The organism is Nocardioides ginsengisoli, from assembly GCF_039537225.1.
GTDB classification, from domain to species: domain Bacteria; phylum Actinomycetota; class Actinomycetes; order Propionibacteriales; family Nocardioidaceae; genus Nocardioides; species Nocardioides ginsengisoli.
Genome location: NZ_BAABAC010000039.1, coordinates 1 through 54846, shown reverse-complemented (window position 1 = coordinate 54846; position 54846 = coordinate 1). Strand labels below are relative to the sequence as shown.

The 54846-nt window shown below is 72.3% G+C and carries 60 protein-coding genes and 1 riboswitch (1 of these 61 only partly in view); of the genes, 45 read left to right on the top strand and 15 right to left on the bottom strand.

The genetic code is table 11. The features are described 5' to 3' along the window. Nucleotides 1–2673: the 3' portion of a DNA polymerase III subunit alpha gene (gene dnaE, locus AB4880_RS20415; RefSeq protein WP_367921049.1), read on the top strand. The gene continues 900 nt to the left of window position 1, outside the view; 2673 of the gene's 3573 nt are visible here — the last part of the coding sequence; its start codon lies off the left edge, out of view; it ends in the stop codon at nt 2671–2673. Beyond that, complete coding sequence (locus AB4880_RS20410; RefSeq protein WP_367921048.1) at nt 2670–3218, top strand: hypothetical protein; 549 nt, start codon at nt 2670–2672, stop codon at nt 3216–3218. Before dnaE ends, AB4880_RS20410 begins: the two co-directional genes overlap by 4 nt. Here the strand turns inward: AB4880_RS20410 and ybaK are convergent. The 3 genes from ybaK to AB4880_RS20395 are packed head-to-tail and all read right to left on the bottom strand — an operon-like array spanning nt 3160 to nt 4837. Further along, nucleotides 3160–3651: a Cys-tRNA(Pro) deacylase gene (ybaK, locus tag AB4880_RS20405; protein WP_367921047.1), complete on the bottom strand. Its 492-nt coding sequence runs from the start codon at nt 3649–3651 to the stop codon at nt 3160–3162. The genes AB4880_RS20410 and ybaK overlap by 59 nt on opposite strands. A gap of 22 nt (nt 3652–3673) precedes the next feature. After that, the gene (locus AB4880_RS20400) at nt 3674–4342 is read right to left on the bottom strand and encodes an LON peptidase substrate-binding domain-containing protein (RefSeq protein WP_367921046.1); all 669 of its coding nucleotides are present in this window, start codon (nt 4340–4342) and stop codon (nt 3674–3676) included. 9 nt (nt 4343–4351) lie between these two features. Further along, complete coding sequence (locus tag AB4880_RS20395) at nt 4352–4837, bottom strand: SRPBCC family protein (RefSeq protein ID WP_367921045.1); 486 nt, start codon at nt 4835–4837, stop codon at nt 4352–4354. 80 nt (nt 4838–4917) lie between these two features. Here AB4880_RS20395 and AB4880_RS20390 point away from each other — a divergent pair, with 80 nt between their 5' ends. The 9 genes from AB4880_RS20390 to AB4880_RS20350 all read left to right on the top strand — a co-directional run bounded on the left by AB4880_RS20390 (nt 4918) and on the right by AB4880_RS20350 (nt 11230). Continuing rightward, nucleotides 4918–5151, top strand: coding sequence for a DUF4258 domain-containing protein (locus tag AB4880_RS20390; RefSeq protein WP_367921044.1), 234 nt, complete (start codon nt 4918–4920; stop codon nt 5149–5151). Between the two features lie 5 nt (nt 5152–5156). Then, nucleotides 5157–5405 (top strand): DUF2283 domain-containing protein, encoded by a 249-nt coding sequence (locus tag AB4880_RS20385; protein WP_367921060.1) that lies wholly within the window; start codon nt 5157–5159, stop codon nt 5403–5405. Nucleotides 5406–5521: 116 nt separating this feature from the next. Continuing rightward, nucleotides 5522–6826 carry a histidinol dehydrogenase gene (hisD, locus tag AB4880_RS20380; protein WP_367921043.1) on the top strand — a complete coding sequence of 435 codons (1305 nt, stop codon included), beginning with the start codon at nt 5522–5524 and terminating at the stop codon, nt 6824–6826. After that, nucleotides 6823–7935 carry a histidinol-phosphate transaminase gene (locus AB4880_RS20375; RefSeq protein ID WP_367921042.1) on the top strand — a complete coding sequence of 371 codons (1113 nt, stop codon included), beginning with the start codon at nt 6823–6825 and terminating at the stop codon, nt 7933–7935. Before hisD ends, AB4880_RS20375 begins: the two co-directional genes overlap by 4 nt. Continuing rightward, nucleotides 7932–8540, top strand: a complete 609-nt coding sequence (gene hisB, locus AB4880_RS20370) for an imidazoleglycerol-phosphate dehydratase HisB (RefSeq protein ID WP_367921041.1) — start codon at nt 7932–7934, stop codon at nt 8538–8540. The genes AB4880_RS20375 and hisB overlap by 4 nt, the downstream gene beginning before the upstream one ends. Then, nucleotides 8537–9184 (top strand): imidazole glycerol phosphate synthase subunit HisH, encoded by a 648-nt coding sequence (hisH, locus tag AB4880_RS20365; RefSeq protein ID WP_367921040.1) that lies wholly within the window; start codon nt 8537–8539, stop codon nt 9182–9184. The genes hisB and hisH overlap by 4 nt, the downstream gene beginning before the upstream one ends. Before the next feature lie 157 nt (nt 9185–9341). After that, nucleotides 9342–10082: a bifunctional 1-(5-phosphoribosyl)-5-((5-phosphoribosylamino)methylideneamino)imidazole-4-carboxamide isomerase/phosphoribosylanthranilate isomerase PriA gene (gene priA / locus AB4880_RS20360; RefSeq protein ID WP_367921039.1), complete on the top strand. Its 741-nt coding sequence runs from the start codon at nt 9342–9344 to the stop codon at nt 10080–10082. Further along, entirely contained in the window at nt 10079–10855 is a 777-nt protein-coding gene (gene hisF / locus AB4880_RS20355; RefSeq protein ID WP_367921038.1) for an imidazole glycerol phosphate synthase subunit HisF, read from the top strand. The genes priA and hisF overlap by 4 nt, the downstream gene beginning before the upstream one ends. 18 nt (nt 10856–10873) lie before the next feature. Beyond that, complete coding sequence (locus AB4880_RS20350) at nt 10874–11230, top strand: hypothetical protein (RefSeq protein ID WP_367921037.1); 357 nt, start codon at nt 10874–10876, stop codon at nt 11228–11230. On the opposite strand, the gene AB4880_RS20345 is transcribed toward AB4880_RS20350, so the two are convergent. The 4 genes from AB4880_RS20345 to AB4880_RS20330 form a co-directional block, all read right to left on the bottom strand. After that, nucleotides 11224–11940 (bottom strand): hypothetical protein, encoded by a 717-nt coding sequence (locus AB4880_RS20345; RefSeq protein ID WP_367921036.1) that lies wholly within the window; start codon nt 11938–11940, stop codon nt 11224–11226. The genes AB4880_RS20350 and AB4880_RS20345 overlap by 7 nt on opposite strands. After that, the gene (locus tag AB4880_RS20340; protein WP_367921035.1) at nt 11937–12530 is read right to left on the bottom strand and encodes a DUF6318 family protein; all 594 of its coding nucleotides are present in this window, start codon (nt 12528–12530) and stop codon (nt 11937–11939) included. The genes AB4880_RS20345 and AB4880_RS20340 overlap by 4 nt, the downstream gene beginning before the upstream one ends. Before the next feature lie 109 nt (nt 12531–12639). After that, nucleotides 12640–13617 carry a hypothetical protein gene (locus tag AB4880_RS20335; RefSeq protein ID WP_367921034.1) on the bottom strand — a complete coding sequence of 326 codons (978 nt, stop codon included), beginning with the start codon at nt 13615–13617 and terminating at the stop codon, nt 12640–12642. 62 nt (nt 13618–13679) lie between these two features. Then, a complete protein-coding gene (locus tag AB4880_RS20330) occupies nt 13680–14936 on the bottom strand; it encodes an alpha/beta hydrolase fold domain-containing protein (protein ID WP_367921033.1) in 1257 nt (418 codons plus the stop codon). A gap of 64 nt (nt 14937–15000) precedes the next feature. On the opposite strand from AB4880_RS20330, the gene AB4880_RS20325 reads away from it, so the two are divergent. Next, nucleotides 15001–16428, top strand: coding sequence for a WS/DGAT/MGAT family O-acyltransferase (locus AB4880_RS20325; protein WP_367921032.1), 1428 nt, complete (start codon nt 15001–15003; stop codon nt 16426–16428). Here the strand turns inward: AB4880_RS20325 and AB4880_RS20320 are convergent. Beyond that, on the bottom strand, nt 16391–17299 hold the full coding sequence (locus AB4880_RS20320) for an alpha/beta fold hydrolase (RefSeq protein ID WP_367921031.1): 909 nt from the start codon (nt 17297–17299) through the stop codon (nt 16391–16393). The genes AB4880_RS20325 and AB4880_RS20320 overlap by 38 nt on opposite strands. A 33-nt stretch (nt 17300–17332) precedes the next feature. On the opposite strand from AB4880_RS20320, the gene AB4880_RS20315 reads away from it, so the two are divergent. From AB4880_RS20315 to AB4880_RS20295, 5 genes are read left to right on the top strand one after another with little or no spacing between them, the layout of a single operon-like run. Continuing rightward, a complete protein-coding gene (locus AB4880_RS20315; protein WP_367921030.1) occupies nt 17333–19528 on the top strand; it encodes an acyl-CoA dehydrogenase family protein in 2196 nt (731 codons plus the stop codon). Then, complete coding sequence (locus AB4880_RS20310; RefSeq protein WP_367921029.1) at nt 19525–20103, top strand: FAS1-like dehydratase domain-containing protein; 579 nt, start codon at nt 19525–19527, stop codon at nt 20101–20103. Before AB4880_RS20315 ends, AB4880_RS20310 begins: the two co-directional genes overlap by 4 nt. Beyond that, complete coding sequence (locus AB4880_RS20305; RefSeq protein ID WP_367921028.1) at nt 20100–20489, top strand: Zn-ribbon domain-containing OB-fold protein; 390 nt, start codon at nt 20100–20102, stop codon at nt 20487–20489. Before AB4880_RS20310 ends, AB4880_RS20305 begins: the two co-directional genes overlap by 4 nt. Continuing rightward, nucleotides 20486–20875, top strand: a complete 390-nt coding sequence (locus tag AB4880_RS20300) for a MaoC family dehydratase (RefSeq protein WP_367921027.1) — start codon at nt 20486–20488, stop codon at nt 20873–20875. The genes AB4880_RS20305 and AB4880_RS20300 overlap by 4 nt, the downstream gene beginning before the upstream one ends. Continuing rightward, nucleotides 20872–22044: a lipid-transfer protein gene (locus AB4880_RS20295; protein ID WP_367921026.1), complete on the top strand. Its 1173-nt coding sequence runs from the start codon at nt 20872–20874 to the stop codon at nt 22042–22044. The genes AB4880_RS20300 and AB4880_RS20295 overlap by 4 nt, the downstream gene beginning before the upstream one ends. Before the next feature lie 34 nt (nt 22045–22078). On the opposite strand, the gene AB4880_RS20290 is transcribed toward AB4880_RS20295, so the two are convergent. Both AB4880_RS20290 and AB4880_RS20285 read right to left on the bottom strand, forming a co-directional pair. Beyond that, nucleotides 22079–22573: a cupin domain-containing protein gene (locus tag AB4880_RS20290; RefSeq protein ID WP_367921025.1), complete on the bottom strand. Its 495-nt coding sequence runs from the start codon at nt 22571–22573 to the stop codon at nt 22079–22081. A gap of 21 nt (nt 22574–22594) precedes the next feature. Continuing rightward, nucleotides 22595–22738: a hypothetical protein gene (locus tag AB4880_RS20285; protein WP_367921024.1), complete on the bottom strand. Its 144-nt coding sequence runs from the start codon at nt 22736–22738 to the stop codon at nt 22595–22597. Nucleotides 22739–22825: 87 nt separating this feature from the next. Then, nucleotides 22826–22955, top strand: a riboswitch (FMN riboswitch). Between the two features lie 133 nt (nt 22956–23088). On the opposite strand from AB4880_RS20285, the gene ribD reads away from it, so the two are divergent. The 7 genes from ribD to AB4880_RS20250 are packed head-to-tail and all read left to right on the top strand — an operon-like array spanning nt 23089 to nt 28134. Next, complete coding sequence (gene ribD, locus AB4880_RS20280; RefSeq protein WP_379229381.1) at nt 23089–24105, top strand: bifunctional diaminohydroxyphosphoribosylaminopyrimidine deaminase/5-amino-6-(5-phosphoribosylamino)uracil reductase RibD; 1017 nt, start codon at nt 23089–23091, stop codon at nt 24103–24105. Further along, on the top strand, nt 24105–24713 hold the full coding sequence (locus AB4880_RS20275; protein WP_367921022.1) for a riboflavin synthase: 609 nt from the start codon (nt 24105–24107) through the stop codon (nt 24711–24713). The genes ribD and AB4880_RS20275 overlap by 1 nt, the downstream gene beginning before the upstream one ends. Continuing rightward, nucleotides 24710–26002 carry a bifunctional 3,4-dihydroxy-2-butanone-4-phosphate synthase/GTP cyclohydrolase II gene (locus tag AB4880_RS20270; RefSeq protein ID WP_367921021.1) on the top strand — a complete coding sequence of 431 codons (1293 nt, stop codon included), beginning with the start codon at nt 24710–24712 and terminating at the stop codon, nt 26000–26002. The genes AB4880_RS20275 and AB4880_RS20270 overlap by 4 nt, the downstream gene beginning before the upstream one ends. A gap of 1 nt (nt 26003) precedes the next feature. Continuing rightward, a complete protein-coding gene (ribH, locus tag AB4880_RS20265; RefSeq protein WP_367921020.1) occupies nt 26004–26492 on the top strand; it encodes a 6,7-dimethyl-8-ribityllumazine synthase in 489 nt (162 codons plus the stop codon). Nucleotides 26493–26537: 45 nt separating this feature from the next. Continuing rightward, a complete protein-coding gene (locus tag AB4880_RS20260) occupies nt 26538–26801 on the top strand; it encodes a phosphoribosyl-ATP diphosphatase (protein WP_367921019.1) in 264 nt (87 codons plus the stop codon). Between the two features lie 11 nt (nt 26802–26812). Further along, entirely contained in the window at nt 26813–27655 is an 843-nt protein-coding gene (gene hisG / locus AB4880_RS20255) for an ATP phosphoribosyltransferase (protein ID WP_367921018.1), read from the top strand. Nucleotides 27656–27657: 2 nt separating this feature from the next. Next, nucleotides 27658–28134 carry a PH domain-containing protein gene (locus tag AB4880_RS20250; protein ID WP_367921017.1) on the top strand — a complete coding sequence of 159 codons (477 nt, stop codon included), beginning with the start codon at nt 27658–27660 and terminating at the stop codon, nt 28132–28134. Between the two features lie 69 nt (nt 28135–28203). Here AB4880_RS20250 and AB4880_RS20245 read toward each other — a convergent pair whose 3' ends face one another. From AB4880_RS20245 to AB4880_RS20235, 3 genes are read right to left on the bottom strand one after another with little or no spacing between them, the layout of a single operon-like run. Further along, nucleotides 28204–29115 carry an aldose 1-epimerase family protein gene (locus AB4880_RS20245; protein ID WP_367921016.1) on the bottom strand — a complete coding sequence of 304 codons (912 nt, stop codon included), beginning with the start codon at nt 29113–29115 and terminating at the stop codon, nt 28204–28206. A 10-nt stretch (nt 29116–29125) separates the two neighbouring features. Further along, complete coding sequence (locus tag AB4880_RS20240) at nt 29126–29662, bottom strand: uridine kinase family protein (RefSeq protein WP_367921015.1); 537 nt, start codon at nt 29660–29662, stop codon at nt 29126–29128. After that, nucleotides 29646–30875, bottom strand: a complete 1230-nt coding sequence (locus AB4880_RS20235; protein ID WP_379229357.1) for an alanine racemase — start codon at nt 30873–30875, stop codon at nt 29646–29648. The genes AB4880_RS20240 and AB4880_RS20235 overlap by 17 nt, the downstream gene beginning before the upstream one ends. A gap of 26 nt (nt 30876–30901) precedes the next feature. Between AB4880_RS20235 and AB4880_RS20230 the strand changes: the two genes are divergently transcribed. The 10 genes from AB4880_RS20230 to AB4880_RS20185 all read left to right on the top strand — a co-directional run bounded on the left by AB4880_RS20230 (nt 30902) and on the right by AB4880_RS20185 (nt 42307). Then, nucleotides 30902–31450 carry an SseB family protein gene (locus AB4880_RS20230; RefSeq protein ID WP_367921013.1) on the top strand — a complete coding sequence of 183 codons (549 nt, stop codon included), beginning with the start codon at nt 30902–30904 and terminating at the stop codon, nt 31448–31450. A gap of 263 nt (nt 31451–31713) precedes the next feature. Further along, nucleotides 31714–32430, top strand: coding sequence for a translation initiation factor IF-3 (gene infC, locus AB4880_RS20225; RefSeq protein WP_367921012.1), 717 nt, complete (start codon nt 31714–31716; stop codon nt 32428–32430). 63 nt (nt 32431–32493) lie between these two features. Next, the gene (gene rpmI, locus AB4880_RS20220; protein WP_028654205.1) at nt 32494–32688 is read left to right on the top strand and encodes a 50S ribosomal protein L35; all 195 of its coding nucleotides are present in this window, start codon (nt 32494–32496) and stop codon (nt 32686–32688) included. A gap of 41 nt (nt 32689–32729) precedes the next feature. Continuing rightward, complete coding sequence (gene rplT / locus AB4880_RS20215) at nt 32730–33116, top strand: 50S ribosomal protein L20 (RefSeq protein ID WP_367921011.1); 387 nt, start codon at nt 32730–32732, stop codon at nt 33114–33116. Between the two features lie 4 nt (nt 33117–33120). Beyond that, complete coding sequence (locus tag AB4880_RS20210; RefSeq protein ID WP_379229354.1) at nt 33121–33915, top strand: TrmH family RNA methyltransferase; 795 nt, start codon at nt 33121–33123, stop codon at nt 33913–33915. After that, nucleotides 33912–34964, top strand: a complete 1053-nt coding sequence (locus AB4880_RS20205) for a sensor histidine kinase (RefSeq protein WP_367921009.1) — start codon at nt 33912–33914, stop codon at nt 34962–34964. The genes AB4880_RS20210 and AB4880_RS20205 overlap by 4 nt, the downstream gene beginning before the upstream one ends. After that, nucleotides 34961–35560, top strand: coding sequence for a DinB family protein (locus AB4880_RS20200; protein ID WP_367921008.1), 600 nt, complete (start codon nt 34961–34963; stop codon nt 35558–35560). Before AB4880_RS20205 ends, AB4880_RS20200 begins: the two co-directional genes overlap by 4 nt. A gap of 72 nt (nt 35561–35632) precedes the next feature. Next, nucleotides 35633–36745, top strand: coding sequence for a phenylalanine--tRNA ligase subunit alpha (pheS, locus tag AB4880_RS20195; protein ID WP_367921007.1), 1113 nt, complete (start codon nt 35633–35635; stop codon nt 36743–36745). Nucleotides 36746–36749: 4 nt separating this feature from the next. After that, a complete protein-coding gene (gene pheT / locus AB4880_RS20190) occupies nt 36750–39233 on the top strand; it encodes a phenylalanine--tRNA ligase subunit beta (RefSeq protein WP_367921006.1) in 2484 nt (827 codons plus the stop codon). Continuing rightward, nucleotides 39230–42307 (top strand): AfsR/SARP family transcriptional regulator, encoded by a 3078-nt coding sequence (locus AB4880_RS20185; RefSeq protein WP_367921059.1) that lies wholly within the window; start codon nt 39230–39232, stop codon nt 42305–42307. The genes pheT and AB4880_RS20185 overlap by 4 nt, the downstream gene beginning before the upstream one ends. Nucleotides 42308–42310: 3 nt before the next feature. On the opposite strand, the gene AB4880_RS20180 is transcribed toward AB4880_RS20185, so the two are convergent. After that, nucleotides 42311–43144, bottom strand: a complete 834-nt coding sequence (locus tag AB4880_RS20180; RefSeq protein WP_367921005.1) for an ABC transporter permease — start codon at nt 43142–43144, stop codon at nt 42311–42313. After that, the gene (locus AB4880_RS20175) at nt 43144–44163 is read right to left on the bottom strand and encodes an ATP-binding cassette domain-containing protein (RefSeq protein WP_367921004.1); all 1020 of its coding nucleotides are present in this window, start codon (nt 44161–44163) and stop codon (nt 43144–43146) included. The genes AB4880_RS20180 and AB4880_RS20175 overlap by 1 nt, the downstream gene beginning before the upstream one ends. A gap of 81 nt (nt 44164–44244) precedes the next feature. Between AB4880_RS20175 and argC the strand changes: the two genes are divergently transcribed. The 11 genes from argC (at nt 44245) to AB4880_RS20120 (ending at nt 54491) form a co-directional block, all read left to right on the top strand. Continuing rightward, entirely contained in the window at nt 44245–45300 is a 1056-nt protein-coding gene (argC, locus tag AB4880_RS20170; RefSeq protein ID WP_367921003.1) for an N-acetyl-gamma-glutamyl-phosphate reductase, read from the top strand. Nucleotides 45301–45361: 61 nt separating this feature from the next. Further along, entirely contained in the window at nt 45362–45766 is a 405-nt protein-coding gene (locus AB4880_RS20165) for an ACT domain-containing protein (protein WP_367921002.1), read from the top strand. A gap of 29 nt (nt 45767–45795) precedes the next feature. Beyond that, a complete protein-coding gene (gene argJ, locus AB4880_RS20160; protein WP_367921001.1) occupies nt 45796–46956 on the top strand; it encodes a bifunctional glutamate N-acetyltransferase/amino-acid acetyltransferase ArgJ in 1161 nt (386 codons plus the stop codon). Beyond that, on the top strand, nt 46953–47891 hold the full coding sequence (gene argB / locus AB4880_RS20155) for an acetylglutamate kinase (protein ID WP_367921000.1): 939 nt from the start codon (nt 46953–46955) through the stop codon (nt 47889–47891). The genes argJ and argB overlap by 4 nt, the downstream gene beginning before the upstream one ends. Then, on the top strand, nt 47888–49108 hold the full coding sequence (locus AB4880_RS20150) for an acetylornithine transaminase (protein ID WP_367920999.1): 1221 nt from the start codon (nt 47888–47890) through the stop codon (nt 49106–49108). Before argB ends, AB4880_RS20150 begins: the two co-directional genes overlap by 4 nt. Beyond that, nucleotides 49105–50034: an ornithine carbamoyltransferase gene (argF, locus tag AB4880_RS20145; RefSeq protein WP_367920998.1), complete on the top strand. Its 930-nt coding sequence runs from the start codon at nt 49105–49107 to the stop codon at nt 50032–50034. The genes AB4880_RS20150 and argF overlap by 4 nt, the downstream gene beginning before the upstream one ends. Nucleotides 50035–50036: 2 nt before the next feature. Further along, nucleotides 50037–50561, top strand: a complete 525-nt coding sequence (locus tag AB4880_RS20140; protein ID WP_367920997.1) for an arginine repressor — start codon at nt 50037–50039, stop codon at nt 50559–50561. 1 nt (nt 50562) lies between these two features. Next, nucleotides 50563–51993, top strand: coding sequence for an argininosuccinate synthase (gene argG, locus AB4880_RS20135; protein WP_367920996.1), 1431 nt, complete (start codon nt 50563–50565; stop codon nt 51991–51993). Further along, complete coding sequence (locus AB4880_RS20130) at nt 51993–52466, top strand: NUDIX hydrolase (RefSeq protein ID WP_367920995.1); 474 nt, start codon at nt 51993–51995, stop codon at nt 52464–52466. The genes argG and AB4880_RS20130 overlap by 1 nt, the downstream gene beginning before the upstream one ends. After that, a complete protein-coding gene (gene argH, locus AB4880_RS20125; RefSeq protein WP_367920994.1) occupies nt 52463–53893 on the top strand; it encodes an argininosuccinate lyase in 1431 nt (476 codons plus the stop codon). The genes AB4880_RS20130 and argH overlap by 4 nt, the downstream gene beginning before the upstream one ends. A gap of 4 nt (nt 53894–53897) precedes the next feature. Next, nucleotides 53898–54491: a DNA-3-methyladenine glycosylase gene (locus AB4880_RS20120; RefSeq protein WP_367920993.1), complete on the top strand. Its 594-nt coding sequence runs from the start codon at nt 53898–53900 to the stop codon at nt 54489–54491. Nucleotides 54492–54846 lie beyond the last annotated feature (355 nt).

Sequence of the window (54846 nt, the reverse complement as noted above, 5' to 3'; positions counted from 1 at the left end):
GTCGAGTTCACCGAGTCCACCGGCGGCTACATGGCGCGCGCCGACATCCCGGCCGGCGAGACCGAGGAGTCCTGGTTCCGCAAGGAGGTGTGGCGCGGCATCGAGGCGCGCTACCCCGGCGACCGGTTGACCCAGGAGGTCAAGGACCGCGTCGAGATGGAGCTCGCCGTCGTCTCCCAGAAGGGCTACTGCGGCTACTACCTGGTGGTCGCCGACTTCATCCAGTGGTCCAAGCGCAACGGCATCCGGGTCGGGCCGGGCCGTGGCTCCGGTGCCGGCTCGATCGCGGCCTACGCGCTCAGCATCACCGACCTGTGCCCGCTCGAGCACGGCCTGTTCTTCGAGCGCTTCCTCAACCCCGAGCGTCCCTCGATGCCCGACTTCGACATCGACTTCGACGACGCCCGCCGCGGTGAGGTCATCCAGTACGTCAGCGACAAGTACGGCGCCGAGCGCGTCGCCCAGATCGCCACCTTCGGCCGGCTCAAGGCCAAGGCCGCGATCAAGGACGCCGCCCGCGTGCTCGACCACGGCTTCGCGATCGGCGACAAGATCACCAAGGCGATGCCGCCCGACGTGATGGGCAAGGGCGTCCCGCTCAAGGACATCTTCAACCCCGACCACAAGCGCTACAACGACGGCGGCGAGTTCCGCGCGCTCTACGAGTCCGACCCCGACGTCCGCACGATCTACCAGACGGCCGTCGGCCTCGAGGGCCAGATCCGCAACTGGGGCGTGCACGCGGCCGGCGTCATCATGTCGAGCGAGCCGCTGATCGACATCGTGCCGATCATGGCCCGCCCGCAGGACGGCGCGGTGATCACCCAGTTCGACTACCCGATGTGCGAGTCGCTGGGCCTGGTCAAGATGGACTTCCTGGGTCTGTCCAACCTGCGCATCCTCGAAGACGCGCTGATCAACATCAAGGCCAACAGGGACGAGGAGGTCGTCCTCGAGGAGCTCCCGTTCGACGACCGCCCGACCTACGAGCTGATGGGCCGCGGCGACACGCTCGGCGTCTTCCAGCTCGATGGTGGCGGCATGCGCGCGCTGCTGCGCTCGATGCTGCCCGACAAGTTCGCCGACATCACCGCGGTCAGCGCGCTCTACCGCCCGGGCCCGATGGGCGCCGACTCCCACAACAAGTACGCCCACCGCAAGAACGGGCGCCAGCCGATCGAGCCGATCCACCCGGCGCTGGCCGAGGCGCTCGAGCCGGTGCTGGGCGAGACCTACGGCCTGATCGTCTACCAGGAGCAGGTGATGGCGATCGCCCAGGTCCTGGCGGGCTTCTCGCTGGGCGCGGCCGACAACATGCGTCGCGCCATGGGCAAGAAGAAGAAGGAGGAGCTCGACAAGCAGTACGCCGGCTTCGAGGCCGGCATGCTCGAGCGCGGCTATCCGCAGGACGCGGTCAAGACGCTGTGGGAGATCCTCGTCCCCTTCGCCGACTACGCCTTCAACAAGTCGCACTCCGCGGCCTACGGCGTCATCACCTACTGGACCGCCTACCTCAAGGCCAACTACCCGACCGAGTACATGGCCGCCCTCCTGACGTCCGTCAAGGACGACAAGGACAAGATGGCGATCTACCTCAACGAGTGCCGCCGGATGAAGATCCAGGTGCTGCCGCCCGACGTCAACGAGTCGGCCGCCAACTTCACCGCCGTCGGCAAGGACATCCGCTTCGGCCTCACCGCCATCCGCAATGTCGGCGCCAACGTGGTCGACGCGATCGTCGCCACCCGTGAGGGCGGCGTCCGGTTCACCGACTTCAACGACTTCCTGTCCAAGGTCCCGGCGACGGTGTGCAACAAGCGGGTCATCGACTCGCTGATCAAGGCCGGCGCCTTCGACGACATGAAGCACAAGCGGCGCGCGCTGGTGGCGATCCACGAGACCGCCGTCGACCAGTACGTCGACATCAAGCGCAACGAGGCGATCGGCCAGGACTCGCTCTTCGCCGGCCTCGACGACGATGACGACACCAGCGGCGGCTTCGGGGTGAGCGTCGCCATCCCCGACTTCGACGAGTGGGACAAGATGACCCTGCTCGGCCACGAGCGCGAGATGCTCGGTCTCTACGTCTCCGACCACCCGCTGCTCGGCCTCGAGCACGTGCTGTCCAACGGCACCGACTGCACCATCGGTCAGCTGGTCACCGACGAGGATCGCCCGCACAACTCGACCGTCACCGTCGCCGGACTGGTCACCTCGATCCAGCGCAAGATCACCAAGAACGGCGACCCGTGGGCCACGGTGACCCTCGAGGACCTCGAGGGCGCGATCGACGTCCTGCTGTTCCCGAGCAGCTACCGGCTCGCGGCGCCCTACCTCGTCGAGGACGCGATCATCACGGTCCGCGGTCAGCTCGACACCGAGCGCGACACCGCCCAGCTGCGCGGCCAGGAGGTCACGGTCCCCGACCTCGAGCGGGGCAGCGACGGGCCGGTCGTGATCAGTCTGCCGTCGACGCGGTGCACCGGTCCGGTGGTCCAGCAACTGCGCGAGGTGCTGGTGAGCCATGCCGGGCTGACCGAGGTCCGGCTGCAGTTGTTGAGCAGAGACTCCACCAAGCTCATGCGCCTGGGCGACAATCTCCGGGTGACTCCTTCGGTCTCCCTCTTCGCCGACCTCAAGCACCTCCTCGGCCCGGGGTGCCTCGACCGATGAGGCCCCGCGACATCCTGGACGGCCTGATCGTCCCGCCCGTCCTCGCCGTCCTGGCCGGACTCGGCGGCGGCTGGGCATGGTGGCAGTGGTGGGGGCCGGCGCCGTCGGGCAAGATCTACGACACCCCGGCCGGGCCGCACTGGTACCCCGATCCGTTCGACCCCGGCATCACCCGTGACTTCAGCGGCACTGCCACCTATGCCGTGATCGGCTTCGGGCTGGCGCTGGTGCTCGGGCTCGTCGCCGGCTGGCTCGCGCGGCGGGTGGCGGTCGGCGGGCTCGTCGCGCTGCTCGTCGGCGTCGTCGCCGCCGCCCTCGTGATGAAGGTGACCGGCGAGTGGCTCAGCCCGCCCGACCCGGCCTCCCTCATCGCCGGGCACAAGGTCGGCGACGTGCTGCCCGGCCATCTGCACGTGTCCGGCTGGACGCCCTACCTGGTATGGCCGCTCGGCGCGATGGTCGGCTACCTGGTGGTGCTGCTGTCGTTCACTTCCGAATCGCAGCGACCCGCGCAGCCGTCAGTCGCACCAGCTCCGCAGGGCTGAGCTCGACCTCCATCCCGCGCTTTCCGGCCGAGACGAAGACCGTCGGGTGGTCGAGCGCGGAGGCATCGACCACGGTCGGGTGCGCCTTGCGCTGCCCGAGCGGCGAGATGCCGCCGACCACATAGCCGGTCGCGCGCTCGGCCGCCTTCGGGTCGGCCATCGCCGCCTTGCGCCCGTCGACCGCGCGGGCCAGCGCCTTGAGGTCGAGCTGACCCGACACCGGGACGACGCCCACGACGAGCGCGCCGTCGACGTCCGCGAACAGCGTCTTGAACACCCGGCCCGGGTCGATGCCCATCGCCTCGGCCGCCTCGCCGCCGTACGACGCGGCGCGCGCGTCGTGGGCGTACTCGTGGACGGTGAACGCCACGCCCGCGGCGGTGAGGGCGGTGGTGGCGGGGGTCCCGCCGGCCGCCTGCTTCTTCTTCGCCATCAGTGCACCGTCGACGAGGGCGTCAGTTGGGCGACCACTTGGTGCGGGCGACCTCGGTCGCCGGCAGCGAGGTGATCACGTTCATCGCGCGCAGCTCGGTGCGCAGCAGGTCGGTGACCAGGATCAGCCGCTCGGCCGTGTCGGACGCCTCGAGCAGCTGCTGCCGCTCGGCCATCGGCAGGGGAGTGCAGGCGGCGAGGGTCCAGGACAGGTACGCCGGGTCCTGGGGCAGCTCGCCGCGCAGCGGGTCGCCGGCGATCTCGCTCAGGATGTGCCGGTAGGCAGTGAACGTCGCGCGGGCCTGGGCCACCACGTCGTCCGGGACCGCCTCGGTCGAGTCGTCGAGCAGGGTGACCTCGCCGACCGGGTAGTCACCGCTGGAGAGCAGCCGGTCGAGCTGGATCCGGTCGCGCCCGACCGCGACGATGTCGAAGGAGCCGTCGTCGTTGGCCTCGACGTCGGTCAGCTGCAGCCGCACCCCGACCCGGAAGAGCGACTGGTTGCCGTGGTCGCCGACCTCGTAGCCCTCGCGGATCGCCACCGATCCGAACAGCCGCTCCGACGGGTTCGGCACCCGGAGCAGGTGGTGGATCAGGGCTCGGTAGCGGTCCTCGAAGACGTGCAGCGGCACGCTGACCCCCGGGTAGAGCACCGCGTTGAGCGGGAACATCGGGAGCTCGGCGGTCGTCACCCTTCGACCCTACTGGTGCGCCTCGGCCGCGGCCCGGATTCCCTCGAGCGTCTCGCGCATCCCTGCCCGCTGCGACGCCGTGAACGCCTCCTGCCCGCCCATGAAGGCGTCGGTCAGCTCGCGCGACAGCTCGGAGATCCCCTCCGGCGCGTCCCGCCGCTGGTGCAGCACCGTGCCCGTCTCGCCCTCGCCCGCCGGCGCGAGCTCGAACGACCAGGTCACGTAGTTCTCGTCGACCCGGAACGCGAGCGCCCGCCCCTCGTCGTACCGGGTGATCTCGGCGTGCGTGGTCCAGGTCAGCTCGCCGTGGACGTTACGGTTGGTGAAGCGGGTGCCGACTCCGTACGTCGCCGCGGGGTCGGACAGCCGGGTCGAGGTCACCTGCGGGCTCCACTCGGCCATCCGGGTCACGTCGGCGACGAGCGCCCAGACCGCGGCGGGGGAGGCGGCGATCTCGATCTGCTCGTGGAGGGCGGGGACGTCGGTCGTGGTCACGGTCCGACCCTAGCCGGGGCTTGAGATCGGGCCTGGGGATGACCCGCACGGCCCAAGGCCGAGGGACATAGCGTCGAGACATGCGGATGCCCAGGTTCACCGCCCACGCCGAGCGCCAGATGCGCCGGCGCGGAATCGCACGCCTGGAGGTCCTCGAGGCATTGCTCTGCCGTGAGACGATGTACCCGTCGCGAGATGACCCCACGAGAACCGTCGTCCTCGGTCGAGCCGCAAGCGGTCGGCGGCTCAAGGTCGTGATCGCGGCCGACCGGTCCGTGGTCATCACTGTGGCCGCGAAGGACGAGGAAGGGTGAACGCGATGTACGTCTCCTACGACACCGAGGCCCGTGCCACCTATGTCCAGGTCACCGAGGCCGACGTGGCCGAGACCGTTCAGTTGTCCGATTCCGTGATGGTCGACCTCGACGGGGCGGGATCCTCGGTCGGCGTCGAGTTCCTCGTGCTGCCGGGCGCGATCACCGACGAGATGCTCGATCTCGTGGTCACGGGCTTCCCCGACCTCGTCGAGCTCCGTGACCGCAGCGCCTGGCTGCTGCCGGCCGGTTGAGGCTGCTCGACGTCGACGTCGGCGGGCCGTCCCGCCCGAGGGGTGCAGTTTCCGTGCGGCGCCTCAACCACCGGGACGCGCGCAGGTGACAGGCGCGCCGACCGTAGAATCGAGCCATGTCCCTCATCCGCCGCATCGACCTGCGTGACGCCGACGCCACCGTCGACTACCGCGCAGCCGTGCCCCGTGCCGACTTCGACATCGAGGCCGCGGTGCCGGCGGTGCATGCGATCTGCGAGGAGGTCCGCACCCGCGGGCTGGACGCGATCGTGGAGTTCGGGGAGCGCTTCGACGGCGTCCGGGTCGATGACATCCGGGTCGCGCCCGAGGCGATGCGTGCGGCGCTCGACCAGCTCGACCCCGACATCCGGGCCGGTCTCGAGGAGTCGATCCGGCGGCTGAGGGCGACCTGCGCCAACGAGCTCGAGCACGACGCGGTCACCGACCTGGGCCCCGGCGCGCGGGTGACCCACCGCAAGGTGCCGGTCGGCCGGGTGGGCCTCTACGTCCCCGGCGGCCTGGCGCCGCTGGTCTCGAGCGTGCTGATGAATGTCGTCCCCGCGCAGACCGCGGGCGTCGAGTCGATCGCGCTGGCGAGCCCGCCGCAGAAGGAGTTCGGCGGCTCGGTGCACCCGACGATCCTGGCGGCGTGCGCGCTGCTCGGCGTCGAGGAGGTCTATGCCGTCGGCGGCGCGCAGGCGATCGCGATGTTCGCCTACGGTGTCGGCCCGTGCCGGCGGGTGGACCTGGTGACCGGGCCCGGCAACATCTGGGTGGTCACCGCCAAGCGGATCCTCAAGGGCCAGGTCGGCATCGACTCCGAGGCCGGTCCGACCGAGATCGCCATCCTCGCCGACGACACCGGCGACGCGTCGTACGTCGCCGCCGACCTGATCAGCCAGGCCGAGCACGACCCGCTGGCCGCGTCGGTCCTCGTCACCACCTCCGCGCGGCTCGCCGCCGAGGTCGAGGTCGAGCTCGACCGGCAGGTCGCCGCCACCAAGCACACCGAGCGGATCACCACCTCGCTCGGCGGCAAGCAGTCCGGCATCGTGCTGGTCCGCGACCTCGAGCAGGGCCTCGAGGTCGTTAACGCCTACGCCGCCGAGCACCTCGAGATCCACACCGAGGACGCCGCCGGCTGGGCCGCCCGGGTCCGCAACGCGGGCGCGATCTTCGTCGGCCCGCACGCTCCGGTCAGCCTCGGCGACTACTGCGCCGGGTCCAACCACGTGCTGCCCACCGCGGGCTGCGCGTGCCACTCGTCGGGGCTGTCGGTGCGCGCGTTCACCAAGTCCGTGCACGTCATCGACTACTCCGCGCAGGCGCTCGCCGACGTGGCCGCCCACGTGGTCACCCTCGCCGAGGCCGAGGACCTGCCCGGTCACGGCGCCGCGATAACCGCGCGGGTGGGCCGATGAGCTGGCCGCCGCTGCGCGAGGAGCTGCGCGGCATCGAGCCGTACGGCGCGCCCCAGCTCCCCATCGACCTGGTCCCCGTCCAGCTCAACGTCAACGAGAACCCCTACGGCCCGTCGGCCGCGTGCATCGCCGACATCGCCGCGGCCGCGAGCGAGGCGGCGGCGACGCTCAACCGCTATCCCGACCGCGAGTTCGTCGCGCTGCGGCAGGTCCTGGCCTGGTACCTCTCGAGCGACACGCCGGCCGGCATCGTGCCCGAGCAGGTGTGGGCGGCCAACGGGTCCAACGAGGTGATGCTCCAGCTGCTGCAGGCGTTCGGCGGTCCGGGGCGCACGGCGGTGAGCTTCGCGCCGACGTACTCGATGTATCCGGAGTACGCCCGCGACACCCACACCCGGTGGGTCGCCGGCCGGCGCGCCGACGACTTCGCGCTCGACCTCGACGCCGCGCGCGACCTGGTCAAGACCGAGCAGCCCAACGTCATCCTGCTGCCGAGCCCCAACAACCCCACCGGTACGGCGCTCCCGCCCGATGCCGTGGCCATGCTGTGCGAGACGGCCGGTGGCAATGACGTCAGCGGCATCGTCGTCGTCGACGAGGCCTACGGCGAGTTCCGCCGCGCCGACGTGCCGAGCGCGCTCGAGCTGCTGCCGTCGTACCGCAACCTGGTGGTCACGCGCACCATGAGCAAGGCGTTCGCGGGCGCCGGCCTGCGGCTGGGCTACCTCGCCGCGGCGCCGGAGATCTGCGACGCGATCCGGATCGTCCGGCTGCCCTACCACCTGTCCGCGGTGACCCAGGCGGTCGCGCTGGCTGCCCTGCGGCACGCGCCCGAGCTGCTCGGCAAGGTCGACGAGCTGCGTCGTGAGCGCGACGCGCTGGTGGTCTGGCTGCGCGACGAGGGCTACGACGTGGCCGACTCCGACGCCAACTTCGTGCTCTTCGGTCGATTCGCCGACCGTCACGCGGTCTGGCAGGGTCTGCTCGACCGGGGTGTCCTGATCCGGGAGACGGGCCCCGACGGCTGGCTGCGGGTCTCGGTCGGAACCCCCGAGGAGATGGCGGCCTTCCGGTCCGCACTCACCGATGTGAACGGAGAACGAGCATGAGTCGCACTGCGCGGATCGAGCGCCAGACGAGCGAGTCGAAGGTCCTCGTCGAGGTCGACCTCGACGGCACCGGCCGCCACGACATCTCCACCGGTGTCGGCTTCTACGACCACATGCTCACCGCGTTCGCGCGACACTCGCTCGTCGACCTGACCGTGCAGACCGACGGCGACGTCCACATCGACGCCCACCACACGGTCGAGGACACCGCGATCGCGCTCGGCCAGGCGCTGCGCCAGGCGCTCGGCGACAAGGCCGGCATCCGCCGCTTCGGCGACGCGACGCTGCCGCTCGACGAGGCGCTGGTCCAGGCCGTCGTCGACGTGTCCGGGCGCCCCTACTGCGTCCACACCGGCGAGCCCGAGGGCCAGCAGTACGTCCAGCTCGGCGGCTCCGGCGTGTCCTACCTGGGCTCGCTGACCCAGCACGTCTTCGAGTCGATCGCCTTCCACGGCCACTTCGCGCTGCACGTGCGCGTGCTGGCGGGGCGCGAGCCGCACCACATCGTCGAGACGCAGTTCAAGGCGTTCGCCCGGGCGTTCCGCGACGCGATCGCGATCGACCCGCGCGAGACCGGCGTCCCGTCGACGAAGGGCGCTCTGTGAGCGCACCGTCCGTCGTCGTCCTCGACTACGGCTCCGGCAACCTGCGCTCCGCGGTCCGCGCGGTCGAGCGCGCCGGCGCGGAGGTCACCCTGACCGCCGACCTCGACACCGCGATGGAGGCCGACGGCCTGCTGGTGCCGGGCGTGGGCGCCTACGAGGCGTGCATGCGCGGCCTGCGTGCGATCCGCGGCGAGCGGATCATCGCCCGTCGCCTCTCCGGCGGCCGGCCGGTGCTCGGGATCTGCGTGGGCATGCAGATCCTGTTCGAGCGTGGGATCGAGCACGGCGTCGAGACCGAGGGCTGCGGCGAGTGGCCGGGCGTGGTCGAGCGGCTGCAGGCCCCGATCGTCCCGCACATGGGCTGGAACACGGTCTCCGTGCCGACCGGAACCCGCCTGTTCGCGGGCATCGAGGACGAGCGCTTCTACTTCGTGCACTCCTACGGCGTCCGCGACTGGACCCTGGTCACCAACGACCGCACGCCCGACAGCCACCAGCCGCTGGTGACGTGGGCCGAGCACGGCGGCGACCGCTTCGTCGCCGCGGTCGAGAACGGCCCGCTGTGCGCCACGCAGTTCCACCCGGAGAAGTCGGGCGATGCTGGTGCGCAGCTGCTGCGGAACTGGGTCTCCTCGCTGAGCTGACCCGGCTCCGGGTCGCGTGATCCTGTGCGGCCGCCGCCCTCCCCAGCGACGGCCGCGTGATGTACCTCACCACAAAATGAGAACAGGTTCTAGCCCTTGGTCGTTCGCGGCGAGACGCGTCGTCGGCGCGGAGTCGGGCTCATCTAGGATCGCCGCCATGACGACCGCCTATCTCGAGCTGCTGCCCGCCGTGGACATCAAGGGCGGCCAGGCCGTCCAGCTGGTGCAGGGCGTCGACGGCTCCGAGAAGCGCTTCGGCGACCCGATCGAGGCGGCCCTGCGCTGGCAGGAGGCCGGCGCCGAGTGGCTGCACCTGGTCGACCTCGACGCCGCCTTCGGTCACGGGCAGAACCGTGCGCTCCAGGCCGAGATCGTCGGCCGCCTCGACATCAAGGTCGAGATGAGCGGCGGCATCCGCGACGACGAGTCGCTCGAGGCCGCGATGGCCACCGGCTGCCGCCGGGTCAACATCGGCACCGCCGCGCTCGAGCAGCCGGAGTGGTGCGCCCGCGCCATCGCGACGTACGGCGACCGGGTGGCCGTCGGGCTCGACGTACGCGGCCGGACCCTGGCCGCCCGCGGCTGGACCAAGGAGGGCGGCGACCTCTACGAGACGCTCGCCCGCCTCGACGCCGAGGGCTGCGCGCGCTATGTCGTCACCGACGTCAACAAGGACGGCATGCTGCAGGGCCCCAACCTCCAGTTGCTGCGCGACGTCTGCGCCGCCACCTCCCGCCCGGTCGTCGCCTCCGGCGGCGTCACCACGCTCGACGACATCCGCGCGCTGATGGCGCTCGTCGGCGAGGGCGTCGAGGGCGCGATCGCCGGAACGGCGCTCTACACCGGCCAGTTCACGCTCGAGGACGCGCTCGCGTTGACCAAGGGCGGCCTCGTATGACGCTCGCGGTCCGGGTCATCCCGTGCCTCGACGTCGACGCGGGCCGCGTGGTCAAGGGCGTCAACTTCCAGGAGCTGCGTGACGCCGGTGACCCGGTCGAGCTGGCTCGGCTCTACGACGCCGAGGGCGCCGACGAGCTCACCTTCCTCGACATCTCCGCCTCGCACGAGGGTCGCGCCACGACGATGGACATCGTCTCGGCCACCGCCGAGCAGGTCTTCATCCCGCTGACCGTCGGCGGGGGCGTCTCCTCGGTCGAGGACGTCGACCGCCTGCTCCGCGCCGGCGCCGACAAGATCGCCGTCAACACCGCCGCGATCCGCCGTCCCGAGCTGATCGCCGAGATCGCCGACCGCTTCGGCAACCAGGTGCTCGTCCTCTCCGTCGACGCGCGCCGCGTCGTCCCCGGCTCCGGCGTCACCACCGACTCGGGCTTCGAGGTCACCACCCACGGCGGGCGCCAGTCCGCCGGACTCGACGCGATCGAGTGGGCCGTCCGCGCCGCCGAGCTCGGCGCCGGCGAGATCCTGCTCAACGCCATGGACGCCGACGGCACCACCGACGGCTTCGACCTCGAGCTGATCCGTCGGGTCCGCGCCGAGGTCTCGATCCCCGTCATCGCCTCCGGCGGCGCCGGCGCGGTCGAGCACTTCCCGCCCGCCGTCGAGGCCGGCGCCGACGCCGTCCTCGCGGCGACGGTGTTCCACTTCGGGACCCTGAGCATCGCGGACGTGAAGGCGTCGCTGGCCGGCGCGGGTGTGCCGGTCCGCTGACCGGGGGAGGACCCGGGCATGAGCTACGAGATGTACGAGCCGAACGACGGCTCGGCTCCTGCCGCCTCCGCGGGGCCCGGCGGCCTCGCCGGACTCGGTGACGAGGGCCCGTGGCGCGTCGCCGTCGAGTACTCCAACGGAGGCGAGTCGAAGCCGCCCACGGTCGTCGTGATCGGCCGCACGCTCTACCCGACGCGCGGCGAGGCGATGCAGGCCGCACGTCGTACGGCGAGCGAGTACAACCCGCCCGACCCGTGGTCGCCGCGCGGCCGCGAGGTCTTCCGCGACGGACCGGACGGCTTCCTGGTGCTCATCCAGGGCGCCACCACGACCTTCCACATGAGTGTCCGGATCGTCGCGCCCGTCGGTCAGTAGCCCACCAGGTGCGGCGTCGCCTCGACCGCCCGGAGCCGTTGCGGCGGCCCGTCGATGGTGACCGTCCCCGGGATCGCCCGCCACGGCTGCGCTCCCACCCGGAAGTCGCCGCGGTAGGTGACGGACAGCCGCGGCGCATAGCGGCCCGTGCGGACGTAGCGGTGGGTGATCCCGAGCCGGGGGTAGGCCGCGCCCGGGCTCGTCGTCGTACGGCGCTCGCCGTCGCCGTAGGCCCAGGTGTAGGTGCTCGGGGTCGCCCGGATCGTCACCTGCCGCCCCAGGATCGTGACCCGGCGGAGGAGCGGGTGGGTGTCGGTGGTGAAGAAGTTGGTGGCGAAGTTGACCAGGGTCAGGCCGTCGGGCGGCTGGATGGCGAGGCGCGCGGCGGGCAGGGGGAGTCGGGCAAAGGCGGTCCGGATGGCGCCGAGGGTGAGGGGCAGGGGCTCGGGGTCGGCGCCCGGGCAGAAGGTGACGTCGAACAAGAGGCCCGCCGCCTGGTCGGCGCCCGCGCACGCTGCGTGGCCGACGATGGCGGCAGGCTGAAGTTGTGTGTGCTGGTCGGCCTGAGGTGCAGCCGCTGGCGGCGGCGCGTCGTGGTGGGCGCCTTGGACCTGATGCAGCCAGAAGCCGGTGTCGTCCGTGCCGGTGTCGGGCGGATCGGCGTGCGCGGCGCCGAGCGCGAGCGTGACGATCAGGCCGGCCGCGATCATCTCCGGAGCTCCATCGCGTCGAGACGCCAGTGGTCGACGAGCCAGAAGGCGAGGACCGCGACACGGTGAGCGCCGGCGTGCTGCGTCTCCTGGGTGCCGTCGGGATGAACGATGTGCTGCTCCTCGTTGCGGACGCGCACGAGTGCCTCGAAGGCAACATGGGATGGGTCGCGACCGTGCAACTGGCCGATTTGGACAATCGTGATGGAGTAGTCGCCGCCCTGCAGACGGCCCCCGGAGCGATAGAGCCGGCGGACGCCAGTGATCCCGGCGGAGCATCCGGAGCAGGTGGATGCGGAGAGCGCCTTCAGCCGCGCCACGTCCCCGGTCTCCTGCGCATAGTTGATCAGCGCCCAGTAGTACTCGATGAACGCCCGCGCCCCACGCTCGCTCGCCTCCGTCGCCGCCTCCGGAAGAGCCGGCTCCGCGGGCGCGACAGCTGACGTCGGACCAGGAGCAGGAGCGGACGGTGAGCCGGACGGCGTCCAGACCGAGGTCGGCGTGGCGGGATCGGGTGATGCTCGGCAGCCGGCGAGCGCGAGCAGGCAGGCGGTCAGTACGACGGCCGACGCGGCGCGAGTGGAGCGCATGGGGACCTCCCGAGAGTCTGGCGCGCCCAGGCAGCAGGAGCAGGGCGTGCCGGGACGCTAACCCCGGAGGTACGGCGGCGCGAGGGCGAGGCGGCAACGGCCGGTGCGCTCAGTCCTCCCAGTCGTCCACGCTCCGCAGCGTCCGTACGGCGGCCGGCCGGTGGTCGGGGTCCCAGTTCTCCCACGGCTCCATGTCCTCGGCGAAGGGCGTGCGCCAGGCGAGCATGCTCAGCAGCGCGACGATGAACTGGTTGACCGGCATGCCGTACTGGCGGGCGCGGCCGTCGAGCTCGACCTCCAGGGCGCGGGGGATGCCGTCGAGGTAGAGGGACGCCGTCTCGAGCTGCTGGCCGGTGGCGAGCTCGCGGAAGATGTCGAGGTCGGCGTTGCGCTGGAGCGGGTCGTGGAGCAGCTCGTCGAGCGGCGGGTAGGGCGAGGCGAACAGGTCGGGCGCCTCGAGGAGCGCGAGGTTGAGGGTGCGGGCGAGCTCCTCCGGGCGGGCCGCCAGCGAGCCGTCGTCGCCGTGCCAGTAGCGGCGGCGGGTGTAGAGGTCGCCGAGGAAGCGGCGCACCCGCAGCTGGTCGGCGGGGGAGGGCAGCTCGCTCTCCGCGACCGGTACGACGGACAGCGCCTGGTCGACGACCCGCAGCCCGACCAGCCCCCACCGCTCGACCTCGGGCAGCCAGCCGGGCGGGCCGACCAGGACGTCGTGACCGGTGCCGGCGCGGGTCACCTCGCCACTGCCGTCGGCCAGCGGGATCGGCCGGTAGGTCGCCACGTTGAGCAGCGGCTGCAGCCCCGGCCCGAGCCACAGCTCGGTGCGACCGGCCAGCGGCGAGCGGACCCGGTGGGTGAGGATGTTGCCCTCGAGCACGGCGAGGGCGTGGTCGACGTGCCCGGACGGCCGGGCGACGAGCACGGTCGAGGCGCCGACGACGGCGAGGATCTCGTCGCGGTCGACGTCGGGATCGCCCATCGCGCGGCGGGTGCGCATGGTCAGCCAGTCGAGGCGCTGGCGTCCGTGGTCGAGGACGAGCTGGGCGATGGTCTCGTGGATCTGGTCCTGGAGGTCTGCGATGAGTGCCATGGGCCGAGCATGGAACAGGGGTCCGACAGAGACGGTCGCTCATCCACAGCGGCCGCCCGCGATCACCGCTGAACGGTCCGTTCCGCCTGCTCGCGGCGCCACCCGTTCCAGTGCCAGCTCAAGAACCGCTCGGTCGCGCGCACCAGGTGCTGGGAACGGATCGAGGGGAAGATGTCGAAGGCGTGCTGCGCGCCCGGCAGCTCGGCGTACGTCACCGTCCGCTTCGACGTCGCCCGCAGCGCCTCGACGAACGCCCGCGCCTGCCCGACGTCGACCAGCGTGTCCCGCGCCCCGTGGACGACGAGGAAGTCCGGCGCGTCGGCCGTCACCCGCAGCAGCGGGCTGGCCTCCTCGAAGACCTCCCGCTCCGCGCGCGGCGAGCGCTTGAAGACATAGGGCGCGAGGAAGTGGTCGCGCATCTGCTCCGCCGACCGCAGGCCGCTCGCGCCGGCCAGGTCGTAGACCCCGTAGTAGGGCGCCGCCGCCTGGACGCTGGTGTCCGCCGACTCGAAGCCGGGCTGGAACTCCGGCGCGTTCGGCGTCACCGCCGCCAGCGCGCTGAGGTGACCGCCGGCCGAGCCGCCGGTGATCGCGACGTACGACGGGTCGCCGCCGTACTCCGCGATGTGGGCCCGGATCCACGCGATGGCCGCCTTGACGTCCACGATCTGCGCCGGCCACGGGTCGCGCGGCGCGAGCCGGTAGTTCAGGGCCACGCACACCCAGCCCCGCGCGGCCATGTGCTGCATGAGGGGGATGCCCTGCTGCTCCTTGGTGCCGATCGTCCAACCGCCGCCGTGCACCTGCAGCAGCACCGGCGCGCCCGACGCCGGCGTCACCTCGGAGGTGTAGGCGTCGAGCAGCCCCCGCTTCCCGTACGGCGCGAACGCGATGTCGCGGTGGACCTCGACGCCCGCGCGCCGGGCCGCCCGCCCGAACGCGAACGGGTTCGCGAGCCGCCGCCACGGCGTGGCGAGGTCGGCCGGCGTCGGGAGCGCGTCGAGCTGCTCGATGTAGTCGGCGCCCAGGCCTTCCACCAGCGCGTCCTCCGCGACGCCGACCGCGTCGCGGCTCTGCTTGATCAGGTACGCGAGCCCGGCGGTGGAGGCTCCGGCCAGCGCCAGTCCGCGCCACGAGCGGCGCCGGCCGCGCAGGTGCGCCGCGGCGTCGGCGACGGTCAGCCCGAGGACGTGGGGCGCCAGCTCACCGGTCAGCCAGCCGGCGAAGAAGGCCGGGATCCCGGCGCGGAAGCCGGGGAGGGGGCGGATGGCGTTGGCGGTCAGCGCCGCCGTGACGGCCTGACGCCGTACGAATCCCATGACCCGAGGATATCCGGCTCGTTGTGAGAAACTAGTACGTGTTCTAGTGCCATGGGGGAATGAAATGGATCGTCTGTCCGGGCTCGACGCGAGCTTCTTGTACCTCGAGACGCCCGCGCAGCTGATGCATGTGTGCGCGGTGATGGTCCTCGACCCGACCACCATGACGACGCCGTACTCCTTCGAGGTGCTGCAGCGCGAGATCGACCTGCGGGTGCGCGACGTCCCTGCCTTCACCCGCAAGGTGCGCGGCGTCCCGCTCGGCCTCGACCACCCGGTCTGGGTCCGCGACAAGGCGTTCGACATCGAGCGCCACGTGCACCGGCTCGCGCTCCCCACCCCGGGCGGGTACGACGAGCTCACCGACCTGTGCGCCCACCTCGCCTCGCTCCCGCTCGACCGCTCCCGCCCGCTGTGGGAGATGTGGGTCATCGAGGGCTACCGCCCCGAGGGCGGGGAGTCCGAGGGGGAGAAGGTGGTGGTCTTCGCCAAGATGCACCACGCCACCGTCGACGGCGTCTCCGGCTCCAACCTGGTCTCGCACCTGTGCTCGATCGAGCCCGACGCCGCGCCGATGGTCACCGACGAGCAGCCGGCCCACCCGCGCGACCCCGGCCGCCGCGAGCTGCTGGGCCGCGCCGTCCTCGGCACCGCCGCGCGTCCGGTCACGCTGGTCAAGGTGCTCAAGCCGTCGGCCGAGCTGGTGACCAAGAGCATCGGCCGCGCCCGCAGGGGGACGGCGATGGCCGCACCCTTCTCCGCGCCGCGGACCTCCTTCAACGGCACCATCACCTCGCACCGCTCGATCGCGATGGCCGACCTCGACCTCGACGAGATCCGCCGGATCAAGAAGGTCACCGAGACGACGGTCAACGACGTCGTCCTCGCAGTGGCCGGCGGCGCCCTGCGCGCCTATCTCGCCGAGCGCGACGAGCTGCCGGAGTCGTCGCTGCTGGCGACGGTCCCGGTCAGCGTCCGCGACAGCTCGCGTCGCTCGACCGGCGCCAACAAGGTGTCCGCGCTGTTCACCAAGCTCGGCACCGACATCGACGACCCGCTCGCGCGGCTGCGGATGCTCTCCGAGCGCAACCTGCACGCCAAGGAGCACCACAACGCGATCAGTGCCGACGCGCTGCAGGACTGGGCGGAGTTCGCCGCGCCGCGCACCTTCGGCCTCGCGGTCCGCGCGTACGCCAACCTGCGTCTCGCCGAGCGGCACCCGGTGGTGCACAACCTGGTCATCTCGAACGTCCCCGGACCGCCGATCCCGCTCTACTTCATGGGCGCCCGGATCGACGCGCTGTGCCCGCTCGGCCCGGTCTTCCACGGCGCCGGTCTCAACATCACGGTGATGTCGAACGCCGGGCAGATGCACGTCGGGGCCATCGCCTGCCGCGAGTCGATGCCCGACACCGACGCGCTGGTCCGGCACTTCCCGGCCGAGCTGGCCCGCCTCAGTGAGGCTGTCGGAAGTCTCGCCGGCGAGCGTTGACGGTCGCGGCCGCCTCGACCATCTTCGGCACGAACTTCTCGGCCGCCAGCACGCAGCCGGCGTGCCCGTCGTCGACCTCGTGGATCGTCGCACCCGGGATCGCCCGGGCCAGCGCGATCTGCCGTGGCGTCGGGATCACCCGGTCGCGCATCATCACCACGACCGCGGTCGGGACGTCGATCCGTCCGAGCCACGGCCGCGAGTGGTGTCGGCCGAGCGCGGCGAGCGCCTGGCCGACCGCCCACGGGCTGGTCGACCGGAACTCCCGCAGCGCCCACTCGTGCATGTCCGAGGGGCCGAGGTCGACGCCGCGGGCGGCGGCGCGCGCGGCCTTGAGCGCCGTACGGGAGCGGGAGACGCCACGCAGCGCGAGCATCGTCGTCCCCATGCCGAAGAAGAAGCCGCGCTCGGCCGGCGTGAGCTGGAAGCGGTCGGTCGTCGCGCCCAGCACGAGCCCCTGGACGACGCCCGGGTGCTGGCGCCATACGCGCTGCGCCACGATCGAGCCCATCGAGTAGCCGCCGACGATGACGTCCTCGAGCCCGAGGACGTCGATCAGCGCGGCCACGTCGTCGGCGCAGTCGACCAGCGAGAACTCCTCGCTCTGGATGCCCTGCCCGTGCCAGCGCTGGTCGAGCGTCACCACCCGGAACCGCTGCGACAGCGGCCGGATCGCGGGGAACCAGGTGAGCAGGCCGGTCGTGCCCAGCGCGTGCAGCAGCACGATCGTGGGAGAGTGGGGGCTCGGCCCCGGCGTGTCGGTCACGTACGTCGCGCCGCGCCCCGGCAGCTCGACCATCCGCCCGGCGGGAAGATCGGTCCAGGGCAGGTAGACGCGGCTGCGCGCGACGTCCAGTGGGAAGACGGCCATGCGCGCCAGACTAGAACACGTTACAGTTTGCGTGTGGATGCAGAGGCGATCAACGCAGTCCGCGCCGTCGTCGGCGAGGTGCTGGAGCGGGACAGCGACGCGCGCGAGTGGGCGGCCTGGGCCGCTGCCGGCCTGACCTCGCTCCCGGTCCCCGAGGAGTACGGCGGCGAGGGGCTCGGCCTCGACGCGGTCGCCGTGCTCCTCCGCGAGTCGGGCCGCCGGGCCGTGCAGGTGCCGGCGTGGGAGACGCTGTGCTGCGGCGCGCTCACCCTGGCCGACCACGGCACCGACGCCCAGCGCAAGGAGCTGCTCCCGGGCATCGCGTCCGGCGAGCTCGTGGTGAGCCCCGCGCTGCGCGGCGCCGCGTCGTACGCCGAGGGCACGGTCTCCGGCCGCAAGCTCGCCGTCACCTACGCCGAGCGCGCGCACCGCCTGCTCGTCGTCGCCCAGGACGGCGACCGCGCGGTCGTCGCGCTCGTCGACCCTGCCGGCCCGGGCGTGACGCTGCTGCCCGCCAGCGTGGCGAGCAGCACCCCGCAGCACACCGTCGTCCTCGACGGCGCACCCGCCGAGCTGCTCGACGAGGGTGCCGCCGCGCGTCTCGACGCCCTGGCCCGTGCGGGGCTCGCGACCACCGCGGCCGGCGTGCTCGCCGGCGCCCGCGACCTGACCGCCGACTACGTCAAGGGCCGCAAGCAGTTCGGCCGGGCGCTGGCCGAGTTCCAGGCCGTGTCGCTGCAGATGGCCGACGTCTACGTCGCCTCGCGGACCCTCGACCTCGCCGCCGACAACGCCGTGTGGCGGGTCTCCGAAGGCCTCCCGGCCGGTGACGACCTCGCCGTCGCGGGCTACTGGACGAGCCAGGTCGCGCCGTACGCCTTCCGGACCTGCCACCACCTGCACGGCGGCATGGGCGTCGACATCACCTACCCGCTCGTCGACTACTCGACGTGGGGGACCGACCTCGCGCACGCGCTCGACACGCTTGCCGAGGACGTCCCGGTCGAGTCCGCCGACGCCAAGAACCTCGAGCTCACCGACGACCAGCGTGCGCTCAAGGCACGGCTGCGCGAGTACTTCGGCGGCGTCGCGGCCGAGTTCGACGGCATCCACGACCCGGTGGCGTCAGCCGACGGGGAGCGAAGCGACCGACGTCTCCCGGTCGAGGGCGCGTGGAACCGGCACGGACCGACGTACGAGCGGATGATCCGCCGGCTCGGCGCCGACGGCTGGATGGGCGTCGGCTGGCCGACCGAGTACGGCGGCCACGGGCTCGGTGAGATCGAGCAGACCATCTTCGCCAACGAGGCGCAGTACGCCGACGTGCACCTGCCGTCGGTGACCCTGCAGACGGTCGGCCCGACGCTGATCCGCTACGGCACGCAGCTGCAGAAGGACATGTTCCTCTCGCGGATCCTCGCCGGCGACGTGCACTTCGCGATCGGCTACAGCGAGCCCGACGCCGGCACCGACCTCGCGTCGCTGCGCACCACGGCCCGGCGCGACGGCGACCACTACGTCGTCAACGGCCAGAAGATGTGGACCACCGGCGGGCACCAGGCCGACTACCTCTGGCTGGCCGTGCGGACCGACCCCGACGCCCCGAAGCACAAGGGCATCTCGATCCTCATCGTCGACACCTCGGACCCGGGCTACAGCTGGACGCCGATCATCACCGCCGACGGCTCGCACCACGTCAACGCGACGTACTTCAACGACGTGCGCGTCCCGGTCGAGATGCTCGTCGGCGAGGAGAACCAGGGCTGGAAGCTGATCACCACCCAGCTCAACCACGAGCGCGTCATGCTCGGCCCGGCCGGCCGGATCGAGGGCCTGCGCGACCGCGTCGTGCGCTGGGCCGACGCGGCCGGCGTCCGCGACCGTTCCGATGTGCGGGACCTGCTCGGCAAGGCCACCGCGATCTTCCGTATCAACGAGCTGCTCAACTGGGAGGTCGCGCGGGCCGCGGCCGCCGGCGAGATCAAGGTCGCCGACGCGTCCTCGTCGAAGGTGTTCGCCTCCGACCAGGTGCAGCACCTGCTCGCCGATCTGATCGCGCTCGTGCACCGGCACGGGGACGCGGGAGAAGAGGGGACGAAGGAGTTGCTCGACTATCTCGACGCGCAGGCCAAGCGGAACCTGGTGCTCACCTTCGGTGGCGGCGTCCAGGAGGTGCAGCGCGAGCTGATCGCGATGTTCGGCCTCGGCCTGCCGCGGGTGCCGCGATGAGCGCCGACACGACCGTGTCCCAGGAGCTGGTCCCGGCCGACGTGCACGAGCACGTGCTGGCCGAGGCGGAGCGGATCAAGGGCTGGGGCGAGGCCGCTGAGCGGTTCGCGCGCGACGAGGTCAACCAGCCGACCATCAACAACTGGCTCGAGGCGATGGGCGTCGACAACCCGCGGTTCACCGCGGGCGAGGCGCCGCCGTCGATGGCGCAGGTCTGGACGATGTACGGACTCGGCGGCAAGCCGTCGCAGGACGACCCGCTGCACTCGATGATGCGGGTGCTGACCGACGCCGGCTTCACCGCCGTCCTCGGCACCAACTGCGAGCAGTCCTACGAGCGCTACCTGAAGGTGGGGGAGCAGTTGCGCGTCACCACCGCGCTCGACTCCGTCGTCGGCCCGAAGGCCACCGGCATGGGCGTCGGCTACTTCGTCACCTCGCGCAACACCTGGTACGTCGAGCACCCCGACGGCTCCAGCGAGAAGGTCGCGACGATGCTCTTCCGCGTCCTCAAGTTCATCCCGAAGGCGACCGAGGGAGCCACGCGAGCACAGGCCAAGGAGGCGCAGGCATGAGCGGCCCGGTGCGGCCGGTCGTCAGCCGCGACAACGCCTACTTCTTCGAGGGGACGGCGGCCCGCGAGCTGCGCATCCAGAAGTGCAACGCCTGCGGCGTGCTGCGCCACCCGCCCGGCCCGGCCTGCCCGGACTGCGGCGCGTTCGACCGCGGCTACGTGGTCGCCGCCGGCACCGGCACGGTGTTCTCCTACCTCGTGCACCACGCCCCGCAGGTGCCCGGCAAGGAACTGCCGCTCGTCATCGCCCTGCTCGACCTCGACGAGGGCGTGCGGATGGTGGCCGAGGTGACCGAGCCGGTCGAGATCGGCGACCGCCTGCAGGTGGGCTGGAACGTGATCGACGACGACCTGACCCTCCCGATCTGGACGAAGGTGGAACGATGAGCGCGCAGCTGAAGGTGGGCGACCGGCTCCCGCAGTGGACGCTGCCGATCACGCCGACGCTCGTGGTGTCGACGGCGATCGCGACCCGCGACTTCCAGGACGTGCACCACGACCGGGACATCGCGCAGGCCGCCGGGTCGAAGGACATCTTCGTCAACATCCTCACCTCGACGGCGCTCTGCGAGCGCTATGTCACCGACTGGGCCGGCCCGGACGTGCAGATCCAGGGGATCTCGATCCGGCTCGGCGCCCCGGCGTACCCCTACGACAGCTTCACCTTCACCGGTGAGGTGACCGCGGTCGAGGACGGCACGGCGACGATCAAGGTGGTGGGCGCGGTCTCTCTCGGCGACCACGTCATCGGAACGGTACGGGTGGCGGCATGACCGAGCGCACCCTCTCCGGCAAGGCCGCGATCGCGGGCATCGGCGCCACCGAGTTCTCCAAGGAGTCCGGTCGCTCCGAGCTCCAGTTGTCCGTCGAGGCGGTCCGGCACGCCCTCGCCGACTGCGGTCTCACGCCCGCGGACGTCGACGGGCTCGTCACGTTCACGATGGACACCTCGTCCGAGATCGCCGTCGCGCGCGAGCTCGGCATCCCCGAGCTGCGCTTCTTCAGCCGGATCAACTACGGCGGCGGCGCGGCCTGCGCCACGGTCCAGCAGGCCGCGATGGCCGTCGCCACCGGCGTCGCCGACGTCGTCGTCGCCTACCGCGGCTTCAACGAGCGCTCCGGCGACCGCTTCGGGCAGGTCTCGACGTGGGCGGCCGCCCAGGTCAACACCAACGGCCTCGACAACGCCTGGACCTATCCGCTCGGCCTCTCCACGCCGGCCGCGACGGTCGCCATGCAGGCCCGTCGCTACATGCACGAGTACGGCGCCACGTCCGAGGACTTCGGCCGGGTCGCGGTCGCCGACCGCCGACACGCGGCCACCAACCCGGCCGCCTTCTTCTACGGCAAGCCGATCACCCTCGAGGACCACCAGGCCTCGCGGATGATCGCCGACCCGCTGCACCTGCTCGACTGCTGCCAGGAGTCCGACGGCGCGGTGGCCCTGGTCATCGTCTCCGCCGAGCGGGCCCGCGACCTGGCGCAGCGGCCGGCGTACATCGCGGCGGCGGCGCAGGGCTCGGGCAAGGACCAGTTCGTGATGACGTCGTACTACCGCGACGACATCGGCATCCCGGAGATCGGGGTCGTCGGCCGCGAGCTGTGGAAGCAGTCGGGGCTCACGCCCGCCGACATGCCGATGGCGATCCTCTACGACCACTTCACGCCGTACGTGCTCATGCAGCTGGAGGAGCTCGGCTTCTGCGGCCGCGGCGAGGCCAAGGACTTCGTCAAGGACGGCGCCATCGAGGTCGGCGGCCGGCTGCCGGTCAACACCCACGGCGGCCAGCTCGGCGAGGCCTACATCCACGGCATGAACGGCATCGCGGAGGGCGTGCGCCAGATCCGCGGCAGCTCGGTCAACCCGGTCGCGGACGCCGCGCACGTGCTGGTCACCGCCGGCACGGGCGTGCCGACGAGCGGGCTGATCCTCAGCGCCTGAGGGAGCGCGCACGACCGTCTGGGTCGGGGAGCGGTCAGCTCTCCTCGACCCAGACGTTGTCGTGCTCGCGCATGAACGCGTCGTACTCCTCCGGCGTCCACTGCTCGCCGCGCGCGAGCCGGTCGAGCCCCTCGAAGTAGGGCTCCCGCGGCGCGCCGGGCGCGAAGTGCAGCAGCATCGTGGCCGGCGCCCCGGACTCGTTGCGGAAGCCGTGCAGGCCGCCCGGCGGCACGTGCAGGAAGTCGCCGGCGCGCGCCGTCGTCCAGTCGTCGCCGGTGTAGATCCGCACCTCGCCGTCGAGGACGTAGAAGGACTCCGACATGGTCCGGTGGAAGTGCGGGCCCGGGCCGCTCACGGCCTCGGAGAACTCCCAGCGGTAGAGGCCGAACAGGCCGCCGGTGGCCTCACCGCGGGCCAGGTAGTGGACCCGGTTGCCGTTGGGATAGACGAGGTCGGGCTCGGACGTGCCCGGCCGCACCCAGGCCGAGATCTCGCCGTCGCCGTCGTACAGGGGCGGGGGATACGACATGGCCGCCACCCTACGGCGGGCTCACTCCGGCTTCTGGTTGTTTCCCAGCCCCACGCCGAGCGCGACGCCGAGCAGCAGCCCGAGGATGAGCAGGAAGAAGCGATCGGTCGCGAACCAGAACACCACGCCGCCGAGCGAGCAGACTCCGAGCGCGAGCCAGTTCATGCTTCGACGGTAGCGCGCATTCCCGTCCCGGTGACCGGGCCCACATCCCGCCCCGCGCCCGGGTGTGTCACCATGGTCGGCAAGAGCTCGCGTGCTCTGGGGTCGGTGAAAATCCGAACCGGCGGTGAAAGTCCGCGACCCGATCGCAGCCAGTGATCGGTTGACCAGGTGGGATTCCTGGACCGACGGTCAAAGTCCGGATGGGAAGCGCACGCACGAGCGTCCGACGGACGAGCCGGCCCAGCACGGCGAGACCGCCGGACGGTCCGCCAGCCCGTCGCCAGCCCCGGAGTCCGCATCCAGGACGACGAGAGGCAGCCGTGGCGCAGACCATCACCGAGGACGACGCGATGCGTCGCGCCATCGCCCTGGCCGCGACCCCCGGTGTCCCGCTCCACCCCAACCCGCGGGTCGGCTGCGTGCTGCTCGCGCCCGACGGAACCGTCGTGGGCGAGGGCTACCACCACGGAGCCGGCACGCCGCACGCCGAGGTCGAGGCGCTGGCCGTCGCGGGCGAGGCGGCACGCGGCGCGACCGCGATCGTCACGCTCGAGCCGTGCAACCACACCGGCCGCACCGGCCCGTGCGCGCAGGCCCTCATCGCCGCCGGCGTACGACGGGTGGTCGTCGCCCAGCGCGATCCCAACCCGCTCGCCAGCGGCGGCGCCGAGACCCTGCGCGCCGCGGGCCTCGAGGTCGAGACCGGCCTGCTCGCCGAGGAGTCCGAGGCGGTCAACCCGGCCTGGACGTTCGCCCACCGCCACGGCCGCCCGTTCGTCACCTGGAAGTTCGCGGCGACCCTCGACGGGCGCAGCGCCGCCGCCGACGGCACCTCCCGCTGGGTCTCGTCGCTGCCCGCGCGCCGCGACACCCACCGGCTCCGCGCGCTGTCCGACACCATGCTGGTCGGCACCAACACGGTCGACGTCGACGACCCCCAGCTGACCGTCCGCGACGACGACGACCGACCGGTCGCCGCCCAGCCGCTGCGGGTGGTGATGGGGGAGCGCGACCTCCCGGCCGACCGCCGGATCTTCGACGACGCGGCGCCGTCGCTCCACCTGCGCACCCGCGACCCCGAGCAGGCGCTGCGGACGCTCTACACCGAGCACGACCGCCACCACGTCTTCCTGGAGGGCGGCCCGACGCTGGCCGCGTCCTTCCTCGGCGCCGGCCTCGTCGACGAGGTCGTCACCTATGTCGCCCCGATGCTGCTCGGCGCCGGTCGCTCGGCCGTCGGCGACCTCGGAATCCCCACCATCGCGGACGCGTTCCGACTCGAGCTGCTCGACACCACCGTCGTCGGCTCGGGCCCGGAGGCCAACGTCCGGCTGACCCTGCGCCCCACCCTGAGAGGAACCCACTGATGTTCACCGGCATCGTCGAGGAGCTCGGCACCGTCACCGCCGTCGAGGACCAGGGGGACGCCATCCGGCTCACCATCGCCTCCGACATCACCCTGTCCGACGCCGGCCTCGGTGACTCGATCGCGGTCAACGGCTGCTGCCTGACCGTCGCCGAGCGCACCGACGGCACCTGGACCGCGGACGTGATGGCCGAGACGCTCGCCAAGACGAGCATCGGCGGGCTCGCCGTCGGCGACCGGGTCAACCTCGAGCGCGCGGTCACCGCGGAGAAGCGGCTCGGCGGCCACGTCGTCCAGGGCCACGTCGACGCCGTCGGCGAGGTCGTCGCCCGGACGCCCAGCGAGCACTGGGAGATCGTCGAGATCGCGATGCCCGCCGACCTCGGCAGGTACCTCGTCGACAAGGGCTCGATCACCGTCGACGGCACCTCCCTCACCGTCGTCGAGGCCGGCGACAGCACGTTCACCGTCAGCCTCATCCCCGAGACCCTGGCCCGCACCACGCTCGGCTTCCGGGCGCCCGGGGACAAGGTCAACCTCGAGGTCGACGTCATCGCCAAGCACGTGGAGAAGCTCGTGCGGGCCTACACCAAGGAGAGCAAGGCATGAGCGGCACGGATCACCCGGGCGGCACGGGCAGCAAGGTCCGCCTCGACGACGTCGAGCGGGCGATCGCCGACATCGCCGCGGGCCGGGCGGTCGTGGTCGTCGACGACGAGGACCGCGAGAACGAGGGCGACATCATCTTCGCCGCCAGCAAGGCGACCCCGGAGCTGATGGCGTTCACCATCCGCTACTCCAGCGGCGTGATCTGCGCGCCGATGCCGGGCGCGATGCTCGACCGGCTCGAGATCCCGCTGATGACCCCGCACAACCGCGACGCCTACCGCACGGCGTACACGATCTCGGTCGACGCCCGCGACGGCGTCAGCACCGGCATCTCCGCGGCCGACCGCGCCCACACGGTGCGGGTCCTGGCCGACTCGGCCACCGAGCCGTGGGAGCTCACCCGCCCCGGGCACGTCTTCCCGCTGCGCTACCGCGAGGGCGGCGTCCTGGTGCGTCGCGGCCACACCGAGGCCGCCGTCGACCTGTGCCGGCTCGCGGGCCTCACGCCGACCGGCGTCCTGGTCGAGGTCGTCAACGACGACGGCACCATGAAGCGCGCGCCCGAGCTGCGTGCGTTCGCCGACGAGCACGGCCTGGCGATGATCTCCATCGAGGACCTGGTCCGCTACCGCCGCCGCGTCGAGACCCACGTGGTTCGCGAGGCCGAGACCCGGCTGCCCACCGCCCACGGCGACTTCACCGCGATCGGCTACACGATCACCGTCGACGGCGGCGAGCACGTCGCGCTCGTCTACGGCGACCCGGCGGCGCTCGCCGACGGCGGCCCGGTGCTGACGCGGGTCCACTCCGAGTGCCTGACCGGCGACGTCTTCGGGTCGAGCCGCTGCGACTGCGGCCCCCAGCTCAACGAGGCGATGGACCGGATCGTCGAGGAGGGCAGCGGCGTCGTCGTCTACCTCCGCGGCCACGAGGGCCGGGGCATCGGCCTGGTCGCCAAGCTGCAGGCCTATCAGCTGCAGGACGGCGGCCGCGACACCGTCGACGCCAACCTCGACCTGGGCCTGCCCGCCGACGCCCGCCACTACGGCGCCGCCACCCAGATCCTCAAGGATCTCGGCGTGAGCGAGGTGCGGCTGCTCACCAACAACCCCGACAAGGTGGCCTCGCTCGAGGACTACGGCATCACCGTCACCGAGCGGGTCCCGCTGACGCCCCACCCCAACGGCCACAACCTCGCCTACCTGCTGACCAAGCGCGACCGGATGGGCCACGATCTCCCTGACCTCGACCCCGACCTGGTCCAGGCCGACCTCGAAGGAGCCAACTGACATGGCCGGACACGGCGCCCCCGACATCGCCCCCGTCGACTGCCACGACCTCCGGGTCGCGGTCGTCGCGGCGAGCTGGCACACCCAGGTGATGGACGGCCTCATCGCCGGCGCGCAGCGCGCGTTCGTCGACCACAAGATCGAGGCGCCCGTCGTGGTCCGGGTGCCCGGGACCTTCGAGCTGCCGGTGACCGCGGCGGCCCTCGCGCCGTCGTACGACGCCGTGATCGCGCTCGGTGTGGTCATTCGCGGCGGCACGCCGCACTTCGAGTACGTCTGCAGCGCCGCCACCGACGGACTCACCCGCGTCTCGCTCGACCACCACATCCCGATCGGCTTCGGGGTGCTGACGTGCGACGACGAGCAGCAGGCCCTCGACCGCGCCGGGCTCGACGGCTCGCGCGAGGACAAGGGCTACGAAGCGGCGTCGGCCGCGCTGCAGACCGCGGTCACGCTCAAGCGCATCCGCTCGCGCGGCTACGCGGGTTGAGACCGGTGGGGGTCGGCCTGCGCCGACGCCGTAGGCTGACCCCCTGTGAAGACGTTCGACGAGCTGTTCGCAGAGCTCAGCGAGAAGGCACAGACGCGGCCCGAGGGGTCCGGCACCGTCCGGGCGCTCGACGCCGGCGTCCATGCGATCGGCAAGAAGCTGATCGAGGAGGCCGCTGAGTCCTGGATGGCCGCCGAGCATGAGGGCAAGGAAGCCACGGCTCTGGAGATCAGCCAGCTGCTGTACCACGCCCAGGTCCTCATGATCGCGAGCGGACTCTCGCTCGAGGACGTCTACTCACACCTGTAGAGGGGAAACCCATGCTCAAGATCGCCGTCCCCAACAAGGGGGCCCTCTCCGAGTCCGCGTCCGCCATGCTCCGCGAGGCGGGCTACGCGCAGCGCTCGGAGTCCAAGCAGCTCACCAAGATCGACCCCGACAACGACGTCGAGTTCTTCTACCTGCGCCCGCGCGACATCGCGCTGTACGTCGGGGAGGGCACGCTCGACGCCGGCATCACCGGCCGCGACCTGCTCCTCGACTCGCGCTCGACCGCGGTCGAGTCGCTGACCCTCGGCTTCGGCCGCTCGAAGTTCCGCTTCGCCGCGCGCCCGGGCACGGCCACCGACGCCGGTGACCTGGCGGGCAAGCGGATCGCGACGTCCTACGACGGCGTGGTCAAGCGCTACCTCGCCGAGAAGGGCATCGACGCGACCGTCGTCCGCCTCGACGGCGCGGTCGAGACGAGCATCCAGCTCGGCGTCGCCGACGTGATCGCCGATGTCGTCGAGACCGGCAGCACGCTGCGCAACGCCGGGCTCGAGGTCTTCGGCGAGGTCATCCTCGAGTCGGAGGGCGTGATGATCACCCGCGCCGACGCCGACCCGAGCGCCCTCGAGGTCTTCACCCGCCGGCTGCAGGGCGTCCTCGTCGCTCGCGCCTACGTGATGATGGACTACGACATCCGCGCCGAGAAGGTCGAGCAGGCGATCGCGCTGACGCCGGGCATCGAGAGCCCCACCGTCAGCCCGCTTCATCGGGAGGGCTGGGTCGCCGTCCGCTCGATGGTGCAGCGCTCGTCGGCCCAGCGCGTGATGGACGAGCTGTTCGCCCTGGGCGCCCGCGCGATCCTCACCACCGACATCCACGCCTGCCGGCTCTGAGCATGGCCGAGCAGCCCGAGCAGCCTGAGGTGCCCACCCTGCCGCGGACCTGGCGTCCGTTCGGCCCGCGGATGGCGGCGGCTGTGTTCGCCGTCATCCTGGTGGGCGCGTTCGTGTGGCTGTGGGTGCGCTTCGACGACGCCACCAAGGCGTCGGTCAACGTCTACGAGCGCGGCACGGTCATCTTCTTCATCGGCCTCGGCCTCGCGCTGCTCAACGGCCTGGCCCGCTCGCGCGTCGTCGCCCGCCCCGACGGGCTGGTCGTCGTCAACGGCTATCGCAAGCGGACCTTCGCCTGGGCGGAGGTCGGCACCGTCCGGATGCCGCGCGGCGCCCCGTGGCCCTACCTCCTGCAGGTCGTCGACGGCGAGGAGGAGCGGATCTCGCTGCTCGGCATCCAGTCCTCCGACGGCGCCCGCGCCGCGACCGCCGTACGGGAGCTGAAGGCGATCGTCGCCGCCCACCGTCCGCCGAAGTAGCACCCTTCCGGCGCCGAGGTTGCACGCTTCCGGCGTCGAGCGGTGTGCCACCTCGGTGCGGGAACCCTGCTACTTCGGCGGGGGGAGGGCACGGACGCCCCAGCTCGCCGCGTACGTCGCCCGGGGCTCGAGCACCACGAGGTCCTCGCCCGAGTTGAACGCGTCCGGGGGAGCGGTCATCGGCTCGACCGCCACGCTCACCCGCGGGGTGGCGGTGTCGTCGGCGGTGTAGACCTGCAGCCAGCGGTGGTGCTCGTCGACCCACAGCGCCACCCCGGAGTCGCCGGCCTCACCGGCGCGCAGCGTGACCGTCGTCCGGCCCGAGGAATCGCGGTCGAGGTCGGTGTAGGCGTGGTTGAGTACGGCGTCCCCGATCGGCGCCGCGGTGACGAAGGCGTCGCCGGGTTCGCGGCCGACCGGCAGCAGCCGCTCGTCGTCGGTGACCAGGCGGATGTGGGCGGGCAGGGTCAGCGTCCAGTCGTCGCACGGCCCGCCACCGGCCCGCAGATAGGGATGCGCCCCCGACGCGTACGGCGCCGCCGCGTCCGCGAGGTTGGTCGCGGCCTGGGTGACGGTCAGCCCGTCCGCGCCCAGTGCATAGGTGACGGTGAGCGCCAGCGCCCACGGATAGCCGGTCTGCGCGGGCAGGAAGTACGACAGCTCCACGCGGTCGGCGCTCGCCGACACGAGCGACCAGGACGCCCAGCGCACCAGTCCGTGCGAGGCGTTGCCCCGCTTCGGCTCGGTCAGCGCGAGCTGCTGCGTGGCGCCGCCGAACTCGTAGCGCCCGTCGCGGATCCGGTTCGGCCACGGCATGAGCAGCTGCCCGCGTCCGGCCGACGGCATCGCGTCCTCGGCGAAGCCGTCGACGAGCTCGCGGCCGTCGTACGTCAGCGACCGCAGCGCGCCGCAGCCCTGGGTCACGACGGCGCGGTAGCCGTGGGCCGAGAGGACGTACTGCTCACCGGTGGGCGCGGTCACGACGCCCACCTTAGGTGCGGATGACCAGGTCGGCCCACGCCCGCGTGTCCTCGCGCGCGTGCAGCGCGGCCTCGTCGGCGAGCCAGTCGTCCCAGTGCGGGCGCATCTCCTCGCCGTCGCGGTCCAGCCACCGCGCCAGCCGTACGGCGAGCGGCGCCTCCACCCACACCAGCGCCGTCACCAGGTCCCGGTACGACGCCGCGGCGCTGCCCACGCCCTCGAGGACGAGCAGCGGCCCGGGGGAGACGGTGCGGGTCTCCGCCCAGCCGTCGGCGAGCCAGTCCCACCGTCGCCAGTGCCCGTCCCGCCCGGCGGCCAGGGGCCGCAGCAGCGCTTCGGTGGAGGCGGCGAGGCCGGGCAGTCCGCGCCAGCCCTCGAGCATCTCGTCGGTGCCGATGACGACGGCCTCCGGCGCGAGCGCGGCGAGGGCGCGGGCGAGCGTGGTCTTCCCCGAGCCCGCGAGCCCGTCGACGCAGATGAGCCGGCCCGCGCCGAGCGTCGGCGGCCGCGACAGCGCGAGCTCGAGGACGTCAGAAGGCGAGGCCATGACCGCGATAGGTCGCGACCGAGTCCACGAACGACTCGCCCTGCGCCAGCAGGACCGTGTTCGCGTGCTCGAAGGGCTCGCCCGACTTCGCGTGCCGGAACCACACCAGGTCGCCGATCGCCAGCCGCCGGGCGTTGGCGCCGACGAGCGGCGTCTGCACCTCGCCGGCGCCCTCGAGCCCGGTCAGGCTCAGGCCCGCGGGCGCCCAGGGCGTCGGCGCGCGGTCGGCGCCGGTGGGGCCGGACGCGATCAGGCCGCCGCCGTGGACGGTCGCGACCTCGGCGGAGGGCCGCCGGGTGACCGGCAGCCCGAAGAAGGCGGCGGGCGCGGGGGAGAAGGAGCGGTAGTGGTCGAAGAGGGTCGGTCCGAGCAGCCCCGAGCCGGCGGTCACCTCGGTCACGACCGGGTCGGCCGACGACGACTCGATCGAGCCCGAGCCGCCCGCGTTCCAGAACTCCAGGCCGCCGAGCGCGGCGAGCGCCTCCGCGATCGCCGCACGACGCACCTGCAGCTGCGCGACCGACAGCTGCTTGATCTTGCGGACGATCGCCGAGCGGGCCCGCTCGTGCGGCACCTCGTCCGGTACGCCGGCCACCTGGCCCTCGTAGGTCATCACGCCCACCAGGTGGAAGCCGGGCCGGTCGATCACGGTGCGGGCCAGCGAGGTCACCGCGCCGACGTCGTACAGGGGGGAGCGGCGGGGGCCGACCGCCCGGCCACCCCAGCGCAGGCCGGCGTCGACGTCGAGCGCCACCCGGACCGGCACGGCGGTCGACGCCCGCAGCGAGTCGACCAGGTCGAGGTGGGCGACGTCGTCGACCATGATCGCGATCCGCGAGGCGGCGCGCGGCGACGCGATGAGCGCGGCCAGCGCGGCCCGGTCGACGGACGGGTAGGCGACCAGGATGTCGTCGCAGACGTCGTGCTCGGCGAGCCACAGCGCCTCGGCGAGGCTGTAGGCCAGCACGCCCGCGAAGCCGTCGATCGCCAGCGCGCGGGTCACCAGCGCCGGCACGCGCAGCGACTTCGACGCCACCCGGATCGGGGTGCCGCCCGCGCGCCGGACCAGGTCGGCGGCGTTGGCGTCGAAGGCGTCGAGGTCGACGACGAAGGTCGGCGTCGGCAGCGGCTCCGGCCATGCGCGGACCGCCGCGTCGAGCCGGGCCGCGAGCTGGTTGCGTGCGACGAAGGAGTGGTGCTGCACGCTCGGCATGCTTCCACGGATGGCACGATGTGCGGGTGACCGCATCGCCGAACGAGCGTCCCGACGCCCGCCGCCTCCAGGGCTCGGAGTACGTCGACGACGACGGGTCCGCCGACCGGGCTCTCGCGACCGCGCTCGCCGCCGACGCCGGTGACGCCACCGGCGCGTCGTACCCGGTCGTGCTCGCGGCGCTGGCCACCGCGCGGCTGCTCGTGCCGGTGGTCGCGGTGCTCGGCGAGGTCGAGGTCGGCGACGACGGCCTGGCCCGCGACAAGACCAGCGACATGGCCGCCGTCCTGCTCACCGGCGCCGACGGCCGGATGGCGCTGCTGGCGTTCACCGACCTCACCACGCTCGCCGCCTGGGACCCGCAGGCCCGCCCGGTTCCGGTGGCCGCGCACCTGGCCGCTGCGACCGCCGTCCAGGAGGGCGCCGCCGCGCTCGTCGTCGACGTCGCCGGTCCGCACCCGTTCGTGGTCGAGGGCGACGACCTGGTGCGCATCGCGTCCGGCTGGCGGCCGGTCCGGCTCGACGACGGCGGCTGGGGCTGGCTCGGCTCCGCGGACGAGCACGTCGCGGATTAGCCCCGGCGGGAACAAGCCGGGTAGTATCTGGCGTTGACCGATCCGTCATGCCCATTCCTCGAGAGATCGAGGGGCGAGCGTGGCAGATCCACAAGCGGGGATCAGCACCATCGTCTCCCACCCGCCACGGCCGCCAGGTCGTCGGGTCCGGTCCATGGAGAGCCCTGCCGTCGGCCTCGCAGCAGCGAGACCGGTGGGCTGACGGGGCTCGTGACTGGCTTCCGCTTTGTGACTAGCGGGAGCCATCGTGCGTTTTACGCCGGATGTGCTCTCAACCGTTCGAATTTGGAGGACACATCAGCACCGAGCTGCGCATCAACGAGCGGATCCGGGTTCCCGAGGTCCGGCTCGTGGGACCCAACGGCGAGACCGTCGGCATCGTCCCCACCGACCAGGCCCTCAAGCTCGCGCAGGAGGCCGACCTGGACCTGGTGGAGATCGCCCCGATGGGCAAGCCCCCCGTCTGCAAGCTCATGGACTACGGGAAGTTCAAGTACGAGAACGCCCAGAAGGCCCGTGAGGCGCGACGGAACCAGACCAACGTCATCATCAAGGAGATGAAGCTCCGGCCCAAGATCGACGCGCACGACTACGAGACCAAGAAGGGTCACGTCGTTCGCTTCCTCAAGGCCGGCGACAAGGTCAAGATCACGATCATGTTCCGCGGCCGCGAGCAGCACCGCCCCGAGCTGGGCTACCGGCTGCTGCAGAAGCTGGCCGAGGACGTCCAGGAGCTGGGCTTCGTCGAGTCCAACCCCAAGCAGGACGGCCGCAACATGGTGATGGTCCTCGGGCCGCACAAGAAGAAGGCCGAGGCCAAGGCCGAGGTCAAGGCGGCCAAGGAGGAGCGTCGCGCCGAGCGCGAGGCCGAGGCAGCGATCGACGCCGCCGCGCAGGCCGAGCGCGTCGCCCAGAAGCCGGCCGCCCAGAAGAAGGAGCGGGGCCGCTCCGAGAATCTCGATCCCGAGATCGACGCCTGAGCCACGTCCGAGCCGCCCACGCGGACCGGGACGCCATCCGAAGTAACGAGAGATAGAGACGAGATGCCGAAGAACAAGACGCACTCCGGTGCCAGCAAGCGGTTCAAGGTCACCGGCAGCGGCAAGATCCTTCGCGAGAAGGCCGGCAAGCGCCACAACCTCGAGAAGAAGGCCTCCAAGGTCACCCGCCGCCTGACCGGAACGGTCGAGGTCGCCAAGAACGACGTCCCGCGCGCGAAGAAGATGCTCGGTCTCTGACCCGGCCCTTCCGTACTGAGCACGACACAAGGAGTTAAGAGATGGCACGCGTCAAGCGCGCAGTGAACGCGGCGAAGAAGCGTCGTACCACCCTCGACCGGGCCAGCGGCTACCGCGGCCAGCGCTCGCGGCTGTACCGCAAGGCCAAGGAGCAGGTCACCCACTCGCTGGTCTACAGCTACAACGACCGCAAGAAGAACAAGGGCAACTTCCGCCGCCTGTGGATCCAGCGGATCAACGCGGCCGCCCGCGCCGAGGGCCTGACCTACAACCGGTTCATCCAGGGCCTCAACCTGGCCGGCATCGAGGTCGACCGCAAGATCCTCGCCGACCTCGCCGTCAACGACCCGGCCGCCTTCTCGGCGATCGTGGCGCAGGCCAAGGCCGCGCTGCCTGAGGACGTCAACGCGCCCAAGGTCTCCGCCTGATCCGATGATTCCTCTGACTGCTGGCAACACCAGGGTCAAGGAAGCACGGAAGCTACACCGCCGCTCGGTGCGAACCGAGCGGCGGTGTTTCCTTGCCGACGGCCCGAAGGCCGTCGAGGGCGCCCTCGGCACCGTCCTCGCCTCCGGGCAGGACTGTGTGGTGGAGGTGTTCGCGACGCCCGCCGCCGCGAGCGAGTACGCCGACCTGCTCGGCGCCGCGCCCCTCACGCTGGTCGACGACCGCGCGATGAGCGGCCTCAGCGACAGCGTCAGCCCCGCCGGGCTGGTCGCGGTCTGCCGCTTCCTCGACGCCCCGCAGCCGACCGCGCCGCGGCTGCTCACCATCTGCGCCGACGTGCGCGACCCCGGCAACGCCGGCACGGTCATCCGCACCACCGATGCCGCGGGCGGCGACGCCGTCGTCCTCGCCGGCGACTCGGTCGACCCCTACAACCCGAAGACGATCCGGGCCACGGTCGGCAGCCTGTTCCACCTCCCGGTGGGCGTCGAGCGCGACGCCGCGGCCGCCGTCCGGGCTGCGCAGGCGGCGGGACTGACCGTCCTGGCCGCCGACGGCGCAGGTGAGGTCGAGCTGTTCACACCGGCCGCCGACGAGCTGCTCGCCCGGCCGACGGCCTGGCTGTTCGGCAACGAGGCGTGGGGTCTTCCCGACGAGCTGGCGGCGCTGGCCGACCACCGGGTGCGCATCCCGATCCTCGGCGCGGCCGAGTCGCTCAACCTCGCCACGGCCGCCGCGGTCTGTCTCTATGCCAGCGCGCGCGCCATGATGAACGGGTGACCGACCCCCTCGACCTGCTTCCCGACGGCGTCGTCGTGGCCGATGCCACCGGCCGGGTGACCGCGGTCAACGCGGCCGCCGCACGCATGCTGGACGCCGATCCGGCCGGCGCCGTCGGGCGTCCGCTCGACGAGGTGCTCGCGCTCACCGACCACGACGCGCGCGGCTGGACCGCCCACAACACGCCGTACGACGGGCTGTCGACGCGCACCGGCGTCCCCGAGCAGTCGTGGCTGCTGCCCGACGGCACCGAGGTGCTCGTCGCCGCCCGGCTGCACCGCGCCGACCGCACCGGGCCGGTCGAGGCGGTCGCGGTCAGCCTGCGCAGCGGACGCGGCCGGGCGCGCCTCGACCGCGACCGGTCCGACCTGGTCGCCACCCTCGCCCACGAGCTGCGCTCGCCGCTGACCGGCGTGAAGGGCTTCGTCCAGGCGCTCCTCAACCGGTGGGACAAGCTCACCGACGAGCAGAAGCAGCTGATGCTGACCACGGCCAACGCCGACGCCGACCGGCTCAGCAGGCTGATCACCGAGCTGCTCGACGTGGCCCGCATCGACACCGGCCGGCTCCAGCTCCACCGGCGGCCCACCGACCTGGGCAAGAAGGCCGATCGGGTCCTGCAGTCGCTGTCGGTGATCACCTCGACCCCGATCGAGCTCGAGATCGACGCCGACCTGCCGATGGTCGACGCCGACCCCGACAAGGTGATGCAGGTGCTCACCAATGTCGCCGAGAACGCGGTGCGCCACGGGAGTGGCACGGTGCGGATGCACGTCGGCGCGGCGAGCGACGACCCGTCGTACCTGGCCGTGACGGTGACCGACGAGGGCACCGGCATCCCGCCCGAGCTGCGGCAGCGGATCTTCACGAAGTTCTGGACGGCGGGCACCGGCGGCGGCTCCGGCCTCGGCCTCTACATCGTCCGCGGCCTGGTCCGCGCCCACGGCGGCGCGATCGCCGTCGACGACCGCCCCGGCGGCGGGGCGCGCATCGTCACGACCTGGCCGGTCTCCGTCACCGAGCCCGCGGCGGCGGAGATGACGTCATGACCGAGCTCGACGACCCGGCCGAGGTCCTGCGCACCTACCTGGGGCGCGCCCGCGAGGCCCTGCTCTGGAAGCTCGACGGCCTGGGGGAGCGCCAGCTGCGCATGCCCCGCATCCCTACCGGCACCAGCCTGCTCGGCATCGTGCTGCACTGCGCCAACGTCGAGATCGGCTACTTCGGACCGACCTTCGGCCGGGTCTGGCCCGAGCCCGACCACCCGGCGCTCATCCCGGAGGAGGCCTACGAGACCGACCCGCAGGCCGACTGGACCGTCCCCGCCGACCTTCCCGCAGCCGAGCTGGTCGCCTTCTACCAAAGGGTCGGCGCCTTCGCCGACGCCGCCTTCGACGAGCTGCCGCTCGACACCGTGGGCCGGGTCCCGTGGTGGCCCGAGGAGCGCGCGGCGGCCACGCTGCACCGGATCGCGGTGCACGTCGTGACCGACCTCGACCGGCACGCGGGGCAGGCCGACATCCTCCGCGAGCAGTACGACGGCGCGGCCGGCCTGCTGCCCGCGGTGAGCAACGTTCCGGGCGACCTCGACTGGACGGCGTACGTCGCCCGGCTCACCGCGATCGCCGAGCGCTTCCCCGAGTGACCTCGGGCGTCGGGGGCTCCGCGGAATACCGGTTCGCGGCTCAGCGCCCGGGGTTCCTAGACTGGCCGCGATATGTCTGGCCCGAACACTGACTACGACCCCGTGGAGGTCGCCGCCGTGAGCCCTGCTGAGGTCGAGGCGGCGCGCGACTCCGCGCTGGCCGCGATCGCCGCCGCAACCGACCTGGAGCAGCTCAAGACGGTGCGCACCGAGCACGCCGGCGACCGCTCCCCGCTCGCTCTCGCCAACCGCGAGATCGGCGCGCTGCCGCCGCAGGCCCGCAAGGAGGCCGGCCAGCGCGTCGGCCAGGCCCGCGGCGCCGTCAACCAGGCGCTCGCCGCCCGCCAGGAGGTGCTCGAGGCCGAGCACGAGGCGCGGATCCTGGTCGAGGAGGCGGTCGACGTCACGCTGCCCACCGACCACGACCCCGTCGGCGGCCGGCACCCGCTCACCACCGGCGCCGAGCTGATCGCCGACATCTTCGTCGCGATGGGCTGGGAGGTCGCCGAGGGCCCGGTCATCGAGGCCGAGTGGCTCAACTTCGACGCGCTCAACCTGGGCCCGGACCACCCGGCGCGCACCATGCAGGACACCTTCTGGACCGAGCCGGCCGACCACCACATCGTGCTGCGCACCCACACCAGCCCGGTCCAGGCGCGCACCATGCTCACCCGCACGCCGCCGATCTACGTCGTCTGCCCCGGTCGCGTCTTCCGCACCGACGAGTACGACGCGACCCACTCGCCGATGTTCCACCAGGTCGAGGGCCTGGCCATCGACGAGGGCATCTCGATGGCCCACCTCAAGGGCACGCTCGACCACTTCGCCGCCCAGATGTTCGGTGACGGCATCACGACGCGCTTCCGGCCGTCGTACTTCCCCTTCACCGAGCCGAGCGCCGAGGTCGACCTGACCTGCTTCGTGTGCCGCGGTACCGGCCTCAAGGACGGCACCACCGAGCACTGCCGCACGTGTCGCGGCGAGGGCTGGATCGAGTGGGGCGGCTGCGGCATGGTCAACCCGCGCGTGCTGCAGGCGTGCGGCGTCGACGCGACCCGCTACTCCGGCTTCGCGTTCGGCATGGGCATCGACCGCACGCTGATGTTCCGCCACGGCCTCGAGGACCTGCGCACGCTCTTCGAGGGCGACGTGCGCTTCACCACTGCTTTCGGAAGCGAGCTGTAGACCGATGAAGGCCCCTGTCTCCTGGATCCGGGAGCTCGTCGACCTGCCCGCCGAGGTCACCACCGAGGTGCTGACCGACCGGCTGACCGCGCTCGGGCTCAAGCTCGAGGGCATCCACGCCGCCGGCGCCGAGATCCGCGGCCCGCTCGTCATCGGCAAGGTGCTCACCAAGGAGCCCGAACCGCAGAAGAACGGCAAGACGATCAACTGGTGCACCGTCGACGTCGGTGACGCCAACGGCACGGGTGAGCCCCAGGGCATCGTCTGCGGCGCCCACAACTTCGAGCCCGGCGACCTGGTCGTCGTCATCCTGCCCGGCGGCGCGCTGCCGGGCGGTTTCGAGATCTCCGCGCGCAAGACCTACGGCCACGTGTCGGCCGGCATGATCTGCTCGGTCCGCGAGCTCGGCATCGGCGACGACCACGACGGCATCCTGGTGCTGCCGGCCGACGCCGGCGCCCCCGGCGACGACGTCTTCGGCCTGCTCGGGCTCGACGAGGAGGTCATCGAGTTCGAGATCAACCCCGACCGCGCCTACGCGCTCTCGCTGCGCGGCGTCGCCCGCGAGGCCGCGCTCGGCTTCGGCGCGCCCTTCACCGACCCGGCCGACCGCGCGCTCCCCGAGGTCGACGGCAAGGCCTGGGAGGTCGTCGTCGACGACCCGGCCGGCTGCCCGGTCTTCGCCGCGCGCCTGGTCAGCGGCTTCGACCCGTCCCGCCCGACGCCGGAGTTCATGAAGACCCGCGTCGAGCAGGCCGGCATGCGCTCGATCTCGCTCGCCGTCGACGTCACCAACTACGTGATGCTCGAGCTCGGCCAGCCGATCCACGGCTACGACGCCGACAAGGTCGCCGGGGCGCTCGGCGTGCGCCGGGCCCGCGAGGGCGAGCGGCTCACCACGCTCGACGACGTCGTCCGCGAGCTGTCCCCCGAGGACCTGGTCATCACCGACGACTCCGGCCCGATCGGCCTCGCCGGCGTGATGGGCGGCGCGACCACCGAGATGTCCGCCGACACCACCCGGATCCTCATCGAGGCGGCCCACTGGGACGCCGTGTCGATGTTCCGCACGGGCAAGCGCCACAAGCTGACCTCCGAGGCCGGCAAGCGCAACGAGCGCGGCGTCGACCCGCTGCTGCCGGGCGTCGCGGCCGACCGCGTGGTCGAGCTCCTCGTCGCCTATGGCGGCGCGACTGCCGAGCCCGGCTTCACGCTGGTCGGCACCGCCCCCGAGCGGCCGGCGGTCACCATCGCGACCGACCTCCCGGCCCGGCTGAGCGGCATCGACATCTCCGCGTTCACCACGGTCGAGGACCTGCGCGCCATCGGCGCCACGGTCACCGAGCTGGAGTCCGGCGAGATCGAGGTCGTCCCGCCGACCTGGCGTCCCGACATCAACGACCCCTACGACCTGGTCGAGGAGGTCGTGCGGATCGTCGGCTACGACAAGGTGCCGAGCGTGCTCCCGCGCCGGGCGACCGGTCGTGGCCTGACCCGCACCCAGCGGCTGCGCCGCCGGGTCGGCCGCACGCTCGCCGGCGCCGGCCTGGTCGAGGTGGTCAGCTTCCCGTTCGTGGGTGAGGCGACCTTCGACCGGCTCGGCCTGCCCGCCGACGACCCGCTGCGCACCACGGTCGGCCTCGCCAACCCGCTGTCGAGCGAGGCGCCGGCCTACACCACGACGCTGCTGCCCGGCCTGCTCGAGGCCGCGGGCCGCAATCTCGGCCGTGGCGCCGCGGGCGTCGCGCTGTTCGAGACCGGCACCGTCGCCTTCCCGGCCGACAACGGCCCGGCCCCGATCTACGGCGTCCACACCCGGCCGTCCGAGGCCGAGCTGGAGAAGCTGATCGAGGCGCTCCCCATCCAGCCGCAGCACCTCGCCGTCGTCCTCGCGGGCGAGCGGCGCCGCTCGGGCTGGTGGGGCGCGGGCGCCGCCGCGAGCTGGAGCGACGCGCTGGCCGTCGTCCGGCGGCTCGCCGGCGAGCTCGGCGTCACCGTCGACGTCGCCTCGGCCGCCCGGATGCCGTGGCACCCGGGCCGCTGCGCGGTCGTGTCGATCGCGGGCGTCGAGATCGGTCATGCCGGTGAGCTCCACCCCAACGTCTGCCGCAGCTTCGGCCTCCCGGTCCGCAGCGCCGCGGTCGAGATCGACCTCGACGCGCTGATGGCCGCGGCCACCGACGTGACGCCGGGCCCGGTCTTCTCCACGATGCCGGTCGCCAAGGAGGACGTCGCCCTCGTGGTCGATGACGCCGTCACCGTCGCCGCGGTCGAGGCCGCGCTGCGCGACGGCGCGGGCGAGCTGCTCGAGTCGGTGCGACTGTTCGACGTCTACACCGGCGAGCAGATCGGCGAGGGCCGCAAGTCGCTGGCCTTCGCGCTGCGCTTCCGGGCGCCCGACCGCACGCTCACCGAGACCGAGACGGGCGCCGCCCGCGACGCCGCGGTCGCGCGTGCCGCCGAGCTGACCGGAGCGGTGCAACGCTGACGGGCGGGCCGCGACTGCGGCTGGCCGAGGAGGTCACCTGGGACGGCGCCGCCGTCCCGGGTGAGCGCACCCGCGTCCTCCTCGCGGTGCTGGCCGACGCGCGCGGCAAGAGTGTCGGCGAGGAGCGCCTGATCGAGGAGATCTGGGGCGACGAGCCACCGGCCAACCCGACCAAGGCGCTGCAGGTCGTCGTCTCCCGGGCCCGGTCGGCCACCGCGCCCGACGTCGTCGAGCGCGCCGGCCACGGCTACCGGCTGGCCCTCGACACCGGCGACGTCGACGTCTGGACCCAGGACCACGCGGTCGAGGCGGCCCGTCGCGCCGCCGCGGCCGGCGCCTGGAGCGAGGCGCTCCCACACCTGCCGCACCTTGGGGCCGAGCCCGCGCTGGCGGGCCGGATCCTCGCCGCCGTCGGCCGGTACGACGAGGCGTGGCCGCTGCTCGCCGCCGCCGACGCCGCTGACGCGTCCGACGACGGCACCTTCGCCGCGCTCCTGCGCAGCGAGGCCGCCGTCCGCGGCGTGCCCGCCGCCCTGGCCCGCTACGAGACCCACCGCGAGCGGCTCGCCGACCGGCTCGGCGTCGACCCGGCGCCCGAGCTGCAGGCGCTCCACCAGGAGCTGCTGCTGCGCGACCGGCCGGTCCGCTCGGGGCTGAGCCACTACGCCACCAGCCTGGTCGGTCGCGACGACGACCTCGGTCGGCTGCGTGTCCTCGTGCGCACCCATCGCGTGGTCTCGATTCTCGGCCCCGGTGGGCTCGGCAAGACCCGCCTGGCCCAGCTGGTCGCCGCGGAGGCCGACCAGCCCGTCGTCCACGTCGTCGAGCTGGTCGGCGTCGTCGACCCGGCCGACGTGGTGGCCGAGGTCGGCTCGGTGCTCGGCGTCCGCGACTCGCTGACCGGCCGTCGGGTCCTCACCCCGGAGCAGCAGCGCGACGTCCGCTCCCGCATCGCACAGCAGCTCGACCAGGCGCCCACCCTGCTCGTCCTCGACAACTGCGAGCACCTGATCGAGGCGGTCGCCGACCTGGTCGCCTTCCTGGTGGCCGTGACGCCGACGCTGCGGGTGCTCACCACCACCCGCGCGCCGCTCTCGATCGCCGCCGAGCACGTCTTCGAGCTGAGCCGGCTCGGAGCGAGCGACGCCGCCGACCTCTTCCGCCAGCGCGCCCTCGCCGCGCGGCCGGGCGTGGCGCTGCCCGCGGCCGCCGTCCAGGAGATCGTCGAGCGCCTCGACGGCCTCCCGCTCGCGATCGAGCTGGCCGCGGTCAAGGTCCGCGCCATGTCGGTCGACGACATCGCCACCCGGCTCGAGAACCGCTTCGCCCTGCTCCGCGGCGGCGACCGCAGCGCCCCCGACCGCCACCAGACCCTGCTCGCCGTCATCGACTGGTCCTGGAACCTGCTCGCCGACCGCGACCGCCGCGGCCTGCGCCGGCTCTCCGTCTTCCACGACGGGCTCACGCTCGACGCGGCCGAGCAGGTCCTCGGCGCCGACGCGCTGGCGACCGTCGAGGAGCTCGTCACCCAGTCCCTGCTCACCGTCCTCGACGGCGGCGACGGCCGGCCGCTGCGCTACCGGATGCTCGAGACGGTCCGCGAGTTCGGCCGGGTGCAGCTCATCGACGCGGGGGAGGAGGACGACGCCCGCCGCGCCCACCGCGACTGGGCGGTCGCCGTCGCCGACGTCTTCAGCGCCCGGCTGTTCACCCGCGACCAGGTCGCCACCGTCGACGCGGTCGCGGTCGAGGAGAACAACCTCGCCGACGCGCTGCGCCGGGCGCTCGCCGAGTCCGACGCCGACGCCGTCGTGGCCCTGGTGGCGACGCTCGGCGGCTTCTGGAGCATCCGGGGCGAGCACCCGCGCGTCATCATGCTGTGCGAGCCGGTCGCCACGGTCCTGACCTCGGTGCGGGCGGCGCCCGAGCGGGCCGACCAGGCGCGGGCGGCGATCTGCCTCACCCTGGTCAACTCGTGGTTCTCCCAGCAGGGCGCGCTCGAGACCCTCGTCGACGAGCTCGCCGCCCTCGGCCCCGGGACGACGAGCCGCCGGATCGCCGCGATGACGACCGTCGTGCTCGGCGCGAGCGCGACCACGGGCACTCCCATGCTGTCGCCGACCGACGCCCTCGTCGACGACCCCGACCCGCAGGTGCGCAGCATCGCGCTGCAGTGGCGCAGCCACGAGCGCGAGAACCTCGGCGACGCCGCGGGCGCCGTCGCCGCGGCCGAGGCCGCGGTGGCCGCTGGGGCGGTCGAGGACGGGCCGTGGACCCGCGCGGTGCTCCACGCCCAGCTGGCCGGGCTCTACAGCCAGATGGGGCGCATCGCGGAGGCGGAGCCGCACGCACGCGCCGCCGTACCGGTCCTGCTGCGGCTCGGCGCGCACGACGACGCCCTCGAGGCGATGACCGTCTCCGCGATCGCGTGCCTCGAGCGCGGCGATCCCGTCGCGGCGCAGCGCGTGCTCGACGAGGCGCTCGCGCTCACCGATCGGCCCACCCCCAGCGGCTACAGCGGGCGCGGCACGATGCTCATCACCCAGGCCGAGATCGCCTTCGCCCGCGGTGACGTCGATGAGGGCTGCCGGCTGGTCGAGGAGGCCGCCGAGGCGATGGCCGCGATCTCGTTCCCGGGCATGGGCGACGACGCCGACATCGCGCCGTGGCGCATCTACGGCAACACGGTCGCCGTCGTCGCGCTCGCCCTCCACGGCCGCGAGGCGCGCGGCCGCGAACGCTACCCGTGGCTGGCCGACGCGGCGCGGCGGGTGCTCGACCGTGAGCCCGGCTTCGTCGACGTCCCGGTCGTCGGGCTGATGCTCTTCGCACTCGGCAGCTGGGCGCTGCGCTTCGGCACCCTGGCGCCCGCCGACGCCGTACGGCTGCTCGCGCTCGCCGACCGGATGTCCTACCCCCGCTTCGTGCCGTCGCTGTCGTGGTCGCGTGCCGTCGAGCGGTGCGAGGCGGCCCTGCCGGGCGAGCTGGCCCGGATCGCTCCTGAGTACGGCGAACGCCGCGGGCTCGACCTGTTGGCCGAGACCCGCGGCGTCATCGCGCGCCTCTATGGCTGAGCCTTAGATCTTCCGCGAGTACGACCGCACCGCCAGCGGCGCGAAGATCGCGACGACGATCGCGCAGCCGAGCAGCGCCCACGCGACCTCGGTCGTGACCTGACCCTCGTTGATCAGGTCGCGGCACGCGGTGACCACGTGCGAGACCGGGTTGACCTTGACGAACGCCTCCAGCCAGCCCGGCAGCGTCGAGGCCGGGACGAAGGCGTTGGAGAGGAAGGTCAGCGGGAACATGATCATCATCGAGATGCCCTGCACCGCCTGCGCCGAGCGGGCCACCGTGCCGAGCCAGGTGAAGATCCAGGCCAGCGACCAGGCCGCGACGATGGTGAGCAGCCAGCCGCCGAGCGTGCCGAGGAAGCCGCCGCCGGGGCGGTAGCCCATGGCGAGCCCGACGAGGATCGTCAGCGTCGACGCGATCGTGTAGCGGATGATGTCGGCCAGCGCCGGCCCGGCGAGCGGGGCGATCCGCGCGATGGGCAGCGACCGGAAGCGGTCGAAGACGCCCTTGTCCATGTCCTCGCGCAGTTGGGTGCCCATCGCCATCGACGAGGTGAGCGCGGTCTGGGCGAGGATGCCGGGGATGATCAGCGGCAGGTAGTCCTTCACGCTGCCCGAGATCGCGCCGCCGAAGATGTAGGCGAACATCGCCGTGAACAGCAGCGGCTGGATGGTGACGTCGAAGAACTGCTCCGGGTTGCGGCGCATCTTCTTGGTCGCGCGCCAGGCCATCGCGAGCGTCTGGTCGACGGTCTCGCGCAGCGAGGGGCGGGTGGCGAGCCCGTCGACCGCCACCGGTACGGCGGCGTGCGCGGGCGGGTCGATGAGCGTGGTCATCAGGCCACCTCCTCGTTCTGGTCGGTGTCGGTCGGCTCGCTGTGGTGCCCGGTCAGCGCGAGGAAGACCTCGTCGAGGGTGGGCTGGCGCACGGTGGCCGTGGTGATGGACAGGTCGGCCTGGCGCAGCGCGATCAGGACGTCGGCCGCCCGGTCGGCGTCCGCGAGTGGGACGTTGAGCCCGCCGGCCTCGGGGGTGAGGACGGGCGGCTCGCCGAGGGTCCGCTCGACGACGGCCGCGGCGGCCGCGGTCTGGTCGCGGTCGGCGAGGCGCAGGTGCAGCGTCGAGGAGCCGACGCCGGACTTCAGCTGCTCGGGCGTGCCCTCGGCGACCTTGCGACCGGCGTCGATGACGGCGATCCGGTCGGCGAGCTGGTCGGCCTCGTCGAGGTACTGCGTGGTCAGCAGGATCGTCGAGCCCTGCTCGACCAGCTCGCGGATCGTGTCCCACATCTGCCCGCGGGTGCGCGGGTCGAGGCCGGTGGTCGGCTCGTCGAGGAAGATCAGCGGCGGGCGGGCGATGAGCGACGCCGCGAGGTCGAGGCGCCGGCGCATGCCGCCGGAGAAGTTCTTGATCTGCCGGGTCGCGGCCTCGGTGAGCCCGAAGCTCTCGAGCAGGTCGGCGGCGATGGTGGCCGCGCCCTTGCGGCGGTGGCCGAGCAGCCGGGCGAAGAGCACCAGGTTCTCGGTGGCGGTGAGGTTCTCGTCGACGGAGGCGTACTGCCCGGTCACGCCGAGCAGCTGCCGCACGCGGTGCGGGTTGGCCGTGACGTCGACGCCGAAGATGGAGGCGTGGCCGCCGTCGATGGGGAGCAGGGTGGCGAGCATGGAGAGGGTGGTGGTCTTGCCGGCCCCATTAGGGCCGAGCACGCCGTACACCTCGCCGCGGGCGACCTGGAGGTCGATCCCGTCGACCGCCCGGAAGGCGCTCGATCCTTGGCCACCGAAGGTTTTGACGAGCCCGTGCGCGTCGACCGCGAGGTCACCGCGGGGCGCCGGGGGGTGGAGGATGTCGTTCATGGGCCCTAGCCTGGGGGAGACCGGTTTCAGTTCGCCTTCAGCGAGCCCCCTTCGCAGTTTCATGCAGGGTCCTGTATATTCATGCACATGAGCAAGGTGAGGGTGGCGGTCGCCGGCGCCAGCGGGTACGCCGGAGGCGAGGTGCTGCGGCTGCTGCTGGGACATCCCGGTGTCGAGATCGGCGCGGTCACCGCGGGCAGCAACGCGGGGGAGCGGCTCGGCGCGCTGCAGCCGCACCTGCTCCCGCTCGCCGACCGGGTCCTCGAGGAGACCACGGTCGACGTCCTCGCCGGCCACGACGTGGTCTTCCTCGGCCTCCCGCACGGCCAGTCCGGCGCCCTCGCCGAGGAGCTGTCGGCCCGGGACGAGAAGGTCGTCGTCATCGACTGCGGGGCCGACTACCGGCTCGAGGACGCCGCCGCGTGGGAGCAGTTCTACGGCTCCGCCCATGCCGGCACCTGGCCCTACGGGCTGCCCGAGATCCCGGGCAACCGCGACGCGCTGCGCGGCGCGCGGCGGATCGCCGTCCCCGGCTGCTATCCGACGATCTCCTCCCTGACCCTGGCCCCCGCGGTCGCCGCCGGCCTGGTCGTCCCCGACGTCGTCGTGGTCGCCGCCTCCGGCACCAGCGGCGCCGGCAAGGCCGCCAAGACCCACCTGCTCGGCAGCGAGGTCATGGGCAACGTCAGCGCCTACGGCGTCGGCGGCGTGCACCGCCACACGCCCGAGATCACCCAGAACCTCGGCAAGCTCGCCACCGGCGGTCCCGCGAGCGTCAAGGTCAGCTTCACGCCGCTGCTCGTCCCGATGTCGCGCGGCATCCTCGCCACCTGCTCGGCCCCGCTGGCCGGTGCGGTGAGCGCCGAGGAGGCCTACGAGGTCTACGCCAAGGCCTACGCCGACGAGCCCTTCGTCCACGTGCTCCCCGCGGGGCAGTGGCCCCAGACCCAGGCGGTGCTCGGCTCCAACGCCGTCCACCTCCAGGTGACCGTCGACGAGGCGGCCGGTCGGCTGGTGGCCGTCGGCGCCCTCGACAACCTCGCCAAGGGCACGGGCGGCGCCGCCGTCCAGTGCATGAACCTGGCCCTCGGTCTCGACGAGACCACCGGCCTCTCGACGGTAGGACTCGCCCCATGAGCACCCCACAAATTCTTCTCCTCCGCTTCGCTCCCCCGAAGAAGTTCGCGGGGACCCCGCAGTGACCGAGCAGCAGCTGTTCAGCCTCTCCCGCTACCCGGAGACCCTGGCCGTCGTCCGGCTCGCCCCGGGCGCCGAGATCCCGACCTGGGCCGAGTCGTCGTCGGTCTTCTCGATCACCGCGACCGCCACCGAGACCTCGCTGGTCTGCGCCGGCCGCAGCGTGCCCAAGAAGGCGCGCCACCAGAAGCCGTTCACCGCCTTCTGCGTCGACGGCACGCTCGCGCTCGACCAGGTCGGCGTCCTGCTCGCCCTGCTCGGCCCGCTGGCCGAGGCCGAGATCAGCGCGTTCACGCTCTCGACCTTCGACACCGACTGGATCTTGGTGCCCACCGCGAAGGCGGACCGGGCGGAGGAGGCGTGGCGACGATCGGGGCACACCGTCGCCCCCGCCGTCCCCGTCTGACCCCTCCGCACGAAGGAACCATCCCCACCATGAGCGTCACCCACCCCGCCGGCTTCGTCGCCGCCGGCGCTGCCATCGGCCTGAAGTCGTCCGGCAAGAAGGACTTCGCCCTCGTCGTCAACACCGGCCCCACCTACGACTCCGCGTCGGTCTTCACCAGCAACCGCTGCAAGGCCAACCCGGTGCTGTGGAGCGAGCAGGTCGTCAAGGACGGCGTCGTGCGTGCCGTCGTCCTCAACTCCGGCGGGGCCAACTGCTACACCGGCCCCGAGGGCTTCCAGACCACCCACCAGGTGGCCGAGGAGGTCGCCAAGGTCGTCGGCATCGCCTCCGGTGACGTCGTCGTCTGCTCCACCGGCCTGATCGGGCTGGTCAACGACCGGCAGACCCTGCTCGACGGCGTCCACGCGCTCGGCGCGCAGCTGCGGCTCGACGGCGGCAACGACGCGGCCGAGGCGATCATGACCACCGACACGGTCAGCAAGCAGGTCGTCGTGGCCGGCCCCGACGGCGCGGGCTGGTCGATCGGCGGCATGGCCAAGGGCGCCGGCATGCTGGCCCCGGCGCTCGCCACCATGCTGGTCGTCATCACCACCGACGCCGTCGTACCGGCCGCCGACCTCGACGCCGCGCTCCGCGCCGCCACCCGGGTCAGCTTCGACCGGCTCGACTCCGACGGCTGCCAGTCGACCAACGACACCGTCACCCTGATGGCCAGCGGCGCCTCCGGCGTCGCGCCGAGCCTGGCGGACTTCACGGCCGCACTCGTCGAGGTCTGCCGCTCGCTCGCGGTCCAGCTCCTCGCCGACGCCGAGGGTGCCGACCACGAGATCTCGATCACCACGATCAACGCCGCCACCGAGGACGACGCGGTCGAGGTCGGCCGCTCCGTCGCGCGGAGCAACCTGTTCAAGGCCGCCGTCTTCGGCAAGGACCCCAACTGGGGCCGCGTCCTCGCCTCCGTCGGCACCACCCGGGCCGCGTTCGACCCGGCCGACCTCGACGTCGCCATGAACGACGTGTGGGTCTGCCGCAACAGCACGCCCGCCGAGGACCCGTCGCTCGTCGACCTGTCCGACCGGAAGGTCACCGTCACCATCGACCTCAAGGCCGGCGACGCGCAGGCGACCGTCTGGACCAACGACCTCACCCACGCCTACGTCCACGAGAACAGCGCGTACTCCTCATGAGCATCCCCACCGAGCACCACGAGCCGGGCAAGCCCGACCCCTTCAAGGCCGAGACCCTCGCCGGGGCGCTGCCCTGGCTGAAGGCCTACCACGGCAAGGTCGTCGTCATTAAGTACGGCGGCAACGCGATGACCGACGACGCCCTCAAGCGCGCCTTCGCCGAGGACATCGCCTTCCTGCGCTTCGCCGGCTTCCGGCCGGTCGTCGTCCACGGCGGCGGTCCGCAGATCTCGACCATGCTCGACCGGCTCGGCATCGAGTCGGAGTTCCGCGGCGGGCTGCGGGTGACCACGCCCGAGGCGATGGACGTCGTCCGGATGGTGCTCGTGGGCCAGGTCCAGCGCGAGCTGGTCGGCCTCATCAACGAGCACGGCCCGCTCGCGGTGGGCCTGTCCGGCGAGGACGCCGGCCTGTTCACGGCCGAGCAGACGGGCACCGTCGTCGACGGCGAGCAGGTCGACCTCGGCCTGGTCGGCGAGGTCGCGCAGGTGCGGCCGGAGGCCGTCCTGGACCTGATCGAGGCGGGTCGGATCCCCGTCGTCTCCAGCGTCGCGCCCGACGTCGACGGCGTCGTCCACAACGTCAACGCCGACTCCGCCGCGGCCTCGCTGGCCGCGGCGCTCGGCGCCGAGAAGCTGCTCATCCTCACCGACGTCGAGGGCCTCTACCTCGACTGGCCCGACCCGGAGGAGGTCATCGGCGAGATCAGCCCCGAGGCGCTGGAGGAGATCCTCCCGTCGCTCGCGAGCGGCATGATCCCGAAGATGACCGCCTGCCTGCAGGCGGTGCGCGACGGCGTGAAGCGCGCGACGGTCGTCGACGGCCGGCAGGCGCACGCCGTCCTGCTCGAGCTGTTCACCGAGGAGGGCGTCGGCACCCAGGTGCTGCCCGGCGTGACCACCAAGACCCGCAAGGCTCGGGAGGCCCAGAAGTGACCACCACGACCCCCGGCAAGCCCGGAAACACCGAGTGGACCGAGCGCTACACCGGCGCCCTCATGAACACCTTCGGCCCGCCCAAGACCGTGCTGGTGCGCGGCGAGGGCGCCCACGTGTGGGACGCCGACGGCCGTGAGTACGTCGACCTGCTCGGCGGCATCGCCGTCAACGCGCTCGGCCACGCCCACCCCCGGCTGGTCGCCGCCGTCACCGAGCAGCTGCAGACGCTCGGCCACATCTCGAACTTCTTCGCCAGCGCCCCGCAGATCACGCTCGCCGAGCGGCTCGTCGCGCTGCTCGGCACCGAGGCGCGGGTGTTCTTCACCAACTCCGGCGCGGAGGCCAACGAGGCCGCCTTCAAGCTGACCCGGCGCACCGGCCGCACCAAGATCGTCGCCACCGAGGGCTCCTTCCACGGCCGCACGATGGGTGCGCTCGCGCTGACCTCCAAGCTCGCCTACCGCGAGCCCTTCGAGCCGTTGCCCGGCGACGTCGTCTTCGTCCCCTACGGCGACATCGCCGCACTCGAGGCCGCGGTCGACACCGACACCGCGGCCGTGCTCGTCGAGCCGGTGCAGGGGGAGGCGGGCGTCGTCGTCCCGCCGAGGGACTACCTGCCCGCCGCGCAGCGGATCGCGCACGACAACGGCGCGCTGCTCTGGCTCGACGAGATCCAGACCGGCATCGGCCGCACCGGCACCTGGTTCGCCCACCAGAACCCCGAGCTCGTCGACGCGCCCGTCGTACCCGACATCATCACGCTCGCCAAGGGCCTCGCCGGCGGCATCCCGATCGGCGCCTGCATCGCGACCCACGGCTCCGGCAAGCTGTTCGACCCGGGCAACCACGGCACCACCTTCGGCGGCAACCCGGTCGCCGCGGCTGCCGCGCTCGCCGTCCTCGACACGATCGAGGCCGACGGCCTGCTCGACGAGACGGTCGCCCGCGGCCGGCAGCTCGTCGACGCCGTCGCGTCCCTGCCCGAGGTCGCCGCCGTCCACGGCGCCGGCCTGCTCCTCGGCGTCGAGCTCGTCGACCCGATCGCCGTCGAGGTCGCCGCGGCGGCGCTCGACGCCGGCTTCATCGTCAACGCCGCCACCCCTCACCGCGTGCGCCTCGCGCCGCCCCTGGTGCTCACCGAGGCCGACGTCCGTGCCTTCGGCGACGCGTGGGCGGGCATCCTCGGGCGCGCCCACGAAGGAGTCACCGCATGACCCGATCGTTCCTCCGCGACGACGACCTCACCCCGGCCGAGCAGGCCGAGGTCCTCGCGCTCGCGGCCAAGCTCAAGGCCGCGCCCTTCGACCACAAGCCGCTCGCCGGCCCCCACACGGTCGCGATGATCTTCGACAAGCCGACCTTGCGCACGCAGGCGTCCTTCGCTGCCGGCATCGCCGAGCTCGGCGGTCACGCGATGCTCGTCGACGGCACCCTCGCCGGCATCGGGAAGCGCGAGTCGGTCGCCGACGTGACGCGCGTGCTCGACCGCCAGGCCTCACAGATCGTGTGGCGCACCTACGCCCAGGCCAATATCGACGACATGGCCGCCCACTCCTCGGTGCCGGTCATCAACGCCCTCACCGACGACTTCCACCCCTGCCAGCTGCTGGCCGACCTGCTCACCATCTCCGAGCACAAGGGCGAGCTCGCCGGGCTGACCGCGACCTTCCTCGGCGACGGCGCCTGCAACATGGGCAACTCGTGGCTGCTCGCGGGCGCCACGGCCGGCATGCACATCCGGATCAGCGGCCCCGAGGGCTACGTCCCCGACGAGGCCATGTTCGCGCGCGCCAACGAGATCGGGCAGGCCACCGGCGGCTCGGGCACCGCGGTCGCCGACCCGGTCGAGGCCGTCACCGGCGCCGACATCGTCATCACCGACACGTGGGTGTCGATGGGCAAGGAGGACGAGGCGTCCGAGCGCCGCGCGGTCTTCGGTCCGTGGTCGGTCACGCCGGCCCTGGTCGCGGCCGCCAAGCCCGACGCGATCGTCATGCACTGCCTGCCCGCCTACCGCGGCATGGAGATCGCCGCCGAGGTCATCGACGGCCCCCAGAGCGTCGTCTGGGACGAGGCCGAGAACCGCCGCCACGCGCAGAAGGCGATCATGACCTGGCTCCAGGAGAAGGCGCAGGCCTGATCGTGAGCGAGCACGCCCTGACCCCGATGACGAAGAACGCCCGGCAGGCGATCGTCGTCGAGCTGCTGGAGACCCGCGAGGTGCGGTCGCAGCACGAGCTCGCCGACCTGCTCGGCAATCGGGGCGTGCACGTCACCCAGGCCACGCTGAGCCGCGACCTCGTCGAGCTCGACGCGGTCAAGGTCCGCTCGACCACCGGCGCCCTCGTCTACGCCGTCCCTGCCGAGGGCGGCGACCGTACGCCGGTGACGGGCGAGAGCGCCGCCTCCCAGCAGCGCCTGTCCCGCCTCGCCTCCGAGCTGCTCGTCAGCGCCGAGGCCAGCGCCAATCTCGTCGTCCTGCGCACGCCACCGGGGGCGGCGCAGTTCCTCGCCAGCGCGATCGACAAGGTCGAGCTCTCCGATGTGCTCGGGACCATCGCGGGGGACGACACTGTGCTCGTGATCGGGCGCGACCCTGCCGGGGGAGATGCCCTGGCCCACAAGTTCACCGCTCTCGCCGAAGGCGACACCCGAAAGGATTCATGAGTTGAGCAAGGTCCTGACCTCCCTTCCCCGGGGGGAGCGCGTCGGCATCGCCTTCTCCGGCGGCCTCGACACCTCCGTCGCCGTCGCCTGGATGCGCGACAAGGGTGCGATCCCGTGCACCTACACGGCCGACATCGGCCAGGCCGACGAGCCCGACATCTCCGGCGTCCCCGCGCGGGCCCGCGAGTACGGCGCCGAGATCGCCCGCGCGATCGACATCAAGCCCCAGCTCGTCGAGGAGGGCCTCGCTGCCCTCGCGTGCGGCGCCTTCCACATCCGCTCGGGCGCGAAGGCCTACTTCAACACCACCCCGCTCGGCCGTGCCGTCACCGGCACCATGCTGGTGCGCGCGATGCAGGCCGACGACGTCAACATCTGGGGCGACGGCTCGACCTACAAGGGCAACGACATCGAGCGGTTCTACCGCTACGGCCTGATGGCCAACCCCGAGCTCCGCATCTACAAGCCCTGGCTCGACGCCGACTTCGTCGCCGAGCTCGGCGGCCGCCACGAGATGAGCGAGTGGCTCGTCGCGCACGGCCTGCCCTACCGCGACTCCACCGAGAAGGCGTACTCCACCGACGCCAACATCTGGGGCGCCACCCACGAGGCCAAGACCCTCGAGCACCTCGACGTCTCGCTCGAGACCGTCGAGCCGATCATGGGCGTGAAGTTCTGGGACCCCTCGGTCGCGATCGAGACCGAGGACGTCGCGATCACCTTCGAGGCCGGCCGTCCGGTCGCCATCAACGGCAAGCGATACGACGACCCGGTGGCTCTCGTCCTGGAGGCGAACGCGATCGGCGGGCGCCACGGTCTCGGCATGTCCGACCAGATCGAGAACCGGATCATCGAGGCCAAGTCGCGCGGCATCTACGAGGCGCCGGGCATGGCGCTGCTGTTCGCGGCCTACGAGCGCCTGCTCAACGCGATCCACAACGAGGACACGCTCGCCAACTACCACCTCGAGGGGCGCAAGCTCGGCCGCCTGCTCTACGAGGGCCGGTGGCTCGACCCGCAGGCGCTGATGCTGCGCGAGTCGATCCAGCGCTGGATCGCCTCCCTCGTCACCGGCACGGTCACCCTGCGCCTGCGCCGCGGCGACGACTACACGATCCTCAAGACCGACGGCGAGAACTTCTCCTACCACCCGGAGAAGCTCTCGATGGAGCGCGTCGAGAACGCCGCCTTCGGCCCGACCGACCGGATCGGCCAGCTCACCATGCGCAACCTCGACATCGCCGACAGCCGCGCCAAGCTCGAGGCGTACGCCGGCCAGCCGCTCGACCAGGGCACCGTCCTCGTCGAGCACGGCACGCTCTTCGGCGAGCTGCCGGCCGGTGGCTACGACCAGATCACCGCCAACCCCGAGGGCGGCGACGAGGGCGAGGCCATCCTCGAGGAGGCCGCGATGGAGCTCGGTACCGACTGATGCACCACGAGCCGACCCGGCGCACGGTGGCGCGGGTCCTGCCGGTCAGCGGCGAGGGCAAGGTCCTCCTGCTGCTCGGCTGCGACCCCGCGCTGCCGGAGGTGCGCTACTGGTTCACCATCGGCGGCGCCGTCGACGCGGGGGAGACCCTCGCCGACGCGGGCGTCCGCGAGCTGCGCGAGGAGACCGGCATCGCCCTCGACTCCGCGGCGCTCGGTGAGCCGTTCGGCTCGTTCGAGGTGGAGTTCTCCTGGGACGGCCGCGACTACGTCAACGAGTCGACGCTGTTCGCGGTCGCCCTGGAGGAGACGCCCATCAGCTTCGAGGGTCTCGACCAGCTGGAGTCGCAGTCGATCTTCGACGCCGCCTGGTGGACGCCCGACGATCTCGACCACGACGGCCGCGCGGTCGACCCGCGGCTGATCGACCAGATGCGGGCGGCGATCGTGCACGTCCGGGGAGGAACAGCATGAGTACCAACACGGGCAAGCTGTGGGGCGGCCGCTTCGAGGGCGGCCCCTCACCGGAGCTCGACGCCCTGTCCCGCTCGACCCACTTCGACTGGCGGCTCGGGCTCTACGACATCGCCGGCTCCCACGCGCACGCCCAGGCGCTCGGCGCCGCGGGCCTGCTCACCGCCGACGAGGAGGCCGAGCTCCACCGCGGCCTCGACGCCCTCGCCCAGCGGTTCACCGACGGCTCGCTGCGGCCGGACCCGTCCGACGAGGACGTCCACGGCGCGCTGGAGCGGCTGCTCATCGAGGAGGTCGGCCCCGACGTCGGCGGCAAGCTGCGGGCCGGCCGCTCGCGCAACGACCAGATCGCGACGCTCTTCCGCTGCTACCTGCTCGACCACTCGGTGTCCGTCGCCGGGCTGGTGCTCGACCTCGTCGACGCGCTCGCGGCCCAGGCCGACACGCACCTGACGTCGGTCGACGGCAAGCCCGCGATCATGCCCGGCCGCACGCACCTGCAGCACGCCCAGCCGGTCCTGCTCTCGCACCACCTGCTCGCCCATGCGTGGGCGCTGCTCCGCGACGTCGAGCGCTTCGGCGACTGGCGGCGGCGGGTGGCCGGCGACTCGCCGTACGGGTCCGGGGCGCTGGCGGGCCAGAGCCTCGGCCTCGACCCCGAGCTGGTCGCGCGCGAGCTCGGCTTCACCGGCTCGACCGCCAACTCCATCGACGGCACCGCGTCGCGCGACTTCGTCGCGGAGTTCGCCTTCGTCGCCGCACAGACCGGCATCGACGTGAGCCGGATCGCCGAGGAGGTCATCCTCTGGGCGACCAAGGAGTTCGGCTTCGCGACGCTCCACGACTCCTGGTCGACGGGGTCGAGCATCATGCCGCAGAAGAAGAACCCCGACATCTCCGAGCTCGCGCGCGGCAAGGCCGGCCGCCTGGTCGGCAATCTCGCCGGCCTGCTGACGACGCTGAAGGCGCTCCCGCTCGCCTACAACCGCGATCTGCAGGAGGACAAGGAGCCGGTCTTCGACTCCGTCGACACCCTCGAGGTGCTGCTGCCCGCGTTCACCGGGCAGATCGCGACGCTCGTGTTCGACACTGCGCGGATGGGGGAGCTGGCCCCCCAGGGCTTCTCGCTCGCCACCGACATCGCGGAGTGGCTGGTCAAGCAGGGGGTTCCGTTCCGGATCGCCCACGAGCTCGCGGGCGCCTGCGTGCGCGAGTGCGAGGGGCTCGGCACCGAGCTCGACGAGCTCACCGACGAACAGTTCGCGGCCATCTCGCCCCACCTGACGCCGGACGTGCGCAGCGTCCTGACCGTCGAGGGCTCGGTCGGCTCCCGAGACGGACGTGGCGGCACCGCGCCGGTCCGTGTCACCGAGCAGCTCGCCGAGCTGCGCTCCCGCGTCACCGACGCCCGCACCGCGCTGGCCTGACACCATGCCGCTCGCCGAGCAGCTGGCGGCGCCGCCCCTCGAGGTGGCGCCCCGGCTGCTCGGTGCCGTTGTGCGCCATGGCGACGTCGCGATCCGCCTGACCGAAGTCGAGGCCTACGCCGGCGTGACCGATCCCGGCTCGCACGCCTACGGCGGCCGCACCCGCCGCAACGCGACCATGTTCGGACCGGCGGGCCGGCTCTACTGCTACCTGAGCCACGGGATCCACATCTGCGCGAACGTCACCGTGGGGGAGGAGTTCGGCCCCGGCGCGGTCCTGCTCCGCGCCGGCGAGGTCGTCGAGGGCCTCGATCTCGCGCGGGTACGCCGTCCCCGCTCCTCCGATCGCGATCTTGCGCGCGGCCCCGGCCGGCTCGGCCAGGCGCTCGGGCTGACCCTCGGCCATGACGGCACCGATCTCGCGACGGGGGAGATTCGGCTCGAGCTGCCCGACGTACCGCTCGCCGACGTCGCCACCGGACCCCGCATCGGACTGCGCCGGGCCAGCGAGCGTCCCTGGAGGTTCTGGATTCCGGGCGATCCGAGCGTCTCCGCCTACCGGCGGCACCCCCGCGCCGAGGGCCCCGAGCACCCCTGAGAGGCCGGCGATTCACGCTCAGAGAGGCCCTCCGGAAACTCGAGGTGCCCCCCGATTTGCAACCCGCACGCCACGTGTTGGTAATGTTCTTCCTGCCGGGGAACGCGGCGGGAAAAACTTCGGGCCAAAGGTTGCAAGACCTAGCCAAACGAGGTTCCGACGTGTGTCCGGCACCGGGTTCAGACCCTGGCAAGACGAGGCGGAAACGCCGAGTTGACGCGGGGAAGCGAACCGGGTAGCGTTTCACAGGTTGCCCCGCGACTAAGGGCCCGACAGGGTCTGAGGCGCGAGAGCGTGTGATGTTTGAGAACTCAACAGTGTGTCATGCATAGATTGATTGTGACGTTTGTGTGCA

Bases quoted from the DNA above. Each gene is read 5' to 3' on its own strand.
- AB4880_RS20410 (WP_367921048.1), top strand. From the start codon at position 2,670: ATGAGGCCCCGCGACATCCTGGACGGCCTGATCGTCCCGCCCGTCCTC.
- ybaK (WP_367921047.1), bottom strand. From the start codon at position 3,651: ATGGCGAAGAAGAAGCAGGCGGCCGGCGGGACCCCCGCCACCACCGCC.
- AB4880_RS20390 (WP_367921044.1), top strand. From the start codon at position 4,918: ATGCGGATGCCCAGGTTCACCGCCCACGCCGAGCGCCAGATGCGCCGG.
- AB4880_RS20385 (WP_367921060.1), top strand. From the start codon at position 5,157: ATGTACGTCTCCTACGACACCGAGGCCCGTGCCACCTATGTCCAGGTC.
- hisD (WP_367921043.1), top strand. From the start codon at position 5,522: ATGTCCCTCATCCGCCGCATCGACCTGCGTGACGCCGACGCCACCGTC.
- AB4880_RS20375 (WP_367921042.1), top strand. From the start codon at position 6,823: ATGAGCTGGCCGCCGCTGCGCGAGGAGCTGCGCGGCATCGAGCCGTAC.
- hisB (WP_367921041.1), top strand. From the start codon at position 7,932: ATGAGTCGCACTGCGCGGATCGAGCGCCAGACGAGCGAGTCGAAGGTC.
- priA (WP_367921039.1), top strand. From the start codon at position 9,342: ATGACGACCGCCTATCTCGAGCTGCTGCCCGCCGTGGACATCAAGGGC.
- hisF (WP_367921038.1), top strand. From the start codon at position 10,079: ATGACGCTCGCGGTCCGGGTCATCCCGTGCCTCGACGTCGACGCGGGC.
- AB4880_RS20350 (WP_367921037.1), top strand. From the start codon at position 10,874: ATGAGCTACGAGATGTACGAGCCGAACGACGGCTCGGCTCCTGCCGCC.
- AB4880_RS20345 (WP_367921036.1), bottom strand. From the start codon at position 11,940: ATGATCGCGGCCGGCCTGATCGTCACGCTCGCGCTCGGCGCCGCGCAC.
- AB4880_RS20340 (WP_367921035.1), bottom strand. From the start codon at position 12,530: ATGCGCTCCACTCGCGCCGCGTCGGCCGTCGTACTGACCGCCTGCCTG.
- AB4880_RS20335 (WP_367921034.1), bottom strand. From the start codon at position 13,617: ATGGCACTCATCGCAGACCTCCAGGACCAGATCCACGAGACCATCGCC.
- AB4880_RS20330 (WP_367921033.1), bottom strand. From the start codon at position 14,936: ATGGGATTCGTACGGCGTCAGGCCGTCACGGCGGCGCTGACCGCCAAC.
- AB4880_RS20325 (WP_367921032.1), top strand. From the start codon at position 15,001: ATGGATCGTCTGTCCGGGCTCGACGCGAGCTTCTTGTACCTCGAGACG.
- AB4880_RS20320 (WP_367921031.1), bottom strand. From the start codon at position 17,299: ATGGCCGTCTTCCCACTGGACGTCGCGCGCAGCCGCGTCTACCTGCCC.
- AB4880_RS20310 (WP_367921029.1), top strand. From the start codon at position 19,525: ATGAGCGCCGACACGACCGTGTCCCAGGAGCTGGTCCCGGCCGACGTG.
- AB4880_RS20305 (WP_367921028.1), top strand. From the start codon at position 20,100: ATGAGCGGCCCGGTGCGGCCGGTCGTCAGCCGCGACAACGCCTACTTC.
- AB4880_RS20300 (WP_367921027.1), top strand. From the start codon at position 20,486: ATGAGCGCGCAGCTGAAGGTGGGCGACCGGCTCCCGCAGTGGACGCTG.
- AB4880_RS20295 (WP_367921026.1), top strand. From the start codon at position 20,872: ATGACCGAGCGCACCCTCTCCGGCAAGGCCGCGATCGCGGGCATCGGC.
- AB4880_RS20290 (WP_367921025.1), bottom strand. From the start codon at position 22,573: ATGTCGTATCCCCCGCCCCTGTACGACGGCGACGGCGAGATCTCGGCC.
- AB4880_RS20285 (WP_367921024.1), bottom strand. From the start codon at position 22,738: ATGAACTGGCTCGCGCTCGGAGTCTGCTCGCTCGGCGGCGTGGTGTTC.
- ribD (WP_379229381.1), top strand. From the start codon at position 23,089: ATGCGTCGCGCCATCGCCCTGGCCGCGACCCCCGGTGTCCCGCTCCAC.
- AB4880_RS20275 (WP_367921022.1), top strand. From the start codon at position 24,105: ATGTTCACCGGCATCGTCGAGGAGCTCGGCACCGTCACCGCCGTCGAG.
- AB4880_RS20270 (WP_367921021.1), top strand. From the start codon at position 24,710: ATGAGCGGCACGGATCACCCGGGCGGCACGGGCAGCAAGGTCCGCCTC.
- ribH (WP_367921020.1), top strand. From the start codon at position 26,004: ATGGCCGGACACGGCGCCCCCGACATCGCCCCCGTCGACTGCCACGAC.
- hisG (WP_367921018.1), top strand. From the start codon at position 26,813: ATGCTCAAGATCGCCGTCCCCAACAAGGGGGCCCTCTCCGAGTCCGCG.
- AB4880_RS20250 (WP_367921017.1), top strand. From the start codon at position 27,658: ATGGCCGAGCAGCCCGAGCAGCCTGAGGTGCCCACCCTGCCGCGGACC.
- AB4880_RS20240 (WP_367921015.1), bottom strand. From the start codon at position 29,662: ATGGCCTCGCCTTCTGACGTCCTCGAGCTCGCGCTGTCGCGGCCGCCG.
- AB4880_RS20235 (WP_379229357.1), bottom strand. From the start codon at position 30,875: ATGCCGAGCGTGCAGCACCACTCCTTCGTCGCACGCAACCAGCTCGCG.
- infC (WP_367921012.1), top strand. From the start codon at position 31,714: ATGTGCTCTCAACCGTTCGAATTTGGAGGACACATCAGCACCGAGCTG.
- rpmI (WP_028654205.1), top strand. From the start codon at position 32,494: ATGCCGAAGAACAAGACGCACTCCGGTGCCAGCAAGCGGTTCAAGGTC.
- rplT (WP_367921011.1), top strand. From the start codon at position 32,730: ATGGCACGCGTCAAGCGCGCAGTGAACGCGGCGAAGAAGCGTCGTACC.
- AB4880_RS20210 (WP_379229354.1), top strand. From the start codon at position 33,121: ATGATTCCTCTGACTGCTGGCAACACCAGGGTCAAGGAAGCACGGAAG.
- AB4880_RS20200 (WP_367921008.1), top strand. From the start codon at position 34,961: ATGACCGAGCTCGACGACCCGGCCGAGGTCCTGCGCACCTACCTGGGG.
- pheS (WP_367921007.1), top strand. From the start codon at position 35,633: ATGTCTGGCCCGAACACTGACTACGACCCCGTGGAGGTCGCCGCCGTG.
- pheT (WP_367921006.1), top strand. From the start codon at position 36,750: ATGAAGGCCCCTGTCTCCTGGATCCGGGAGCTCGTCGACCTGCCCGCC.
- AB4880_RS20180 (WP_367921005.1), bottom strand. From the start codon at position 43,144: ATGACCACGCTCATCGACCCGCCCGCGCACGCCGCCGTACCGGTGGCG.
- AB4880_RS20175 (WP_367921004.1), bottom strand. From the start codon at position 44,163: ATGAACGACATCCTCCACCCCCCGGCGCCCCGCGGTGACCTCGCGGTC.
- argC (WP_367921003.1), top strand. From the start codon at position 44,245: ATGCACATGAGCAAGGTGAGGGTGGCGGTCGCCGGCGCCAGCGGGTAC.
- argJ (WP_367921001.1), top strand. From the start codon at position 45,796: ATGAGCGTCACCCACCCCGCCGGCTTCGTCGCCGCCGGCGCTGCCATC.
- argB (WP_367921000.1), top strand. From the start codon at position 46,953: ATGAGCATCCCCACCGAGCACCACGAGCCGGGCAAGCCCGACCCCTTC.
- argF (WP_367920998.1), top strand. From the start codon at position 49,105: ATGACCCGATCGTTCCTCCGCGACGACGACCTCACCCCGGCCGAGCAG.
- AB4880_RS20130 (WP_367920995.1), top strand. From the start codon at position 51,993: ATGCACCACGAGCCGACCCGGCGCACGGTGGCGCGGGTCCTGCCGGTC.
- argH (WP_367920994.1), top strand. From the start codon at position 52,463: ATGAGTACCAACACGGGCAAGCTGTGGGGCGGCCGCTTCGAGGGCGGC.
- AB4880_RS20120 (WP_367920993.1), top strand. From the start codon at position 53,898: ATGCCGCTCGCCGAGCAGCTGGCGGCGCCGCCCCTCGAGGTGGCGCCC.